Annotated in this window: 36 protein-coding genes (1 of these 36 cut by a window edge); 17 read left to right on the top strand and 19 right to left on the bottom strand. The window is 72.7% G+C overall.

Annotated elements, in window-relative coordinates:
• Positions 1-1,418 (bottom strand): DEAD/DEAH box helicase (locus ACHBTE_RS28775; protein WP_394727289.1); only part of this gene is annotated, 1,418 nt, incomplete at its 3' end.
• 87 nt (positions 1,419-1,505) lie between these two features.
• Positions 1,506-1,709 (bottom strand): cold-shock protein, encoded by a 204-nt coding sequence (locus ACHBTE_RS28770; protein ID WP_007502648.1) that lies wholly within the window; start codon positions 1,707-1,709, stop codon positions 1,506-1,508.
• Positions 1,710-2,158: 449 nt separating this feature from the next.
• Here ACHBTE_RS28770 and rsgA point away from each other — a divergent pair, with 449 nt between their 5' ends.
• From rsgA to ACHBTE_RS28755, 3 genes are all read left to right on the top strand, one after another.
• Positions 2,159-3,268: a ribosome small subunit-dependent GTPase A gene (gene rsgA / locus ACHBTE_RS28765; RefSeq protein ID WP_394727285.1), complete on the top strand. Its 1,110-nt coding sequence runs from the start codon at positions 2,159-2,161 to the stop codon at positions 3,266-3,268.
• 128 nt (positions 3,269-3,396) lie between these two features.
• Complete coding sequence (locus tag ACHBTE_RS28760) at positions 3,397-4,908, top strand: DNA-3-methyladenine glycosylase 2 family protein (protein ID WP_394727299.1); 1,512 nt, start codon at positions 3,397-3,399, stop codon at positions 4,906-4,908.
• A complete protein-coding gene (locus ACHBTE_RS28755) occupies positions 4,908-5,540 on the top strand; it encodes a methylated-DNA--[protein]-cysteine S-methyltransferase (protein WP_394727283.1) in 633 nt (210 codons plus the stop codon). Before ACHBTE_RS28760 ends, ACHBTE_RS28755 begins: the two co-directional genes overlap by 1 nt.
• Before the next feature lie 67 nt (positions 5,541-5,607).
• Here the strand turns inward: ACHBTE_RS28755 and ACHBTE_RS28750 are convergent, their stop codons facing one another.
• Both ACHBTE_RS28750 and ACHBTE_RS28745 read right to left on the bottom strand, forming a co-directional pair.
• Positions 5,608-6,090: a DUF456 domain-containing protein gene (locus ACHBTE_RS28750; protein WP_394727281.1), complete on the bottom strand. Its 483-nt coding sequence runs from the start codon at positions 6,088-6,090 to the stop codon at positions 5,608-5,610.
• Between the two features lie 64 nt (positions 6,091-6,154).
• The gene (locus ACHBTE_RS28745) at positions 6,155-7,144 is read right to left on the bottom strand and encodes a helix-turn-helix transcriptional regulator (RefSeq protein ID WP_394727297.1); all 990 of its coding nucleotides are present in this window, start codon (positions 7,142-7,144) and stop codon (positions 6,155-6,157) included.
• A 601-nt stretch (positions 7,145-7,745) separates the two neighbouring features.
• Between ACHBTE_RS28745 and ACHBTE_RS28740 the strand changes: the two genes are divergently transcribed.
• Positions 7,746-9,191, top strand: a complete 1,446-nt coding sequence (locus ACHBTE_RS28740; RefSeq protein ID WP_394727279.1) for a protein phosphatase 2C domain-containing protein — start codon at positions 7,746-7,748, stop codon at positions 9,189-9,191.
• Between the two features lie 28 nt (positions 9,192-9,219).
• Here the strand turns inward: ACHBTE_RS28740 and ACHBTE_RS28735 are convergent, their stop codons facing one another.
• Positions 9,220-10,596 carry a helix-turn-helix domain-containing protein gene (locus ACHBTE_RS28735; protein ID WP_394727277.1) on the bottom strand — a complete coding sequence of 459 codons (1,377 nt, stop codon included), beginning with the start codon at positions 10,594-10,596 and terminating at the stop codon, positions 9,220-9,222.
• Positions 10,597-10,828: 232 nt separating this feature from the next.
• Between ACHBTE_RS28735 and ACHBTE_RS28730 the strand changes: the two genes are divergently transcribed.
• Complete coding sequence (locus ACHBTE_RS28730) at positions 10,829-11,446, top strand: hypothetical protein (protein WP_394727275.1); 618 nt, start codon at positions 10,829-10,831, stop codon at positions 11,444-11,446.
• Between the two features lie 720 nt (positions 11,447-12,166).
• Positions 12,167-12,619 carry an ATP-binding protein gene (locus tag ACHBTE_RS28725; protein ID WP_394727273.1) on the top strand — a complete coding sequence of 151 codons (453 nt, stop codon included), beginning with the start codon at positions 12,167-12,169 and terminating at the stop codon, positions 12,617-12,619.
• A 132-nt stretch (positions 12,620-12,751) separates the two neighbouring features.
• Here the strand turns inward: ACHBTE_RS28725 and ACHBTE_RS28720 are convergent, their stop codons facing one another.
• Together ACHBTE_RS28720 and ACHBTE_RS28715 are read right to left on the bottom strand one after the other, a co-directional pair.
• Positions 12,752-13,789, bottom strand: coding sequence for a DUF2637 domain-containing protein (locus ACHBTE_RS28720; protein WP_394727271.1), 1,038 nt, complete (start codon positions 13,787-13,789; stop codon positions 12,752-12,754).
• A gap of 303 nt (positions 13,790-14,092) precedes the next feature.
• Complete coding sequence (locus tag ACHBTE_RS28715; protein ID WP_394727269.1) at positions 14,093-14,944, bottom strand: (2Fe-2S)-binding protein; 852 nt, start codon at positions 14,942-14,944, stop codon at positions 14,093-14,095.
• 156 nt (positions 14,945-15,100) lie between these two features.
• On the opposite strand from ACHBTE_RS28715, the gene ACHBTE_RS28710 reads away from it, so the two are divergent.
• Complete coding sequence (locus tag ACHBTE_RS28710; RefSeq protein WP_394727267.1) at positions 15,101-15,934, top strand: GntR family transcriptional regulator; 834 nt, start codon at positions 15,101-15,103, stop codon at positions 15,932-15,934.
• 373 nt (positions 15,935-16,307) lie between these two features.
• On the opposite strand, the gene ACHBTE_RS28705 is transcribed toward ACHBTE_RS28710, so the two are convergent.
• Positions 16,308-17,096: a hypothetical protein gene (locus ACHBTE_RS28705; protein ID WP_394727265.1), complete on the bottom strand. Its 789-nt coding sequence runs from the start codon at positions 17,094-17,096 to the stop codon at positions 16,308-16,310.
• 164 nt (positions 17,097-17,260) lie between these two features.
• A complete protein-coding gene (locus ACHBTE_RS28700) occupies positions 17,261-18,934 on the bottom strand; it encodes a PucR family transcriptional regulator (RefSeq protein ID WP_394727262.1) in 1,674 nt (557 codons plus the stop codon).
• Positions 18,935-19,314: 380 nt separating this feature from the next.
• On the opposite strand from ACHBTE_RS28700, the gene ACHBTE_RS28695 reads away from it, so the two are divergent.
• From ACHBTE_RS28695 to ACHBTE_RS28675, 5 genes are all read left to right on the top strand, one after another.
• A complete protein-coding gene (locus ACHBTE_RS28695) occupies positions 19,315-20,205 on the top strand; it encodes an FAD binding domain-containing protein (protein ID WP_394727260.1) in 891 nt (296 codons plus the stop codon).
• The gene (locus ACHBTE_RS28690) at positions 20,205-20,789 is read left to right on the top strand and encodes a (2Fe-2S)-binding protein (protein WP_394727258.1); all 585 of its coding nucleotides are present in this window, start codon (positions 20,205-20,207) and stop codon (positions 20,787-20,789) included. Before ACHBTE_RS28695 ends, ACHBTE_RS28690 begins: the two co-directional genes overlap by 1 nt.
• 2 nt (positions 20,790-20,791) lie before the next feature.
• The gene (locus ACHBTE_RS28685) at positions 20,792-23,179 is read left to right on the top strand and encodes a xanthine dehydrogenase family protein molybdopterin-binding subunit (RefSeq protein WP_394727256.1); all 2,388 of its coding nucleotides are present in this window, start codon (positions 20,792-20,794) and stop codon (positions 23,177-23,179) included.
• Between the two features lie 243 nt (positions 23,180-23,422).
• The gene (locus ACHBTE_RS28680; protein ID WP_394727254.1) at positions 23,423-24,883 is read left to right on the top strand and encodes an NCS2 family permease; all 1,461 of its coding nucleotides are present in this window, start codon (positions 23,423-23,425) and stop codon (positions 24,881-24,883) included.
• A 49-nt stretch (positions 24,884-24,932) separates the two neighbouring features.
• Positions 24,933-26,087, top strand: coding sequence for an XdhC family protein (locus tag ACHBTE_RS28675; protein ID WP_394727252.1), 1,155 nt, complete (start codon positions 24,933-24,935; stop codon positions 26,085-26,087).
• A gap of 357 nt (positions 26,088-26,444) precedes the next feature.
• On the opposite strand, the gene ACHBTE_RS28670 is transcribed toward ACHBTE_RS28675, so the two are convergent.
• The 6 genes from ACHBTE_RS28670 to ACHBTE_RS28645 form a co-directional block, all read right to left on the bottom strand.
• On the bottom strand, positions 26,445-27,023 hold the full coding sequence (locus tag ACHBTE_RS28670; protein WP_394727250.1) for a class I SAM-dependent methyltransferase: 579 nt from the start codon (positions 27,021-27,023) through the stop codon (positions 26,445-26,447).
• Positions 27,020-27,460 carry an SRPBCC family protein gene (locus ACHBTE_RS28665; RefSeq protein ID WP_394727248.1) on the bottom strand — a complete coding sequence of 147 codons (441 nt, stop codon included), beginning with the start codon at positions 27,458-27,460 and terminating at the stop codon, positions 27,020-27,022. The genes ACHBTE_RS28670 and ACHBTE_RS28665 overlap by 4 nt, the downstream gene beginning before the upstream one ends.
• Before the next feature lie 79 nt (positions 27,461-27,539).
• Positions 27,540-30,236, bottom strand: a complete 2,697-nt coding sequence (locus ACHBTE_RS28660; protein ID WP_394727246.1) for a SpoIIE family protein phosphatase — start codon at positions 30,234-30,236, stop codon at positions 27,540-27,542.
• A 38-nt stretch (positions 30,237-30,274) separates the two neighbouring features.
• Entirely contained in the window at positions 30,275-31,462 is a 1,188-nt protein-coding gene (locus ACHBTE_RS28655; protein ID WP_394727244.1) for a PP2C family protein-serine/threonine phosphatase, read from the bottom strand.
• Positions 31,463-31,566: 104 nt separating this feature from the next.
• A complete protein-coding gene (locus tag ACHBTE_RS28650) occupies positions 31,567-32,325 on the bottom strand; it encodes an IclR family transcriptional regulator (RefSeq protein ID WP_394727242.1) in 759 nt (252 codons plus the stop codon).
• 108 nt (positions 32,326-32,433) lie between these two features.
• Entirely contained in the window at positions 32,434-34,506 is a 2,073-nt protein-coding gene (locus ACHBTE_RS28645) for a SpoIIE family protein phosphatase (RefSeq protein ID WP_394727240.1), read from the bottom strand.
• A 313-nt stretch (positions 34,507-34,819) separates the two neighbouring features.
• Between ACHBTE_RS28645 and ACHBTE_RS28640 the strand changes: the two genes are divergently transcribed.
• The gene (locus ACHBTE_RS28640; RefSeq protein ID WP_394727238.1) at positions 34,820-37,279 is read left to right on the top strand and encodes a SpoIIE family protein phosphatase; all 2,460 of its coding nucleotides are present in this window, start codon (positions 34,820-34,822) and stop codon (positions 37,277-37,279) included.
• 135 nt (positions 37,280-37,414) lie between these two features.
• Here ACHBTE_RS28640 and ACHBTE_RS28635 read toward each other — a convergent pair whose 3' ends face one another.
• Complete coding sequence (locus ACHBTE_RS28635; protein WP_394727236.1) at positions 37,415-38,815, bottom strand: hypothetical protein; 1,401 nt, start codon at positions 38,813-38,815, stop codon at positions 37,415-37,417.
• A 209-nt stretch (positions 38,816-39,024) separates the two neighbouring features.
• Positions 39,025-40,677, bottom strand: coding sequence for a PucR family transcriptional regulator (locus tag ACHBTE_RS28630; protein WP_394727234.1), 1,653 nt, complete (start codon positions 40,675-40,677; stop codon positions 39,025-39,027).
• Positions 40,678-40,961: 284 nt separating this feature from the next.
• Between ACHBTE_RS28630 and ACHBTE_RS28625 the strand changes: the two genes are divergently transcribed.
• From ACHBTE_RS28625 to ACHBTE_RS28615, 3 genes are all read left to right on the top strand, one after another.
• Complete coding sequence (locus ACHBTE_RS28625; RefSeq protein WP_394727232.1) at positions 40,962-42,227, top strand: aspartate aminotransferase family protein; 1,266 nt, start codon at positions 40,962-40,964, stop codon at positions 42,225-42,227.
• Entirely contained in the window at positions 42,224-43,666 is a 1,443-nt protein-coding gene (locus ACHBTE_RS28620; RefSeq protein ID WP_394727230.1) for an NAD-dependent succinate-semialdehyde dehydrogenase, read from the top strand. The genes ACHBTE_RS28625 and ACHBTE_RS28620 overlap by 4 nt, the downstream gene beginning before the upstream one ends.
• 324 nt (positions 43,667-43,990) lie before the next feature.
• Positions 43,991-44,434 carry a hypothetical protein gene (locus ACHBTE_RS28615; RefSeq protein ID WP_394727228.1) on the top strand — a complete coding sequence of 148 codons (444 nt, stop codon included), beginning with the start codon at positions 43,991-43,993 and terminating at the stop codon, positions 44,432-44,434.
• Between the two features lie 52 nt (positions 44,435-44,486).
• Here ACHBTE_RS28615 and ACHBTE_RS28610 read toward each other — a convergent pair whose 3' ends face one another.
• Both ACHBTE_RS28610 and tsaD read right to left on the bottom strand, forming a co-directional pair.
• A complete protein-coding gene (locus ACHBTE_RS28610; RefSeq protein ID WP_394727223.1) occupies positions 44,487-45,059 on the bottom strand; it encodes a GNAT family N-acetyltransferase in 573 nt (190 codons plus the stop codon).
• Positions 45,059-46,117, bottom strand: coding sequence for a tRNA (adenosine(37)-N6)-threonylcarbamoyltransferase complex transferase subunit TsaD (tsaD, locus tag ACHBTE_RS28605; RefSeq protein WP_394727221.1), 1,059 nt, complete (start codon positions 46,115-46,117; stop codon positions 45,059-45,061). Before tsaD ends, ACHBTE_RS28610 begins: the two co-directional genes overlap by 1 nt.
• Positions 46,118-46,259: 142 nt before the next feature.
• On the opposite strand from tsaD, the gene cbiE reads away from it, so the two are divergent.
• Positions 46,260-47,046 carry the 5' portion of a precorrin-6y C5,15-methyltransferase (decarboxylating) subunit CbiE gene (gene cbiE, locus ACHBTE_RS28600; RefSeq protein ID WP_394727219.1) on the top strand. Its footprint extends 503 nt past the window's final position, so 787 of the gene's 1,290 nt are visible here — the first part of the coding sequence; the start codon lies at positions 46,260-46,262; the stop codon falls past the right edge of the window.

Raw genomic sequence — 47,046 nt, 5'->3', positions numbered from 1 at the left:
GTGGCGGCACCGGCCGGCCCCGCGGGCCCGCCGCCGTTACGGCGTCGGCGGCCGGAGCGCCCGCCGGCCTCCGCGCCGGCCTTGCGGTCCCGGCGGGGCGCCGGGGGTGTCGCCGGCTGGGGGACCTCGATGGTGACGGGCACGCCGGACGGCTCGCGGGCGCCGGTGATGGTGGCCAGTGCGGCGTCGCCCGAGGTGATACGGGCCGTCCGGGGGCGGATGCCCGCGTGCGACATGAGCTGGGTGACGTCCCGCTTCTGGTCGGGCAGGACCAGCGTGACCACGCTGCCGGAGCCGCCGGCGCGGGCCGTGCGCCCGCCCCGGTGCAGATAGTCCTTGTGGTCGGTGGGCGGATCGACGTTCACGACCAGGTCGAGGTTGTCGACGTGTATGCCCCGAGCCGCCACGTTCGTCGCCACGAGCGCGGTGACCTGGCCGTTCTTGAACTGCTCCAGGGTGCGGTTGCGCTGTGGCTGGGAGCGGCCCCCGTGCAGGGCAGCCGCGCGGACACCGACGGCGAGCAGCCGCTTGGTGAGCCGGTCGGCGGACCTCTTGGTGTCGAGGAAGAGAATGACGCGGCCGTCACGCGCCGCGATGCGCGTGGTGACGGCCTTCTTGTCGGTCTCGTCCTGGATGTGGAGCACATGGTGCTCCATGGTGGTCACCGCTCCCGCGGACGGGTCCACGGAGTGCACCACCGGGTCGGTCAGGAACCGCTGCACCAGACGGTCGATGTTGCGGTCCAGGGTGGCCGAGAAGAGCATGCGCTGTCCGTCGGGCCGCACTCGCTCGATCAGTTTGGTGATCTGCGGCAGGAAGCCCATGTCGGTCATCTGGTCGGCCTCGTCCAGCACCGTGATGCGGACGTCGTGGAGCACACAGTGCCCGTTCTCCACGAGGTCGTTGAGCCGGCCCGGAGTCGCTACGAGCACCTCGGCACCGCGCCGCAGCGCGGCGGCCTGCTTGGTGATGGACAGCCCGCCCACGACCGTGGCCAGCCGGAGGTTCACCGCCGTCGCGTACGGGGTCAGCGCGTCCGACACCTGCTGGGCGAGCTCACGGGTGGGCACCAGGACGAGGGCGAGCGGCGCCTTGGGCTCCGCGCGCAGACCGGCTGTGCGGGCCAGCAGCGCCAGTCCGAAAGCGAGCGTCTTGCCGGAGCCGGTGCGTCCCCGGCCCAGCAGGTCACGGCCGGCGAGCGAGTTGGGCAGCGTGGCGGCCTGAATGGGGAAGGGGGTGGTCACGCCTTGCGCGGTGAGGGTCTTCAGCAGGCCCGCGGGCATGTCCAGAGCGCCGAATTCCTCGACGGCGTCAAGCGCGGGTGTCGTGTTCTGCGGCAGCCGGAATTCGCTGGGCGACGGCGCGGAGGGTGGGGGCGACGAGGCGCGCCGGTTCGACTTCTGGGGCCTGCGGGACATGCAGTTGTCTGCCTTCCTGGAAACAGCACAAACCGGGGTCCGCACCATGACGGTGCGGACCCCGGAGAGTGGATACGCGTCCGGCGATCAGGCGGGGACGATGTTCTCCGCCTGCGGGCCCTTCTGGCCCTGCGTGACGTCGAAGGAAACCCGCTGGCCCTCCTGGAGCTCACGGAAGCCCTGCGTCGCGATGTTCGAGTAGTGGGCGAAGACGTCGGGGCCGCCGCCGTCCTGCTCGATGAAGCCGAAACCCTTTTCAGAGTTGAACCACTTCACGGTTCCCTGTGCCATGACTTTTCTCCTTCTGTAGGCAGAGGCCCCATCCGGAGATGCCGGAAAACAACAATGCGCCCGAAGGAGAAGCATTCCCGTCAGGCGCACATAGGTTCATGGGTACCACAACTGCAACTCCTAGACCGTAGCACAGATCCGGGGGCCGTTGTGGATCACCGAGGTTCGCTCCGGCCTCGGCGAGACGCCGTGCTCGGCGGCGCGGGAAAACCGGTGGCGGCCCGCCGCCGGGTGCCCCTAGGGTGAGTGCACTCTCGCGGGGCCGTTCGGCCGCCGCTGCTGGGCCTAGTGAGAAATGGGAGGTGTGACCGATGGCTGTCTCTGTGACGGGCGCTGCCCGCAACCAGAAGTTCATCCACTCCACCTCCGTGGTCTCCGGCTGATCCTTCCTGCTTCGCGTGCGCCTGTGGGCGCGCGCTGCCGGGGCCCGCCCTTGTGAAGGGTTTCCCTTGAATCTCACTTCTCTGTCGGCTTCTTCGGCTTCGTCGCACCCTCTCGCCCCCTACGGCTGGGACGAGGACTGGGAAGCCGAGTTCGCTAACTTCGCGGAGCAGAGCCTTCTCCCCGGCCGAGTCGTACGCGTCGACCGCGGGCAGTGCGACATCGTCACCGCCGACGGCGTCGTACGCGCCGACACGGCCTTCGTCACCCCGCACGATCCGATGCGGGTGGTGTGCACCGGTGACTGGGTCGCCGTCGAACCCGCCGGGAACCCGCGGTACGTGCGCGCCTATCTGCCGCGCCGGACCGCCTTCGTGCGCTCCACCTCCTCCAAGCGGTCCGAGGGGCAGATCCTCGCCGCCAACGTCGACCACGCCATCGTGGCCGTGTCCCTCGCCGTCGAGCTCGACCTGGGGCGCATCGAACGGTTCCTCGCGCTGGCCTGGGAGTCGGGCGCACAGCCGGTCGTGGTGCTCACCAAGGCCGACCTCGTGCCGGACGCGGTGACGCTCGCGTACCTCGTCCAGGACGTGGAGACCACCGCCCCCGGCGTGCCCGTGCTGACGGTCAGCGCGACGCATGGCGAGGGGCTCGACACCCTCGGCGCGATCGTGGGCGGCGGTACGTCCGTGCTGCTCGGACAGTCCGGTGCGGGCAAGTCGACGCTGGCCAACGCGCTGCTCGGCGAGGTCGTCATGGTGGTCCAGGCGGCGCGCGACGTCGACGGCAAGGGCCGTCACACGACCACCACCCGCAACCTTCTCGCCCTGCCGGGCGGCGGCGTACTGATCGACACCCCCGGGCTGCGCGGCGTCGGGCTCTGGGACGCCGAGGCCGGGGTCGGGCAGGTCTTCTCCGAGATCGAGGAGCTGGCACAGCGGTGCCGCTTCCACGACTGCGCACACGAGAGCGAGCCCGGGTGCGCGGTGCTGGCCGCGATCGACACCGGGGCGCTGCCGCTGCGGCGTCTGGAGAGCTACCGCAAGCTGATGCGGGAGAACCAGTGGATCGTGGCCAAGACGGACGCTCGGATGCGGGCGGAGATCCGCAAGGACTGGAAGCGCAAGGGCGCCGAGGGGAGGGCGGCGATGGAGGCGAAGCGGCGCGGGTGGCGGTGACGGCCGCGCTGCGGGGTCGGGCGTTCCGGGGCCCGCACGGGTCCCGGGGCGGCTGAGCAGCCGGGTCCGGCTCGGTGTCCGATTTCCGCCAGCCCCGGGCCCGGCGAGGGCGGACACTGGACACCGTGATGGACGACGACATGAGGTACGAGGCGGTGCGGAGCCGCGATGCGCGGTTCGACGGCGCGTTCTTCTTCGCCGTCGGGACGACCGGCATCTACTGCCGTCCCAGCTGCCCGGCGGTCACGCCGAAGCGGCGCAACGTCCGGTTCTTCGCGACGGCCGCCGCCGCGCAGGGCTCGGGTTTCCGGGCCTGCCGGCGGTGCCGGCCGGACGCCGTACCCGGCTCCGCGGAGTGGAATGTGCGGGCCGATGTGGTGGGACGGGCCATGCGGCTGATCGGGGACGGGATCGTCGACCGGGAGGGCGTCGCCGGACTCGCCGCGCGGCTCGGCTACAGCGCGCGGCAGGTCCAGCGGCAGCTCACGGCCGAGCTCGGCGCCGGTCCGGTCGCGCTGGCCCGGGCCCAGCGGGCGCACACCGCGCGTGTGCTCCTGCAGACCACCGAGCTGCCGATCACCGAGATCGCGTTCGCCTCGGGGTTCGCCAGCGTGCGGCAGTTCAACGACACGATCCGCGAGGTGTACGCGTCGACGCCGACCGACCTCAGGGTCTACGCGCCGAGGGGCGGCCGTGCCGACCGGCGGGTGGGCACCCCGTCGGCCGGGATACCGCTGCGGCTCGCCCACCGGGGCCCCTACCAGGCCGGCGCGGTCTTCGATCTGCTGGCGCACGAGGCCGTCCCCGGCGTCGAGGACATCACCGGGCCGACAGGCAGCCGCACCTATCGGCGCACCCTGCGCCTGCCCCACGGCACCGGGATCGTGGCGGTGGAGGAGCGGCCCGGCGGCACGGGCAGCGGGACAGCCGGTCCACCGGCCGTCCTGGCGGGTTCCCGGGCAGCGGGGGCCACCGGCGGTGGTGCGACGGCGCCCGTCCCGGCCACCCCCGACGCCCCGGCGTCATCGCCCCGGACCGCCTCGCATCCCGGTGGCTGGCTCGAAGCCCGGCTGCACCTCTCCGACCCCCGTGATCTGACCACCGCCGTCCACCGGCTGCGCCGGCTGTTCGATCTGGACTCCGATCCGTACGCCGTCGACGAGCGGCTCGGTGCCGATCCGCGGGTCGGGCCGCTGGTCGCCGCCCGGCCAGGGCTGCGGTCGCCCGGGACCGTCGACCCGGACGAGTTGGCCGTGCGGGCACTCGTGGGGCCGGCGCAGGCCGAGCGGCTGGTGCGGCGGTACGGCAAGGCGCTCGACGCGCCCTGCGGCAGCCTCACCCATCTGTTCCCCGAACCGGCCGTCCTCGCCGAAGCCGAGCCGGACGGCCCCCTGGGCGCGCTCTGTGCCGCCCTCGCCGACGGCGCCGTACGGCTGGACCCGGGCGCCGACCGGGACGACGCGCCGGCCGCGCTGCTCGGCCTGCCGGGACTGGACGAGCGGACCATCGCCGTCATCCGCAGCCGTGCCCTCGGCGACCCGGACGTCGCCCCGCCTGGCGTCGACGTCCCCGACAGCTGGCGCCCCTGGCGCTCCTATGCCGCACAACACCTGCGCGCAGCAGGGGAGTTGGAGTACTGATGACGACCGAGACCACCGAGACCACCGGGCCGACCGGGACGACCGGGGCCGCCACCGGAACCGCAAGGGCCCCCAGGGCCCCCAGGACCTCCGCGACCCCTGCGACCCCCACGACCCCCAGGACCTCCGCGACCCCCACCACCGGCCTCACCCGCTGGACCGAGGTCGACAGCCCCGTCGGCCCCCTCCTCCTCACCGCGGACCCCGCCACCGGCGCCCTGGCATCCCTGTCCGTGCCCGGTCAGAAGGGCGGCCGTACCGTGCAGGAGGGCTGGCGGCACGACCCCGCGCTCTTCCGCGAGGCCGAGGAGCAGCTCGCCGCCTACTTCGCCGGTGAACTCGAGGAGTTCCGGCTGGAGACACACACCGCCGGCAGTGAGTTCCGGGAGCGGGTCTGGGCCGCCCTGGACGCCGTCCCCTACGGGGCGACCACGACGTACGGCGAGATCGCCGCGCGGATCGGTGCGCCCCGGGCCGCCGTACGGGCCGTCGGCGGCGCGATCGGCGCCAACCCGCTGCTGATCGTCCGTCCGTGCCACCGTGTGATCGGCGCCGACGGCTCGCTGACCGGGTACGCGGGCGGCCTGGAGCGCAAGCTCCGGCTGCTCACGCTGGAGGGCATGCTCCCGTAGCGCGAGGTCCCGCGCGCCGGGCCGTGCCTTGTCAGCCCTGTCAGCCCTGCCAGTCCTGCCGGCCCTGTCAGCCCCAGATCACGGCCCCCACCCAGGCCCCCGCGATCAGCAGACATGTGAAGAGTTCCGCCAGGACACTCGACCCGCCCGAGCGCATCGCCGTGCGCACCGAGGCCACGGCCTCGCCGTGCCGGCCCAGGCGCAGGCGCTCCTCGAGGTAGATGCCGGCCACGAAGCCGGGGATCGCGCCGAGCACGGGGATCACCAAGAAGCCCAGCAGGGACCCCGCCCCGGCGTACCCGGCCATCCGGGGGCTCGCCCAGCTGGGGCGCAGCCGGCGGGGTGGCAGGGCCCAGCGCACCACCTGGGAGAGGAACAGCACGACGGTGGCGCCCACGAGCACCCACCAGGCGACCGGCTGGGTGTCCTGCAAGGCCCACCACATCACCGCGGCCCACACCAGCCATGACCCCGGCACTCCGGGTACCAGCACTCCGCACAGGCCGAGCAGGAGGACCAGGCCGACCAGCACGAGGTCCCACACTCCCATCTGACCAGAGTGCCGGAGCTCAGGAGAAAGCGCAGATCAGCCTTGTCGCGGCGGGTGCCCCCGGTCACCCCTGGCGCTCGCGGGCCACCCAGCCCCGGTCGTAGGCGTGCCACCCGAGCTGAAGCCGGGTCGTCACCCCGGTCAGCTCCATCAGGCGTTTCACCCGGCGCTGCACGGTCCGCAGACCCAGGTCCAGCTGTTTGGCCACGCTCGCGTCCGTGAGGCCCGCCAGCAGCAGGGAGAGCACCTCCAGGTCGGTGTCGTCCGGCCCCTCCGGCTCCTGTTCCATGACACCGGCCGCGCCGAGGCGTACCGGCAGCGCCTCCCGCCACACCGACTCGAAGAGCCCGGACAGCAGTTCCAGCAGCCCGCTGGCGTGGACGACGAGCGCGGCGGGCTCCGCGGTGTGCGAGGTGAGCGGCACCAGGGCGTGCGTCCGGTCGGCGATCACCAGCTTGGTCGGCACCCGGTCCATGACCCGCACCTGTTCCTCGCGGCCCAGGGCGGCGGACAGCTCCGTGAGGCCGTGCGGCTGGTCCAGGACCGAGCGCTCCAGGACCACCCGGTAGCGCACGCCGCGCCCGGCGGCCTGCTCCTCCGCGTCGTTCTCCATGCCGGTGACGGCGACGGGAGTGCCGGTGACCAGCGCGCACACCTCCTCGCTCGCCCCGAGCTGGATCTGCAGGAAGCGCTGCGACACCGCAGCCGCGCCGATCACCACCTCGACCAGATCGTGCACAGCGGGCTCGGCGGCGGCCGCCCGGTACTCCTCGGCGAGCATCGCGGCCGCCAGTTCCGCCTTCTCCAGTTCGTGCCGCTGCTGGGTGAGCAGCGCGCCCAGCGCCACTCCGGGCGGTGCGGCGACCCAGCGGCCGGGCCGGGCGGACGACTGGGCCGCCAGGCCGTGCCGCTCCAGGCGGCGCAGGGCGCGCTCGGTGTCGTACTCGCCGAGCGTCAGCCGTCGCGCGAGATCGGGTACGTCGGCGGCGCCCACGGCCACGAGCGCCCGGTAGGCCGACTCGTGCGTCTCGTCGAGACCGATCACTCCCAGCATCAGGTTGCGCCCCTCCTGAGCGAACACCGGCGTTCGGTCCATGGCGGAAAACGGCCACGGCGCAAAACCGCCTCGGCACATCATCCCCGCAGCACCCGCCACTCTGCCAAGGTGTCGCCACCGCAGCATCAACCACCGCCCGCTTTGCCCGACTTGGGCCTCCTTGGCCTGCGCGTTCCCGCGCCGCGGGTGCGTGGTCGCGCGGGAAGGAGGCGAACGTGGGGAGAGTGATGCCGCCTACGGACGGACCGTCGGCCCGGCCCCGGACGAGGACCCGTATACGAGAGGAATACCTCCGCCTTCCCGCGGTACACGCTGCCGGAGGACGGCCTCGAGACCCGTCTCGCCGACGTCGGTAGCCCAGATCGTGACCCGGGCCCACGACGTGCGCCGAGGCGTGCGAAGGGGATCGGGGTCCGGGTCACCCGGCAGTCGCCGGGCGGTTCTCCCGTGGGGGGTGGGACCGCCCGGCGACCTGTGTCCGCTGTTTCGCAAGACTGTTCAACTCGTCACCCGACACGCCGTTCTCGGCACCGTTCACCGGGTCGGATTTTCCTGATGCCCCGTTTTCATCCGGCCCGTGCGGTGGACAATTGAGGGCATGAGTCAGCAGGGGGGAAGGTCCACCGGTCATGAGGACGACTGGTGGGGGCAGCTGTACGCAGACACCACCGAGGACACGGGCCCGACGACGGCGCCGGACTCGCTGGACGACCGGTTCGCCTCGGCGGCGGGGACCGTGAACGGCGCGGAGGCCGCGGTTCCGCCCCAGCGCGGCGCCGCCGACGAGGTGGAGCGACCGTCGCCGTCGCCGTCGACCTTCCCGGCGGGCCTGCCGAGGCCGCCGGGCTTCACGGTGAAGGCACCGCAGGAGCCGCCGCCCCGAGCTGACGGGCCCGACCCACGCCAGGAACCCGCAGCACCCTCAACCCCCGCAGCACCCCCAACCCCCGCAGCACCCCCAGAACCCGCAGGGCCCGCAGCACCGGCGAACGACGACCGGCCCCCGTCCGCCGCCATCGCCCCCGGCCCAGCGCCCGTCCGCACCGCCACCCACGTGGACCTCCCCACGCTCCCCCCGGCCCCCCTCGACTACGTGGGCAACGGCCCGCCCACCTACGCCCCCGAACCCACCGCCCTCCCACCCGCGGACCCCGACGACCTGGACGACCTGGTCGCCGACACCGTCCTCGACGGCGCCCACTACGGCGCCTGCACCCTGCGCGCCGTCTCCCTGCGCGGCGACTCCGCCCGCTACCGGGGTGAACCCCGCCGCGACGCCCTCCTCACCGCCCGTTTCGGCGCCGGTGACCAGGCCCTGATCCTGGTGGCCATGGCCACGGGCGCCCGCGCCACCCCGAACGCCCATCGCGCCGCGACCGAGGCATGCCACTGGATCGGCCGGGCCGTGGGCCGCAGCCACGCGAGGCTCGCCGAGGACATAAGGGCCGCCCGGCGCGGCGACCTCAAGTCCGGGCTGCACCGCCTCACCGACCGCAGCCTCGGCAAACTCCGCGCCAGCGCCGCCGAACAGGCCATCGAACCGGAGGAGTACGCGGCGACCCTGCGCTGCTTGCTGCTGCCCGCCGACCCCGAATGCCGTACGCGCGTCTTCTTCGGCGTCGGCAGCGGCGGGCTGTTCCGGCTGCGGGGCGGCGAATGGCAGGACATCGAACCCCGCGCCACCGACGCCACCGGCGCTCCCGTCGTCGGCTTCGGCTCACCCCCCGCCGAGACCCCCGAGGGCGACCGCCTCACCATGGACCTAGGCATCACCACCCCGCCGAGCCCCTACGACCCGGCGCCCGAACCCTCCCGCGAGCCCTTCCGATTCCGCGCCTCCGTCGCCCGCTCCGGAGACACCCTCCTCATGTGCACCGGCGGCCTCGCCGACCCGCTGCGCGGCGAACCCGACCTCGCCGCCTACCTCACCGGACGGTGGGCGGGCTCCGAGCCGCCCGGTCTCGCGTCCTTCCTGGCCGACGCCCAGGTCCGGGTCAAGGGGTACGCCGACGACCGTACGGCCGCCGCCGTCTGGGAGGCGTGAGGCCGCCCGCGGCCGTACGGCTCAGGAATCAGGAATACGGCACCCACGCGCGGGCCGAGGTGTCGTACATGTACCTCGGCCGTCCCTCGATGCCCGTCGTACGGAACGGACGGCCGTTGTCGTCGATGCGGACCGTGCCGGTGCGGCCCTGCGAGGACCAGTCGAGTTCGAGGTACCAGCTGCAGTCGCAGGACTTCGTCCGCGCGTCGATCAGCAGCACCTCCGGATCCTCGGCGGACACCCGGTACGGCAGCCGCATGGCCGGGATCACGGTTCCCGCGTCGTTGCCGTCGGCCGGGCGGGCGATGGGCCGGTCCTTGTCCAGGTCGACATCGAAGTAACGGGGCGTCAGCGCCCCGCCGCAGCCCTGGTCCATGGCGTACGAGGTGCCCTCGAAGGGCGCCGACCGGCCGACGACACGCACCCGGAGGGCCTTCAGGACGACGGCCGTGGACGACCGCCCCTGCACGGTGACCTCCACCATCGTCTGCCCGCCGTGCACCGCGCGCTGCGTCGCCGCCCAGGTCCTGGCGTCCTGCGGGGCCGGGGGCGGGGGCACTTGCCGCGGGGGCTTGGCGATGACGTAGTCGTGGCCGCAGCCGTCCTGCCACACATGGGAGTCGGCACTCCAGGTGAGGGGCGGACCGGTCGAAGGCCGCTGCTCGCCGGGGGACTCCTTCGAAGCACTGCCGTCGGCTGTCGACGGTTTCGCCGAGGACTTCTTCGAGGAACCTGGCGACGAGGCAGGCGCGGTGGGGGAGGCGCTCGACGACTTGGCCGACGTCGGCCGGGGAGCGCCCGCCTCGGTCGTACGGGAGGGGCCGACGCCCTCGACGGAGTCGCTCGCGCGGGGGCGGTCGTCGTCCGGCAGGGCGGCGAGGCTGCCGAGCGTCGCCAGGAGCGTGGTCGCGACGGCGGCGGAGACCAGGAAACGCCGGTGCCGGTACCAGGGGCGGCGGGCAGACCCGGCCGGGTGCGACTGCTCGGGCGGGTGCTGGTGCTCCGGCGAGGCATCCTCGTCCGTCGCTCCGTCCGTCGCTCCGTCCGTGGCGTCGCCCGCGGTCGACGGATCCGTGGCGGCAGTCGGCGTCGTCGCGTCCGGCTCAGGGGCAGAAGTCGGCTCGGCCGGAGTCGCCGTACGCGTCCGCTGCCGTGCCGCCACCGCCCCGATCCACAGCCGGTGCAGCTCCAGCCGCTCCTGGGGCGTCGCCCGGCACAGCGCGGCGAAGCGTTCCACCGGTGCGAAGTCGAGCGGGACCGCGTCGCCCGCGCAATAGCGGTGCAGCGTGGAGGTGTTCATGTTCAGTCGGCGGGCCAGCTGGCCGTAGCTGCGGTCGGTGCGGTCCTTCAGGCGTCTGAGCGACGCCGCGAACTGACGGACTTCGTCGTCCTGTGCTTCCGACACTGTTCTCCCGCGTTCTCCCCGTGCCGGGACGGCATCCCAGGCACTCCATGTACCTGCACGTCAGAAGGGCTGGGATGGTTCCACCACGGTGGATCGGCCGTCGGCGGTTGCGCCCCGGCACCGTGACGGCTGATGCTCTTGGTGTCGCACCGACCAGGCCGGACGGACCAGCCGGCGTCGGTGTCCCGACCTTCGATCGTTCACGCACTCATCTCATCCACGGGGGACACCCATGCCCAAGGGCACCCGAGCGGGCACGCTCACCGCACTCGTCGTCGCCGGACTCGCGGCCGGTACCGCACTCGCCGCCGCTCCGGCGGGCGCCGCGACGAAGGCGCCCGCGCCGAAGTTCCTGTCGCCGTCCGAACTGCCGCCGCACCCCTCCTCCGGCTGGGTCGCCGGCAAGGCCACCGCTGGCGTTCCCGAGGAGATGCGGTACTGCTTCGGCGACGCGCTGCTCGCCTACGACTCCCGCTACCGCACCTTCCGCACGGAGCTCGACACCGGTGCCGAGCAGCTCAACGTCGTCGTCGGCGACAACGCCAAGGCCAAGGCCCTCGCCACCCGCCTCGACAAGGAGGTCCGGCGCTGTGTCGCGCGTATGGACGCCGACCCGGAGATCGAGGCCGACCACAAGAGCTACGGCACCCTGCCGGTCGAGGAGGGCGCGCGCGTCCACGGCTTCGCGACGCGTGCCTCGTGGGGTGCCATGGACATCCATCTCGTCTCCGTCGGACGGGACGGCGGCACCGTCACCGTCGTGCAGTGGGGGCAGATGGGCGACTTCACGGACGCGCCGGTGAAGGCGTTCAAGAAGACGACCACCAAGGCCGTCGACAAGCTCTACTGACAGCTCCGCCGAGCGGCACACCACCGCACGACCGCATTACAGGACCACCGCACCAGCGGGGCCGCCCTCCCGGACGGGGGTCGGGCGGGCGGCCCCGCGCCCTGCGCGGCACCACCCCGGCTCACCGGCCGGGCGTCGGCATGACGCGGCGTCACAAGATCGTCCGCCGTCGTGAGAGCGCGTCGAGGGCAGCTGGACAAGCGAGTTCCGGCCAGATTCGCCGAGCGCCCCGCCGGTGGCTGCGGGCGCTTCCGACGCCCGGCCCCGGCCGTCCCATGTCCGCGGCACATACGGCCCGAGCGACGGATCGTCGTCCACAAGTGCGCCCGTCCACTGCGGTCAGGAGGCCGCCTCGCGGGTCGGCTCCGCGTAGCGCCCGACCGCCCTGGTGGGCCGCCTCCTCCAGGAACGGCCGACCCGGCCCGCCTCCCCGTGCCCGGACCTCGCGGTACCTCGCGGGCCGGGCTCGTCGCCGGTGGCCGACACGGTTCGGTCGGGGTGCCCGGCGCCTCCGGGGCGCCCGGACGGTGTTGTTCCGTTTTTGGTGCACCCGGCGTGCGCCGTCCCAACCGTGGCCGAACACCTGGTAGTTGAGGATTCGACATGACTGGCGGCGGTCCGGCCGGGAAAGGGTTCCCGTGAACGTGTTCGAGCTGGAGGGGCACCGACATCGGCACGCGGGCGGGGGTCATGAAGAGGCAGGCACGAGGAGGCGGTCCCATGGTGGTCGGGGCCTCCTCGGTGGAGATGGCGGAGGACGGGGCGGCGAGCGCCGGGGAACCCGCGCGGACGTCCCAGCTGAGGCGCAGACTCGGCCGGGCGGATCTGCGGGCGGTACCGGAGTCGCGCAGGGAGCTGCGCGAACTGCTACGGCACTGGGGGAGGCCCGGACGATCGGACGTGGCCGAACTGCTCACCAGCGAGCTCGTCACCAACGCGCTGGTGCACACCGACGACGACGCCGTCCTGACGGCGACCGTCGGACCCCGGGGACTCAGAGTGGAGGTGCGGGATTTCGTGGCCCGTCGGCCCAGACTGCGCGTACCGGACGCCGACGACGGTACGAACGGCAGGGGCCTGGTCCTGGTCCAGTCCCTCGCGGACGCCTGGGGGGTGCGGGTGCACGGCGTGGGGAAGGCGGTGTGGTTCGAGCTCGACGCGGGTGCCGCCTGAGGAGCGTGCGGCAAGTGTCGTCATTCTTCCGGTAGTCGGAATTCCTCCGGTAGTGGAATTCTTCCGGTAGTTGTGCGGGAGGCGGGAGGGGCGCGACTCGCATCCCGGGTCGCGCCCCTCCCGCCGACGTCCTCAGCCGAACTGCTGCTCCAGGTCCTTGAGCTTGCGCTCCAGGGAGTCGAGCCGGGGCAGTGCCATGGTGTCGTCCTCCGCGGTGAGGTCGACGGTGACCGGTTCAGAACCGGTGCGGACGGGCTGCAAGGACGGACGGGTACGCACGGGCAGCTGTTCCGGCGTCGATATGGCAGGCTCCGCGGTGACTCGGTCGGCGCGCTCCAGCGCCTGCGGCTCGGCCTGGCGTCCGGCGCCGCGGCCGACGAAGCCGCGGTGGCCCCGGCTGATGGCCTTCAGCTGGGCGCGCTCCATGCGCTGCTGCTCGCGGCGGCGCAGACGGCTCTCGTCCTTCTGCCGCTTGTCCTCGCGGACCTCGTCGACCGCCTCGTCCAGGCTGCGCACGCCCTCCAGGAGCATCAGCGACCAGGCCCGGTAGGTCTCCCGGGGGGCCCGCAGCCAGCGGACGATCCGGATCTGCGGGAGCGGTCTGGGCACCAGACCCTGCTCGCGCAGGGCGGCCCGGCGGGTCTGCTTCAGCGCCCGGTCGAACAGCACGGCCGCGGACAGGGACATGCCGGCGAAGAAATGGGGGGCGCCGTCGTGACCGATGCCCCTGGGTGCGTGCACCCAGTTGAACCAGGCCGCGGCGAAGGCGAAGGTCCACACGAGTATCCGGGAGCCGAGCGCCGCGTCGCCGTGGCTGGCCTCGCGGACCGCGAGGACGGAGCAGAACATCGCCGCGCCGTCGAGGCCGAACGGCACCAGGTACTGCCAGCCGTCGGAGAGGCCGAGGTTCTGCTCGCCGAAGCCGACCAGACCGTGGAAGGAGAGAGCGGCGGCGACCGCCGCACAGCAGAAGAGCAGAACGTAGGAGACGGTGCCGTATATGGCCTCCTTGCGCCTGCGGCGCTCCTCGCTGCGCTCCCACGAGTCGTCCGCGCTCGTGTCCTTCCCCGAGGCCTTCCCGCGCCGCAGCACCGCTATCGCCGCAAGCAGGCCCAGGAGCAGGACAACACCCGGAAGCAGCCAGTTCAGCGATATGTCGGTCAATCTCATCTGGGGTCCCTTGCATTGGGATAGGGCGTAACGCCCGCCATAGTGGCCCAATGCCCACGGCCCTCAAGGGGTTTCGGGGCAAGAGGCCGCCAAGGAGGTGCAAGGGGATGCCCGGGGCGGCGTTCTGCTCGAACTCCCGCTTGACAGGCGGGAGTTACGTTCGAACAACACCACCCGTACGGGTGGTTCCGCAGAAACTTCCTGCGCTGAGTGAGGAATTATGAAACGCCTGTAACCGAAACGGGTGTCGCGCTCGCGGGTGATCTTACGGCGCGGCGGTGGACATCCGGATCCGAGGAATCGTCAACTCGCCGTGGCCAGCAGTCTGGTGACCCGGTCCGCGTCGCAGGTGCGGGGGCAGGTGGCGCAGGTGTCCTCGGGGCGCAGGGTGTAGAACATGCAGCAGCTCGCCCGGTCCCGGGTGGGCAGCGACTCGCCGTTCGGGCCGGTCAGTTCCCGGAAGGCGGCCGAGCCGACGTACGGCTTCGTCGCGCCCGGCAGCAGCAGCTCCAGTTCGCGCCGCGCCCGGCTCTGCTCCCCGTCGCCGAGCAGATGGGCGACGTACCACAGGCCCTCCACGATCTCGTCGGTCGCCATGCCCCACAGGGCGCGTCCGCGTCGCCGCATGCGGGGGCCGAAGCCGGCGAGGACCGGTTCGAGGTGCTCGGCGACGGCGGCCCGCACCTCCGCGCGCAGCGCCTCCTCGTCGGGGACGACCCGGGCACCGGGCAGGGTGGCCGCCGGGTCGCCGGGGAGGCAGGCGAAGGCCGCGGGACGGATCGCCAGGTGGCCCATGGGCAGGCCGGCGGCCGTCCGGTCGTACGAGACATGCGTCACGGGGAAGCGGGGGACGCGGCGGAGCAGGAACCACGGCACGGTGATCAGCAGACAGGCGGGCCAGGCGTAGCGATGGAGGCCGAAGCTCGCGATGACGTCCGGTCGGCCGGACTGTCCGTAGTCGCGCCGTACCTGTGCGTCGTCCCAGGCCAGGAAGGCGTCGAGACCGTCGCCGCCGTTCGCGAGGGAGGCGGCGCTCACCCAGCCGCCCTGTCGCGGGAGCTCCTCGCCGACGGCCTGCTGGGTGATGCCGAGCCCCGGCAGGACCTCGGTGAGGCGGCTGTACGCGTCCGTGAGGGCCGAGGGGGGCACGGGCATACTGGACCGCCGATCCACGAGATTGGTAGGTAAGCCTTACCTTACCCTTAGATCGCTGTGGTTTGAACTGTCGAGTAATGCGCCTATGGTGCTTGACGGGTGAGTAACAACCCGCAGTAATGACCCCAAGTACCGACACATCCGCCAGGAGGACCCGTGAAGCAGGGCGCGCAGGGCTCCGCGGCCACGGGAATCGAGCGGATACCGGGTGCGCAGACCCCTGAGGCGCGTACCGACGCGCCCCGGGTGCCTCCACAGGGCCGGGCGGCGCGGGCCACGGACTCGGACGGGACCGCGGCGGCCCCCGGGGCCCGCGGTGAGCACACCCACAGTGAGCTGCCGATCCCGCGGCCCCGGCCGGTTGTCCAGCGGGCCTCGGTGCGGGGGCAGATCCTCGACGCCCTGCGCACCGCGCTCGTCACCGGTGAGCTGACCCCCGGCGCGGTCTACTCCGCCCCCGCCCTCGGCGAGCGCTTCGGCGTCTCCGCGACGCCGGTCCGCGAGGCCATGCAGCAGCTGACGCTGGAGGGCGCCGTCGAGGTCGTCCCCAACCGGGGTTTCCGGGTCGTCGAACGCGGCGCCCGGGACCTGGCCGAACTGGCGGAGGTCCGCGCACTGATCGAGGTCCCGGTGATGCTCCGCCTCGCCCGCAGCGTCCCTGCCGAGCGCTGGACGGAACTGCGCCCGCTGGCGGACGCCACGGTCCGAGCGGCGTCGACCGGCTGCCGGGCCACGTACGCCGAATCGGACCGCACCTTCCACCGCGCCGTGCTCTCCCTGAGCGGCAACCAGCAGCTCGTCCGGATCGCCGACGACCTCCACCGCCGCGCCCAGTGGCCCCTGGTCCGACCGGCCCGCCCCGGCACCCGTGGCCACGCCGACCTCGTCGCCGACGCGGCGGAACACACGGCGCTGCTGGACGCGTTGATCGCCGGCGACGAGGACGTGGTGCGGTCACTGGTGGGGGAGCACTTCACGGGGGCGCGCTGACGCCATGGCTGCGCTGCTGGCCAAAGCGCGGTCGGCGGCAGCGCTGTCGGCCGAAGCGTGGTCGGTGGCAGCGTGGTCGGCTGCGTGATCGGGGGAGTGCTTCGGGACTGCCTGGTCGGGGCTACGTGCTCGGTGGCAGCGCGGTCGGGCTGCGCGGTCGGGGCTACGTGGTCGGCGGCAGCGCGGTCGGCTGCGTGATCGGGGCTGCGTGGTCGGTGGCAGCGCGGTGGGGGCTGCGCGGTCGGGGGAGTGCGTCGGGACTGCCTGGTCGGTGGCAGCGCGGTCGGCGGCAGCGCGTTGGGGGAGCGCGGTCGGCGGGCGCTCGCTCCGGCTTGCGCTCGGCGTCCGCCGGTCAGCCCCCGCGTCACGCACCTCACGCCGTGGCCGCTCCCGCCGCCGGTGGCATCGGCGCCAGCTGACGGGACAACCAGGTCGGGACGCCGCCCAGCAGGCGGAACAGCCGCCGCGCCTCCTCGCGCAGGCGGGATGCCTCCGGGTCCGTCTCCGTCTCGGCCAGCGACACCAGTGCGGGCGCCGTACCCACCAGGTAGCCCAACTCCTCACGGATGCGCAGCGACTCGGCGAAGCCGTGCCGCGCCTCCGCCAACTCGCCGTCGCGCAGGGCGAGTCCGGCAAGGTGGCGCCAGGTGAACGACAGCAGCAGCGGATCGGCGTGGGCAGTCGCCCCCGCGTGCGCCCGGCGGTACGCCGCCCGCGCCGCCTGCGGGGAGCGCGCGAGGTTCTCCGCCAGCAGCCCGCGCCGGAAGTCCAGCAGCGCCCGCCCCGCCGCCCCCGGAGCGATCAGCGCCGCCGCCCGCCCCAGCGCGGCCCGCGCCTCGTCGGCCCGGTCGCGCACGGAGTGCAGTGTCGCCGCGTACGCAAGTTGCCCCCGTTCACAAGCGGCGGCACCGCGTTCGTCGTCACTGTGGGCGAGCGCCTCGGCCGTGCGCAGCGCGTCCTCGGCCTCCTCCCAGCCCTGCTCGGTGTAGAGACACCGCTCCACCAGCAGCGCGGCCCGCTGGAGCGCGGCCTGCGCGGTGACCGGCTGGAGCAGCGCCGCCGCGTCCGCCCAGCAGGCCCGTGAGCGCAGCCGCCATACCGCGGTCTGGAGTGGATCGTCGCCTGCGGTCGTTCCGTTACCAGACATGGCGGTATACGCCACCTCGCCCTCCCCGAGCACGCCATCGAGCTGTTGAGTGGTGGCGGCATCTCAGCACGAATCGGCGCGCCCGGCCAAGGGGGTGGGTGAAGGATTTCACAAAGTCGTGGGACAGCGACGGCACTTGGTGCCACCCGGGCCGCGGCTCGCGCGGGCCCGGCGCGGGCTCAACTCATCCGCAACGCCAAGAAGAAATCCAGCTTGTCCTCCAGGCGCGACAAGTCCCGGCTCGTCAACTGCTCGATCCGCCCGACCCGATAGCGCAGCGTGTTGACGTGCAGGTGCAGCCGGGTCGCGCAGCGCGTCCAGGAGCCGTCACACTCCAGGAACGCCTCCAGGGTCGGGATCAGTTCGGCGCGATGACGACGGTCGTAGTCGCGCAGCGGATCCAACAGACGGGCCGTGAACGCCCGGCGCACGTCGTCCGGGACGAACGGCAGCAGCAGGACGTGCGAGGCCAGCTCCTGGTGGCCGGCCGCACAGACCCGGCCGGTGCGCGCCGCCGCCACCCGGCGGGCGTGGCGGGCCTCCTCCAGGGCGCCGCGCAGCCCCTCCGCCGAGTGCACGGCCGCGCTCACGCCGAGCGTGACCCGGCCGTCGTCGTCCAGGCCGGCCGACAGCGGGCGGCGGACCGACTCCAGCAGGGCGTCGGCGAGGATCCCCGCCTCGGAGCCGTCGTGCTCCGCAGAGACCGCCGGGAGCGGGACCAGGGCGATGGCCTCGTCACCGGTGTGCGCCACGGCGATACGGTCGGAGGGCTCCGGACCGGTCGCCTCGGGGTCGACCAGGATCTCCTCCAGCAGCGACTGGGCGACCGGACCCGCCTCGATGTCCCCGCCCTCCCACTCCACCCGGGCGACGACCACCTGCCAGTGCGGGGCCGCTCCGAGGCCGGGCAGCAGCACCGGCGCCGCTACCCGCAGCCGGGCGGCGATCTCGGCGGGCGCCGCACCCGTCTGGACCAGCTCCAGCACCTCCTGCGCGAGGCGGCGGCGGACCGTGCGCGCCGCGTCCCTGCGGTCCCGTTCCACCGCGATCAGCTGGGTGACGCCCTGCAGCAGGTCGAGCCGCTCCTCCGGCCAGTCGCTCGCGTCCGCGTCCACGGCCAGCAGCCAGTCCGACAGCACCGTCTCGCGCACGTCCCGCGAGCCCGGCGCGGACCGGCCGCCGCTGCGGATCGGGAAGAGGGAGTACGGCGCGCCGCCCAGGGTGACGCGGTGCGGCCCGCGCCGGCCCGTGCGGGCGGCCGTCAGCTGCTCCGCCGCCAGCCGCGCGCACAGGTCGGCGGGCAGTGCCGGGCCGGAGACCTTCGAGCCCGCGATGAGCCGCCCCGTCGGCGACAGCACCCAGGCCCGCAGGTCCAGGTCGGAGCCGAGCAGGTCGAGGACCACGTCGGGGCCGCCGCCCGCCGGGCCGGCGGTCATCATCCGGCGGTGCCGGTCGACGACCGCCGCGAGATCCCCGGCCCGCTCGCCGCTGACCTGCCGTACGACGTGCTCGGTGATCGTCGCGAACGCCACCGACTCATGGACCGCGAAGAGCGGCAGCCGGTGGCGGGCGCAGGCCAGCACCAGGTCCTCCGGGACGTCCCCGAGCTCGGCCTCGCCGGCCGCCAGCGCGACCACCCCGGCCTGCGCCAGGAGGCGCACGAACGGCTCGGAGTCCGCCGCGCCGCGCCGCCAGGCCAGCCCGGTGAGCACCAGCTCACCGCCCGAGAGGTAGCGGCTGGGGTCCCGGAGGTCGGTGGTCATCACGCCGCGCACGGTGCGATCCAGCTCGTCCTCGCCGCCGAGCAGCTTGAGGCCCAGCGCGTCGGTGTCCAGCAGTGCGCGCAGCCGCATTCTCGTCGCCGCCGTTCTTTGTCTCGAAATCTACGATGGATCCAGTGGCTCGTGTGGTGAGCGGCCCGCCCTGCGGACCGGTGCGTGGGTGACCGTCTCCGGCCGAGGTGTGTTTCGGCTGTGTCCCTGGTCACAAGGGCTGTGTCGCACGTTTCCACGGAAAAACAGGGAGGTTCCTGATGACCTCCGTTCAGACGAATCTACAAGATGCCCGGCCTGGCCAGCCAACTCCTTCATGGTTTCCGTGACTGACCCCGGTGGAGTACGGCGCTGTGTACTGACGTCAATCCGCGTTAACAGCACATGAACGAGCCGGGCCCGCCGCACCTGATCTGGCTCAAACCGTACGACCCACGAGACGAAGAAGAAGAGAGCCGGTCATGGACTTCCTTCGCCCTGCCAGCTGGGAGGAGGCGCTCGCCGCCAAGGCTGAGCACCCCACCGCTGTGCCGATTGCGGGTGGCACCGATGTGATGGTCGAGATCAACTTCGACCACCGCCGGCCCGAGTACCTCCTCGACCTGAACCGCATCGGCGACCTCTACGAGTGGGAGGTCGGCGAGGACAGCGTGCGGCTCGGGGCCTCCGTCCCGTACACCCGCATCATGGAGCACCTGCGCGCCGAGCTGCCGGGCCTGGCCCTCGCCTCGCACACGGTCGCCTCCCCGCAGATCCGCAACCGCGGCGGCGTCGGCGGCAACCTCGGCACCGCCTCCCCGGCCGGGGACGCCCACCCCGCCCTGCTGGCGGCGGGCGCCGAGGTCGAGGTCGAGTCGGTGCGCGGCAGCCGCCGTATCCCGATCGACGAGTTCTACACCGGCGTGAAGCGCAACGCGCTCGCCGCCGACGAACTCATCCGGGCCGTGCACATCAAGAAGGCCGACGGGCCGCAGCAGTACTCCAAGGTCGGCACCCGCAACGCCATGGTCATCGCGGTGTGCGCCTTCGGGCTGGCGCTGCACCCCGAGACCCGGACCGTCCGGACCGGCATCGGCTCGGCGGCGCCCACCCCCGTGCGGGCCAAGGCCGCCGAGGAATTCCTGAACGCCGCGCTCGAAGAGGGCGGCTTCTGGGACAACGGCAAGATCATCACCCCGTCGGTCGCCAAGCAGTTCGCCGAGCTGTGCTCGGGCGCCTGCAACCCGATCGACGACGTCCGGGGCACGGCGAGCTACCGCCGCCACGCGGTCGGCATCATGGCCCGCCGCACGCTGACCTGGACCTGGGAGTCGTACCGCGGCGAGGGCCGCCTCACGGAGGGAGCCGCGTAATGCGTGTCAACTTCACTGTCAACGGACGTCCGCAGGAAGCCGACGACGTGTGGGAGGGCGAGTCCCTGCTGTACGTGCTCCGCGAGCGCATGGGCCTGCCGGGCTCGAAGAACGCCTGCGAGCAGGGCGAGTGCGGTTCCTGCACGGTCCGCCTCGACGGCGTACCGGTGTGCTCCTGCCTGGTCGCGGCCGGCCAGGTCGAGGGCCGCGAGGTCGTCACCGTCGAGGGGCTCGCGGACTTCGCCAAGCAGCGCGCCGAGCACGGCGGTTGCGCGAGTGGTGCTTGCGGTACGTCCCTCCAGGACGCCCAGGGCTGGTCTGCCAAGGGGCAGGATTCCCAGACCGGCGAGGGCACCGAACTCTCCCCGATCCAGCAGGCGTTCATCGACGCCGGCGCCGTCCAGTGCGGATTCTGCACGCCGGGTCTGCTGGTCGCCGCCGACGAGATGCTCGAGCGCAACCCCAACCCGACCGACGCGGACATCCGCGAGGCCCTGTCGGGCAACCTGTGCCGCTGCACCGGTTACGAGAAGATCATGGACGCGGTCCGCCTGGCGGCCGCCCGGCAGGGAGAGGCGGTCTGAGCATGGCTTCCCCCAGCGGAACCCCTACGAAGATCACCCAGGGATCGCAGACCAAGGGCGGCATCGGAGAGTCCACGCTCCGCCCGGACGGCACCCTCAAGGTCACCGGCGAGTTCGCGTACTCGTCCGACATGTGGCACGAGGACATGCTCTGGGGCCAGATCCTGCGTTCCACCGTCGCGCACGCCGAGATCGTGTCCATCGACACGAGCGAGGCCCTCGCGATGGCCGGCGTGTACGCCGTCATGACGTACGACGACCTGCCGACCGACGTGAAGAACTACGGCCTGGAGATCCAGGACACCCCGGTCCTCGCGCACGGCAAGGTACGTCACCACGGTGAGCCGGTCGCGATCGTCGCCGCCGACCACCCGGAGACCGCCCGCCGCGCGGCAGCCAAGATCAAGGTCGACTACCGCGAACTGCCGGTCGTCACCGACGAGGCCTCCGCGACCGCACCGGACGCGATCCTCGTCCATGAGGGCCGCGACGACCACCACTCCGGTCACGTCCCGCACCCGAACATCGTGCACCGCCAGCCGATCCTGCGCGGCAACGCCGAGGAAGCGGCCAAGAGGGCCGACTTCGTCGTCAAGGGCGAGTACACCTTCGGCATGCAGGACCAGGCCTTCCTCGGCCCCGAGTCGGGCCTCGCGGTGCCGGACGAGGACGGCGGCGTCCACCTGTACATCGCCACCCAGTGGCTGCACAGCGACCTGAAGCAGATCGCCCCGGTCCTCGGCCTGCCCGAGAGCAAGGTCCGGATGACGCTGTCCGGCGTCGGCGGCGCCTTCGGTGGCCGCGAGGACCTGTCGATGCAGATCCACGCCTGCCTGCTGGCGATGCGCACCGGCAAGCCGGTCAAGATCGTCTACAACCGGTTCGAGTCCTTCTTCGGGCACGTCCACCGCCACCCGGCCAAGCTCTACTACGAGCACGGCGCCACCAAGGACGGCAAGCTCACCCACGTGAAGTGCCGCATCGTGCTGGACGGCGGCGCGTACGCCTCCGCCTCCCCGGCGGTCGTCGGCAACGCCTCCTCGCTGTCGATCGGCCCGTACGTGGTCGACGACGTCGACATCGAGGCGATCGCCCTCTACACCAACAACCCGCCCTGCGGCGCGATGCGCGGCTTCGGCGCCGTCCAGGCGTGCTTCGCCTACGAGGCGCAGATGGACAAGCTCGCCGACGAGGTGGGCATGGACCGGGTGGCGTTCCGTCAGCTCAACGCGATGGAGCAGGGCACGATCATGCCGACCGGGCAGCCGGTCGACTCCCCGGCGCCGGTCGCCGAACTCCTGCGCCGCGTCAAGGCGATGCCCCTGCCGCCGGAGCGCCAGTGGGAGTCCAGCGAGGGCGCGGACGTACGGCAGCTGCCCGGTGGTCTGTCCAACACCACCCACGGCGAAGGCGTCGTACGCGGGGTCGGCTACGCGGTCGGCATCAAGAACGTCGGCTTCTCCGAGGGCTTCGACGACTACTCCACCGCCAAGGTGCGCATGGAGGTCGTCGGCGGCGAGCCCGTCGCCACCGTGCACACGGCCATGGCGGAGGTCGGCCAGGGCGGTGTCACCGTCCACGCGCAGATCGCCCGCACCGAACTCGGCGTCACCCAGGTGACCATCCACCCGGCCGACACCCAGGTGGGCAGCGCCGGCTCGACCTCCGCCTCGCGGCAGACGTACGTCACCGGCGGCGCGGTCAAGAACTCCTGCGAGCTGGTCCGCGAGAAGGTCCTGGAGATCGGGCGCCGCAAGTTCGGCTCCTACCACCCGGCCTGGGCCACCGCCGAACTCCTGCTGGAGGGCGGCAAGGTCGTCACCGACGGCGGCGAGGTCCTCGCCGACCTCGTCGACGTCCTGGAGGGCGAGAGCGTCGAGGTGGAGGCCGAGTGGCGGCACCGTCCGACCGAGGCCTTCGACCTGCGCACCGGCCAGGGCTTCGGCCACGTCCAGTACTCCTTCGCCGCGCACCGCGCCGTCGTCGAGGTCGACACCGAGCTCGGCCTGGTGAAGGTCATCGAACTGGCCTGCGCCCAGGACGTCGGCAAGGCGCTCAACCCGCTGTCCGTCATCGGCCAGATCCAGGGCGGCACCACCCAGGGTCTCGGTGTGGCGGTCATGGAGGAGATCATCGTCGACCCGAAGACGGCGAAGGTCAGGAACCCCTCCTTCACCGACTACCTGATCCCCACGATCCTCGACACGCCGACCATCCCCGTCGACGTGCTCGAACTCGCCGACGACCACGCCCCGTACGGGCTGCGGGGCATCGGCGAGGCACCCACCCTGTCGTCCACCCCGGCCGTCCTCGCGGCGATCCGGAACGCGACCGGGCTGGAGCTCAACCGCACGCCGGTACGGCCGGAACACCTCACCGGTACGGCGTGAGCAACAACCCGTAAATCTCTCCGGGCGGCGCTGGGAACGTCACACACTCCGCCGCGCCGCCCGGAGTACTCGGCCCGCCGCACCGCTCGCGGCGCCGGCCGAGCTGCAAGTACCTGTGCTAAAGATCCCTTTCGTTCGCCTCGGGCCGTCCCCCGGGTCGTGCGGCCGAAGCACCTTCCCAAATCCCGTGGCCCGGCAGAGCGCCGGGGCGGGTGCCCCTTTGAACCTTGGGAGTAGGCCCACATGACCCAGCAGTCACTGGAGCCGACGACCACAGCCGACGACGCGGGAGAAGGCACCCGCGTCCCCGCCGGCAGGTCGTGGCTCGACCGGTACTTCCACATATCCCACAGAGGATCCACGGTCGCGCGTGAGGTGCGCGGCGGCATCACCACCTTCATGGCGATGGCGTACATCCTCCTGCTCAACCCCCTGATCCTGTCCGGCAAGGACGCGGCGGGAGACACCCTCGCCCAGAAGGCCCTGATCACCGCGACCGCGTTCGCCGCGGCCCTCACCACCCTGCTGATGGGCTTCTTCGGCAAGGTGCCGCTGGCCCTCGCCGCGGGCCTGTCCGTCTCCGGCGTGCTCGCCTCGCAGGTCGCCCCGCAGATGACCTGGCCGCAGGCCATGGGCATGTGTGTGATGTACGGCGTCGTCATCATGCTGCTGGTCGTCACCGGCCTGCGCGAGATGATCATGAACGCGATCCCGCTCGCGCTCAAGCACGCGATCACCATGGGCATCGGCCTGTTCGTCGCCCTGATCGGCTTCTACAAGGCCGGCTTCGTGCACCAGGGCGAGGCCACCCCGGTCACCCTCGGCCCGGCCGGTGAACTCGCCGGCTGGCCCGTCCTCCTCTTCGCGGTCACCCTGCTCGCGATCTTCATGCTCCAGGCGCGCGGCATCCCCGGCGCGATCCTGATCGGCATCCTCGGCGGCACCGTGCTCGCCGTCATCCTCAACGCACTCGACGTCATCGACCCCAAGCAGTGGGCGGGCGGCGCCGCTCCCGAACTGCACGGCAGCGCCGTGTCCATGCCGGACTTCTCGGTCTTCGGCAACGTCGAGTTCGGCGGCTGGGGCGAGGTCGGCGCGATGACCGTCGGCATGATCGTGTTCACCCTGGTGCTCGCCGGGTTCTTCGACGCCATGGCGACGATCATCGGCGTCGGCACGGAGGCCAAGCTGGCCGACGACAAGGGCCGGATGCCGGGACTGTCGAAGGCGCTGTTCATCGACGGCGCCGGCGGCGCGATCGGCGGTGTGTCCGGCGCCTCCGGCCAGACGGTGTTCGTCGAATCGGCGACCGGCGTGGGCGAGGGTGCGCGTACCGGGCTCTCCTCGGTCGTCACCGGCCTGTTCTTCGCGGCCTGCCTGTTCTTCACCCCGCTCACGGCGATCGTGCCGGGCGAGGTCGCGGCTGCCGCGCTGGTCGTGATCGGCGCCATGATGATGATGAACGCCCGGCACGTGGACTGGTCGGACCGGGCCACCGCGATCCCGGTGTTCCTCACCGTCGTGATCATGCCCTTCACGTACTCCATCACGGCCGGCGTCGCGGCCGGTGTCATCTCGTACGTCGCGATCAAGGTCGCACAGGGCAAGGCGCGGGAGATCGGGGCGTTCATGTGGGCCCTGACAGGCATCTTCGTGGTCTATTTCGCCCTCAACCCCATTGAGAGCTGGATGGGCGTGCACTAGCCGGTGCGCTCCCGGCCCTCCACACAACCGTAGTCAAGGAGACCGACAGATGCTGGACATCGCCGAAGATCTGCACCGGTGGGTCGAGCAGGGACGTGACTTCGCCGTGGCCACCGTGGTGGCGGTCGGCGGCAGCGCACCCCGCCAGCCCGGTGCCGCGCTCGCGGTGGACGCCGACGGCACGGCGATCGGCTCGGTGTCCGGCGGTTGTGTGGAGGGCGCGGTGTACGAGCTGTGCCAACAGGCGCTCCAGGACGGCGAGACGGTCCTGGAACGCTTCGGCTACAGCGACGAGGACGCCTTCGCGGTCGGCCTGACCTGCGGGGGCATCATCGACATCCTGGTCACACCGGTCCGGGCGGCCGACCCGGCCCGTCCGGTGCTCGCCTCCGCGCTGCGGGCGGCTGCGGGCCAGGAGGCGGCAGCGGTGGCGCGGATCGTACGGGGCCCCGCCGAGCTGACCGGCCGGGCCCTGCTGGTCCGCCCGGACGGCTCCCGCGAGGGCGGCTTCGGCGGCCACCCCGAACTGGACCGCACGGTCGCGGCGGAGGCCGGTGCGTTCCTGGACGCCGGACGCACCGGCACCGTGGAGATCGGCGAGCAGGGCTCGCGCTGCGGCGCCCCGCTCACGGTTCTCGTCGAGTCCTCGGTGCCGCCGCCCCGGATGATCGTCTTCGGCGCGATCGACTTCGCCTCGGCACTGGTGCGGATCGGCAAGTTCCTCAACTACCACGTGACGGTGTGCGACGCCCGCCCCGTCTTCGCGACCAAGGCCCGCTTCCCGGAGGCGGACGAGATCGTCGTGGAGTGGCCGCACAAGTACCTGGCGGGCACGGAGGTCGACGGCCGGACCGTCCTGTGCGTCCTCACCCACGACGCCAAGTTCGACGTACCCCTGCTCCAGCTCGCCCTGCGCCTGCCGGTGGCGTACGTCGGCGCGATGGGCTCCCGCCGCACCCACCTCGAACGCAACGAGCGGCTCCGCGAAGTCGGCGTGAGCGACCTCGAACTGGCCCGGCTGCGCTCCCCGATCGGCCTGGACCTCGGCGCCCGCACACCGGAGGAGACGGCGCTGTCGATCGCCTCCGAGATCGTCGCCAACCGGCGCGGCGGCAGCGGAGTCTCCCTGACCGGCGCCCACACCCCGATCCACCACGACCCGACGACACCCGGACCGTCGCGACGAATCGGCTCGGTGGCCTGACCACCGAAGAAGCCATCACACCGGCCGAGCCGCCGACACCCACCATGCTGGGGGCCTCGCCGTCCCGAACCGCCCGCACCTTCGGCTGCTCCGGCCACGGGAACGCGCAGTCGGGCGCGCCGCCCCCGCTGATCCGCACCTGGCAGGACAACTCGCGCACGATTCCGGCGTTTTCCTCGCCACCAGGTGCGGCTCCCGTCCCCTCGGTGCGGCGCGGTGCCCGACGTTCGACCAGCGCGGCCCGTCGTCGTCCCAGGCGTGGAGCCGGTGGTTCCGAGGTTCCCTCGGACGGCATCCTCGTTCACCCTTGTCCTGCCGCTGCCCGCCGCCCCCGACGACCAGCGGTGACACGCCAGTTCAGGACCGCAGCAGGAGGCAGCGCAGTCCGGCCCGCTCGAGGTCGTACCACTCGCCCCGCGCCCAGCCGTCCGTCACCAGCGCCACGTCCTCGGACGTCAGCCCGATGCCGCGCCGCTCCTCGGGCAGGCGGTGTGCCAGCGGTGTCGTCACCATCCACACCCCACCGGGCGCGAGCAGATCGCGGACCCGGTCCGTCGCCGCCTGCTTGTCGGACATGAAGGCGAGGACCAGCCGCATCGTCACGATGTCGAAGGAGCCCCGTGGCAGCGTCGCGGCGACCGCGTCGGTGTCCTCGAAGTCCAACAGGGCCGTGCGCAGGCGTGGTTCCAGGTCGGCGTAGCGGTCTCGGGTCGCCGCCACCGCCGCGTCCGCCCAGTCGACGGCGAGCGTGTCGCACCCGAGAGCCGCGAGTGCCGCCGCGTAGGTGCCCAGCCCACAGCCGACGTCCAGGGCGCGGGCGCCGGGACGCGGCCGTATCGCCTCCGCGAGCCGGCGCAGTTCCGGCGCGTCGGCCCCGATGAAGCCGTGCCCCTGCGCGAAGCGGTGGTCCCAGCCCGCCCGTTCGGCTGCCCTCATGCGCGCCTCAGCAGCCGGTTCACCGCGCGTCCGAACATGTGGCGGCCCGCGCGCTCCAGCAGGCCGTCGGCCGCTCTCGGCAGGCCCCGCACCTCCAGTTCCTCCCGCCACCGCACGCGTGAGCGCCCGCCCGGACCCGGCAGGACCTCGATCTCGGCCCAGCCCGTCACGAACCGGCCGCGCTTCTCCAGACGGCACAGGCCGGGGGTGTCCGCAGCGGGCGGGCGCCACACCGTGACCTCCATCGGGTCGTCGAAGGAGAGCGGGCCGATACCGGAGCGGGCGATGAAACGGGTGCCCTCATGGGTGGGTTCGGGGGTGATGACCCGGACGCGGGTCAACGGGACGGCGTCGGCGTGGCGGTGCCACAGGGTCAGTCGGCGCCACGCCTCGTCGAGGGGGAGCGCAACCGTGCGTTCGAGCTGGAAGTTCGCCACAGGGCGATCTTACGGAGCCCGGTGCGGGTCACCGGTGGAGAAGCATGGTGAAGCACTCAGCACGAGTCTCGTCACGGCGTCACAGCTCCCTCGGGTGCGGGGTGTTGCCGTTCGGCAGGGGCTGTTCCGTCCAGATCAGTTTGCCGCCCGGCATGTACCGGGTGCCCCAGCGTTCGGCGAACTGGGCCACCAGGAACAGGCCCCGGCCGCCCTCGTCCGTGGTGGCCGCGCTGCGCAGGTGCGGGGCGGTGCTGCTGCCGTCGGAGACCTCGCAGATCAGGGCGCGGTCGCGGATCAGCCGGACCCGGATGGGGCCGGTGGCGTGACGCATGGCGTTGGTGACCAGCTCGCTCAGAATCAGCTCGGTCGTGAACGCCTCCTCCACCAGCCCCCACTCGTCCAGCGTCCGTGCCGCCGCCGCCCGCACCCGGGCCACCGCCGAGGGGTCGGCCGGCACGTCCCACGCCGCGGTGCGGTCGGCGGGCAGCATGCGGGTCCGGGCCACGACGAGGGCGACATCGTCCCGTGGCCGCTCCGGCAGCAGGGCCTCCAGAACCGCCTTGCACGTCTCCTCCGGCATCCGGCCCCCCGTCGGCGGCGTCGCGGCCAGCGCCCCGCGCAGCAGCTCGAGACCCTCGTCGATGTCCCGTCCCTCGCCCTCGACCAGTCCGTCGGTGTACAGGACCAGCCCGCTGCCCTCGGGCAGCCGCAGCTCGGTCGACTCGAAGGGCAGCCCGGAAGCCAGCCCCAGCGGCGGCCCGCCGGGGACGGCCGGGAACTCGACCGCGCCGTCGGGAGTCACCACCGCCGGTTCGAGGTGACCGGCGCGCGAGACGGTGCACACCCCGCCGCCGGGGTCGTACACGGCGTACAGACAGGTCGCCCCGATGACCGGCGGACCCTCGCCGTCGCCCTCGTCCTGGTCGATACGGGCGACCAACTCGTCCAGATGGCCGAGGAGTTCGTCGGGCGGCAGATCCAGCGTGGAGAAGTTGTGCACCGCCGTACGCAGCCGCCCCATCGTCGCCGCCGCGTGCAGCCCGTGCCCCACGACGTCCCCGACGACCAGCGCCACCCGCGCCCCCGGCAGCGCGATCACGTCGAACCAGTCCCCGCCGACCCCGCCCTGCGCGGCGTGCGCGGGCAGATAGCGGTAGGCGACATCGAGGGCGCTCTGCCCCGGCAGCGCCCGCGGCAGCAGACTGCGCTGGAGCGTGACCGACAGGGTGTGCTCACGGGTGTAGCGGCGCGCGTTGTCGATGCTGACGGCGGCGCGGGCCACCAGCTCCTCGGCGAGCGAGACGTCGTCCTGCTCGAACGGCTCGGGCCGGTCGGCCCGCCAGAACGTGGCCATGCCCATGATGACGCCACGGGCGCGCAACGGGACCGTGAGCATCGAGTGGATCCCGAACCCAACGATCTTGTGAGCCTTGTCCGGGTCCTGCTCCTGCCAGCCGGTGAACGCGGGCATGTCCGCCTCCAGCACGGACTCGCCGGTGCCGAAGCCGAACGCCTGCGGGCTGGTCGGGGAGAAGTGGATGAGCTCACCCACCGGATAGAGCGGACTGCCCTCCCGTACGCCCTGGAAGGCGACCCGGCGCATATCGGTGCGGCCCACCTTCGGCTCCTCGCCCCGCAGCACCGGATCGGCCAGATCGACGGAGACGAAGTCGGCGAACCGCGGCACCGCGAAGTCGGCCAGCTCCTGCGAGGTGCGCGTGACATCGAGGACGGTACCGATCTCCAGGCCCGCGTCGTACAGCAGCTTCAGCCGCTCCTGCGCCACGTCCGCCCGGCCGGTCATCGTCCGCAGCTCGGTGGTGTCCCGCAGCGTCGCCACGCTGCCGGGCGGCCCGCCGGCCCGGTCGGTCGACCGCTGGCTCACCGCCAGCAGCCGCCCCTGCGCCACATGCACCTCGTCGGTGGCGTCCCGCCCCGACTCAAACAGTCGTGCGAGGTCGGGTCCGATGTCCAGGTCGGCGCAGAGCCGCCCCTCCGCGTCCGGCGCCAGCCCCAGCAGCCGGCGCGCCTCGTCGTTCGCGAGCGCCAGCCGGCGCCGGCCGTCCAGGATCAGCACACCTTCCCGTACGGAGTGCAGGACGGCGTCGTGATGCTCGTACATCCGGGTCATCTCGGCGGGCCCCAGCCCATGCGTCTGACGCAGCAGCCTCCGGCTGACCAGCGCGGTGCCCCCGGTGGCCACGACCAGCGCGATCGCCGCCGTGCCGATCAGCACCGGCAGATGGTCACCGACGAAGCCGCTCACGCTGGCCATGGTCACCCCTGCGGCCACCAGTCCGACGATCCGGTCGTCGCCGTCGGTCACGGGCACCACCGCCCGCACGGACGGCCCCAGCGTTCCGGTGTACGTCTCGCGCACGACCCCGCCCGCCGCCGCCGGTCCGATGGTGCCGACGAAGCGCTTGCCGATCTGCTCCGGATCGGGGTGGGTGTACCGGATCCCCTCCGTGGACATCACCACGACGAAGTCCACGTCGGTCGCCTTGCGGGTCGCCTCGGCACGCGGCTGGAGCACCACCGTCGGATCCGAGTCGGCCAGGGCTTCGACGACACCGGGTGCCTTCGCGAAGGCCTGGGCCACGGCGAGGGAGCGGTTGCGGGCCTCCCGCTCGGTGTCGGTGCGGATCTGCAGCACCAGGGCCACCACCGCGGCGACGACGAGGAGCGCGACGATCGCCGCCTGCATCACGAAGACCTGCCGGGCGACGGTACGCGCGCTCAACAGGGAGCGCAGGCGGCCGAGGATTCCGGCCATGCCTCATTTCTAACACCGTTCGGCGGCGGTTCGCCCGTCTACGAGCGCGAGCACGTTTCGACGCGGTCGGCGCCGACACCGGCCTGTGCGCCGGAGCCGGCCGCCCCGTCCGTGGCGGGCGGGTGCGTGGCCGGTGCCTCGGCCGCGGTCGGCATATGGAGCATGAGGAGCGCCGCGTCGTCGTGCAGCCGGCCGCCCACATGGGCCAGCAGTTCGTCGTGGAGCGCGGTGACGGTACGGGTCGGCTCGTCGCAGGCGTGCCGGGCCAGGCCCTCGGCGAGCGGGTAGAACTCACGGGCCTCGTTGCGAGCCTCGGTGACGCCGTCGGTGTACAGCAGCAACTTGTCGCCGTCGGCGAAGGGCAGCACCTGGAGCTCGGGGGTCTCGCCCGACAGGGCGCGCAGTCCGAGGGGCGGCGTCGGACGGTCCGCGTCGACCGGGACCACGACGCCGTCGCGCACCAGCAGCGGCGGCGCGTGACCGCAGTTGACCACCTCCAGCTGCCCCGGCCGGGGGTAGCCGGCGACCACGGCCGTGACGAAGTCGTCGCTGTCCAGGTTGCGCGCCAGGCTCCGCTCGATCCTGGCGACCACGGTGAGCAGATCGGGCTCCTCGTGGGCGGCCTCCCGGAAGACACCGACCACCAGCGCGGCCGTCCCCACGGCCGGCAGCCCCTTGCCGCGCACATCGCCGACGAGCATCCGGACCCCGTACGGCGTGGACACGAGCGCGTAGAGGTCGCCGCCTATCCGGGCCTCCGCCGCGGCGGCGCTGTAGCGCACCGCCACCCGGAACGGTCCCACCGTCGCCGGTACCGGCTGGAGCAGGGCGTGCTGGGCGGCCTCGGCGACGGAGCGGACGGCCGCCAGCACCCGTTCGCGCCGCTCGCGCAGCGCACTGGCCAGGCAGCCCGCCAGCATGACGGCCACCAGAGCGGCCAGTACGACCGCCAGCTCGCTGTGCGGTGCGCCGTCCCGGATGCCGAGGACCGCGCCGACGGCGGCGGCCAGCAGCCCGACACACAGCACTCCGCGCGGACCGTTGGTGGTCGCCGCGAGAGCGGGCCCGGTGGCCAGCAGCGGCAGCCAGGTCATCCCGGAGCCGCCGATGAGATCGACGAGCACGACCGCGGAGACGATCAGTATCGGAAGAAGGGGCAGTATGGGCAGCGCGGTGACCCATCGGCTGGGCCAGTGGTCACGACCATGGTCTGGGGCCTGACTCATGTCTCGTCCGCAGTCCTCACCTGTGTGCAGGGGCGTAGAACCCGTGGAATGTCCGTTTCATCCAGGAAACTGGTTCGCCCCCGGGTGCGACAAGCAGCGGAATTTCAGATAGTGAACGACAGCCCCCGGGTGACCCGGCCGGCGGTGGGAATCAGCCGCGACCGGATCTCGTCCAGACGCGAGAGCCGGTCGGCCCGCAGCGAGACGCCCAGCGACCCGATCGTGGTCCCGCTGTACACGGGCACCGCGACACACACCGTGCCGAGCGCGTACTCCTCCATGTCCGTGACGGCCGGGGCCAGTGGCGAGGCGTCCAGGCGCCGGAGCAGCTCCGGGGTGTCGGTGATCGTCCTGGGCGTCAGGTCGGCGAGCGAGTGCCGCGACAGATAGTCCTTGCGCGCCTCGTCGTCCAGCTCCCGCAGCACCGACTTGCCGAGCGCCGTGGCATGCCCGGCGTCCTCGAACCCGACCCAGAGATCGACCCGGGGCGTGCGCGGGCCGTCGACGATCTCGGCGACTCGGATCTCGCCGTCCTCGTAGAAGGTGAGGTAGGCGGGCGTCGACAGCTCGTCCCGCAACGCGGCCAGCGTGGGCCTGATCCGGCTCAGCAGTGCCTGTGTCCGGCCCGCCGTGTGCAGCGTCTGAAGCCGGTCGCCCAGGATGAAACCGCCGTCGTCGAGCTTGCGCACATACCCGTCGTGGACCAGCGTCCGCAGCAGGTGGTACGCCGTGGCCAGCGGCAGATCCGCTTCCCGCGCCAGCTGCTTCGCCGGGGCACCGTTCTCGTGCGCGCTCACCGCCTCCAGCAGACGGAAGGCCCGCTGTACGGAACCGATCAGCGTCGGGCCGTCACTGGCACCCATACGAACAGGGTGCGTCGGGCGCCCGGCGCGGGCAAGCAGGCGTGAGAAACCGGGCGCGGGCGACCATGCGCTCGGGCAACAGGAGCTCGGGCAGTCAGACGCGGGCACCTACAGGACCCGCGCGACGAGCAGGGCGACGTCGTCGTGGTCGTCGGGATGGCGTAGCCCGTACAGGAGAAGGTCACAGGTCTCCTCCAGGGGGCGGCCCGGTTCGTCGAGGAAACCGAGCAGCACGTTCAGGCGGTCGTCGATCGGGTGGTGGCGGGTCTCCACGAGGCCGTCGGTGTAGAGCACCAGCAGATCCCCGGGCCCCAGCTCGACGGAGGTGGCCTCGAACGGGATGCCGCCGACGCCGAGCGGGGCCGCGGTGGGCAGGCCGAGCAGCTCGGGCGGCCGGCCGGGACGGGCCAGCGCGGGCGGCATGTGCCCGGCGTTGGCGATGTGGCACAGCCTCGTGCGCGGGTCGTACACCGCGTACAGGCAGGTGACGATGTAGTGCTCCAGATCGCAGGTGATCTTGTCCAGGTGCTGGAGCACGGCGGCGGGCTCCAGGTCGAGGTCGGCGTAGGCACAGGTCGCGGTCCGCAGCCGGCCCATGGTCGCGGCGGCGTCGATCCCGTTGCCCATCACATCGCCGACGACCAGGGCGGTCTTGTCGTCGTCCAGCGGAATCACGTCGTACCAGTCGCCGCCCACCTCACTGGTGGCCTGGGCGGGCTGATAGCGGGAGGCGAGCTCCAGGCCGGTGTGGTGCGGCGGGTGGTCGGGCAGCAGGCTGCGCTGAAGAGTCAGGGCGGTGTTGCGCACGCTCTGGAACCAGCGGGCGTTGTCGATGGCCACGGCGGCCCGGCTGGCCAGCTCACTGGCGAGCACGACGTCGTCCTCGTCGAACGGCACCGGATTGCGGGTGCGCTTGAGATCGAGGGCGCCCAGCACCTCCCCGTGCGCGATCAACGGCACCGCGAGATACGAGTGCACCCCGGCCCGGGCCAGCAGCGACGTGGCCTCGGCGTCCCGGGCGATACGCGGCAGATCGTGCTCCTCCACATGGCGCACCAGGACCGGCCGCGCCGTGTGCACGCACAACGTGACCAGCCGGTCCCCCTCGTAGGCCGCCAGGTCGCCGGGCGGGTCCGCGGCACGCAGGGCCACGCTGGGATACGCCGCCTTGAGGGCAAGGGCACGGAAGAGTTCGGGGCCCTCGTCCGGCTTGCTCATCCGGCGGCAGGCCAGCGCGGAGTCCAGGATGTCCACGGCTACGACGTCCGCCAGCTCCGGCGCGGCGACCTCGGCCAGCTCATGAGCGGTGCGCTCCACCTCCAGCGTGGTGCCGACCCGGGTGGAGGCGTCGGCGATCAGCGCGAGCCGCCGCCGGGCCCGGTCGGCCTCGGCGGACGCGCGATGCCGCTCGGTGACGTCCACGAACGAGATCGCCGCGCCCAGGACCCGGCCGCCGGGGTCCTCCAGCCGGTAGAAGGACAGCGACCAGGCGTGCTCGTTCTCCGGATCGGCCGGCGGACGTCCCACGTGGTACTGGTCGAGCAGCGGGGTGCCGGTGGTGAGCACCTGACGCAGACAGGACTCGATGGTGTCGATGTCGGGCAGCGGCAGAGTCTCCCGCAGCCGACGGCCGATGTGCTCCTCGGCCGGCGTCGCGTCGATCCGCTCCAGCGCCGGATTGACCAGCAGATAACGCAGATCGGGGTCGAGGAGGGCGAGGCCGATCGGGGACTGGCTGATCAGCCGCTCGCACAGGGCCAGATCGGTCTCGACGCGCTGGAGCAGCGAGTGGTCGGCCGCGATGCCGAGCGCGTAGACGTCCCCGAGGTCGTCCAGGAGCCGCATGTTGCGGAACTCCGTCAACCGCATGCTGCCGTCCTTGTGCCGCACCGGGAAGGCGCCCGCCCAGCTGCGGCCGGTCTCCAGCACCTCCGCGAACAGCTTCGCCACGGCGGGCATGTGCTGGGGGTGGATGAACAGCCGCGTGGCGAGCGTCCCGAGCGCCTCCTGCGAGGTGTAGCCGAACAATTCCTCGGCCTGCGGCGTCCAGAACACGATGCGGCCGTCGGCGTCGACGACCACCGCGGCCACGCTCAGCATGTCCAGCAGACCGGTCGGCCGTGGCGGCTCCGCGCCGTAGCCGCCGTCGCCGGCCTCGAAGGATTCTGTTCCGGCTGCCATCCCAGCTCCTCGGCCACCGGCCGGCAGGCCCGCCCCTCGGCCACAGCCGCCACCCGGCTGTGACGACCGGTACCTCCATGCTCCCTCCGCCCCTCGACCTTGCCCAGTCCGAGGGCCCCGGAGGGCCTCCGGGGGAACAGGGCCGTGGGCCTCCGGCGGGAACAGGCCGTCGGTCCCGGCCCCCGCGCGCCTCGGCCCCCGGCCCCGGCTCCCGCGCGGAGGCGCGAAGCGGGCCCCGGCCCGTGCACATCGGGCGGACAAGCAGGAACATGGTCGTGTAGAGGTGGGACCCAGGAACGCTCCGTGAGGACCCATGGATGCTCCGCGAGAAGGACCGGACGCGCCCACGTCCGCAGGACCGCGCGCTGTCTTCGACGCGTCCACCGAGGCCGCGGCCCTCATCGACGCGCGCGGCGTCGTGACCGGCTGGACCCGGGCAGCCGAGGACCTCCTGGGCCTTACGTCGTCACAGGTCGTCGGCGGCCCGGCCGCCCGGCTCCTGGCGATACCCGGCGATCCCGTGCGCGCGGCCGGTGTCGCCGAGCGCTGCCGGGGCGGCATGGGATGGAGCGGGCTCGTGGCCCTTCGCCACCGCGACGGGCACAGCGTCGAGGTGGACCTGCGCGTCTCCGCGTCCTTCGCCGTCGGTGCCGACGAATGCTTCCTGGTCTCGGCACGCGAAGAGCGCCAGCAGTGGCCGGCGGGGCAGTTCTTTCTCGAAGGCTTTCTGACCCGCTCCCCGGTCGGTATGGCGGTGCTGGACACCCAACTGCGCTACGTCTGGCTGAACGACACCCTGGAACGCTTCGGCGGTGTGCCCCGCGAACAGCGACTCGGCCGCCGGCTCAGCGAAGTGCTGCCCGGCCTGCAGGTGGACACCATCGAGGGCCTGATGAGCAAGGTCATCGAAACCGGCGTCCCGGTCACGGACTACGAGTACGTGGGATGGAGCTGGGCCGACCCGCACCGCGAACACGCCTACTCCACCTCCTTCTTCCCGTTCGTGGACGCCGACAACTCGATCACCGGGCTCGGCTACATGGTGCTCGACGTCACCGAGCGTTGGAACGCCCGCCAGCTGCTGGCCCTCGTCAACGAGGCCGGCACCCGCATCGGCACCACGCTGGACGTGCTGCGCACGGCACAGGAACTGGCCGACTTCGCCGTGCCGCGCTTCGCGGACTTCGTCGTCGTGGACCTGCTGGAGCCCGTACTCAGCACCGAGGGACACGGAGCATGGCTCCCCGACGCCGGACCGGCACCCGCCAGGCCGATCATGCGCCGGGCCGGCATGAGCTCCGTACGCGAGGGCTGCCCGGAGGCCGTGGCACGGATCGGGGACCCGGTGGACTTCGTGCCCCCGCCGCACGACGCCCATCTGATCGTCGACGGCGACCCGATCCTCATCCCCGTCCTCGATCCCTCCGACGAACTGTGGGTCACCGAACAGCCCGCGCGAGCGGCCAGCATGCGCGAATTCGGCCTGCACTCCCTCATCTCCGTGCCCATGCGCGCCCGCAACACCGCGCTCGGCCTCACCACCTTCATCCGCTCCCTCAACGCCGCCTCCTTCCAGCCCGACGACGTCCTCGTCGCCCAGGAACTCGTGGCCCGGGCGGCGCTGTGCGTCGACAACGCCCGCCGCTACACCCGGGAACACACGGCCGCGGTCACCCTCCAACGCAGCCTGCTGCCCCAGGCCCTGATGGGCGGTACCGCCCTGGAGGTGGCCTCCTCCTATCTGCCCGCGGACCCCACCGGCGGAGTAGGCGGCGACTGGTTCGACGTGATCCCCCTGTCCGGCGCCCGGGTGGGACTGGTCGTCGGCGACGTCGTCGGCCACGGCATCACCGCCGCCGCGACCATGGGCCGACTGCGCACCGCCGTGCAGACCCTCGCCGACATGGAGCTGCCGCCCGACGAACTCCTCGCCCACCTCGACGACCTGGTACTCCGGCTCAGCGAGGAGCAACCCGACGGCGACGCGGCCCACAGCTCCACCGCCTTCCTCGGCGCGACCTGCCTGTACGCCGTCTACGACCCGGTCACCCGGCGCTGCACCATGGCCCGCGCCGGGCACCCGCCCCCGGTCGTCGTCGCCCCCGACGGCGAGGTCACCTACCCACAGCCCCCGGCCGGACCCCCGCTCGGGCTGGGCGGCATGGCCTTCGAGGCCGCCGAGATCGAACTCGCCGAGAACAGCCTGCTCGGCCTCTACACCGACGGCCTCGTCGCCGCCGCCGACCGCGACATGGAGCGCGGGATGGCCCGGCTCGCCGACCTGCTGTCCCGGCGCGGCCTCGACCTCGCCACCCTCTGCTCGTCCGCGGTGCGCCAACTCGTCCCCGTGCCGCAGCCCGACGACATCGCCCTGCTCCTGACCCGCACCCACGCCCTGGGCGCCGAGCACGTCGTCTCGTGGGACGTACCCGTGGATCCCGCCGCAGTCGCCGATGTGCGCGCCCTGGCCACCCGCCAGGTCGAGGCATGGGGCTTCGGCGAACTGGCCATGACGACCGAGCTGATCGTGAGCGAGCTCGTCACCAACGCGATCCGCTACGCCGAACCCCCCATCCGCGTACGGCTCCTGCGGGACTCCCGGCTGACCTGCGAAGTCGCCGACGCCAGCAGCACCGCGCCCCGGCTGCGCCACGCCCGCAGCATGGACGAGGGCGGCCGGGGCCTGTTCCTGGTGGCCCAGCTCGCCCACCGCTGGGGCGCCCGCTACACCGCCGGCGGAAAGATCATCTGGGCGTCGCAGGAGATGCCCTGACCCTCCGCGTCCACGTGTGCGGGGGCGTGCGCCCCAGGACCGCCCGAGCGCGAGCGCCCCGCACAGCACCGAGCCGGGCCCGGTCTCCCGGGCCCGGCTCGGCGGCCGAGTCGGTTCAGCTACAGCCGGCCTCGGTCAGCCGTGGTCCTTCTCCGAGTGGTGCTCGGCCTTCTTGTCGTGCCCCTTATTGTCGTGCCCCTTCTTGTCGTGCCCCTTGTGGTCGGGCTTCTTGGGGTGGTCGGGCTTCTTGGGGTGGTCGGGCTTCTTGGGGTGGTCGGGCTTTGCGGGGTGGTCGGGCTTCTTGGGGTGGTCGGGCTTTGCGGGGAGGTCCGGCTTCTTGGGGAGGTCCGGCTTCGCGGGGATCGCGGGCTTGGCGGGAAGCTCCGGCTTCTTGGGAAGTTCAGGCTTTGCGGGCAGTGCCGGCTTGGCCGGGAGGTCGGGCTTCTTGGGGAGGTCCGGCTTCGCGGGGATTGCGGGCTTGGCGGGAAGCTCCGGCTTCTTCGGCAGGTCTGGCTTGGCCGGGAGTGCGGGCTTGGCGGGAAGTTCCGGCTTCTTGGGGAGCTCCGGCTTTGCGGGGAGTGCCGGCTTGGCCGGCAGTTCAGGCTTTGCGGGCAGTGCTGGCTTGGCCGGGAGGTCGGGCTTCTTGGGGAGGTCCGGCTTCGCGGGGATCGCGGGCTTGGCCGGGAGGTCCGGCTTCTTCGGGAGGTCTGGCTTGGCCGGGAGTGCGGGCTTGGCGGGGAGCTCCGGTTTGGCGGGGAGTTGCGGCTTCGCGGGGAGCTCTGGCTTTGCGGGCAGTGCCGGCTTGGCCGGGAGGTCGGGCTTCTTGGGAAGTTCCGGCTTGGCCGGGAGTGCGGGCTTGGCGGGGAGCTCCGGTTTGGCGGGGAGTTGCGGCTTCGCGGGGAGCTCTGGCTTTGCGGGCAGTGCCGGCTTGGCCGGGAGGTCGGGCTTCTTGGGAAGTTCCGGCTTGGCCGGGAGCGCGGGCTTTGCGGGAAGTTCCGGCTTCTTGGGGAGGTCCGGCTTGGCCGGGAGCTCCGGCTTCGCAGGCAGGGCAGGCTTCGCGGGGAGCTCCGGCTTCGCCGGAAGTGCCGGCTTGACCGGGTGTACCGGCTTGGTCGGGAGCTCGGGCTTGACCGGGTGCTCCGGCTTCGCAGGGAGTTCCGGCTTGGCGGGCAGTTCCGGCTTGACCGGGTGTACCGGCTTCGCCGGATGCGCGGGCTTCTCCGGATGCACCGGCTTGGCCGGGAGTTCGGGCTTGGCAGGCGTGACCGGGTGCGCGGGGTGGTCCGGCTTGGCGGGCTTGACCGGGTGGACCGGGTGGTCCGGCTTGACCGGGTACGCGGGCTTGATCGCGTGTGCCGGGTGAGCGGGCTTGATCGCGTGTGCCGGGTGGGCGGGCTTCGCCGGGTACGGCGGGTGCGGGGTGGTGTGGTCGTCCCCGGCGGAGGCAGTGCTCGCGCCCCCCAGCGCGGCTGCGGCGAGCGCGGCGGCCATGGCCGCCGGCACCAGAACAGATCGCCATTTCGGCGATGATGTCATCTTCTCCACTCTCCTCGACTTGGGTCAGGGCCTCGTGACAACTGGTCAGCACCAAGAGCCGGACAGTGGAATGAATAGGAAATCGGCTGATATGAATAACGCGGCGACGCTCAACAGTCACCGGATGGTGTAGTACTCGGAGCCCCCGTTGACCCGCCCGGCGGCGACGCCGCGGACACCCGGACGGCCTCGCCGCGAGGACGCCCGCGCTACTCGACGGTCCCCGTCCGGGACGTTCGCAGGACGTCGAGGGCCATGAGCGCCACATGCAATTCGGAGCGCTGCTCACCGGAGGCGAGATCGCAGTCGAGGAGACGCTCGACGGTGCGCAGGCGTTGGTACAGGGTTTCCCGGGCGAGGCCGCCCCGGCGGGCCGCGGTCGTCTTGTTGCCGGCCGCGTCGAGGTGGTGCCGCAGGGTCGTCAGCAGGTCGGTGCCGTGCCGGGCGTCGTGGTCGATCAGTCGGCCCAACTGCCGTTCCGTGTACTCCTGCACCCGGGTGTCCTCGCGCAAGGCGTGCAGCAGACCGCGCAGTCCGATGTCGCGAGGCTCGTGGAAGGAGCGGTCCGCGGGGAGGTCCCGGCCGGGCGGCGTGGCCTCGGCGACGCGGGCCGCCGCACGGAAGGAGCGGGGCGTGTCGGAGAGGTCCATGACCTCCGGGCCCACGCTCACGACGGAGTGCGGGGCGAGCGAGAGGACCGCACGGGCCAGGCGTTCGGCGATCGGGCGCCAGGGCCGGGTCGGGCGAAGCGCCAGCAGGATGCCGAGGCGGCCGGGGGCCAGGTCGCCGACGAGGGCGGGGGCGCCCGCCGCATCGAGTTCGCGGACCAGCCGGGTCTCGGGCTCGGCGTCCTGGTCCGCCCCGTGCAGGTCCACGAGGATCGCGACGAAGCCGGCGTCCTGGGTGGGCAGGCCCAGCGCGGCGCAGCGGGCGCGGGCGTCCGCGGGGGAGTGGTGGCGCTGTTCGACCAGGTCGCGCAGGGCGTTGCGGTGGGCGGTGCGTTCCCAGGGGGCCGGATGGATGAGACGGGCGACGGTCAGGGCCATCGCCGTTCGCTCCAGGACGGTGCTGTGCTCCGGCCCGAAGCCGCCTTCGTACGGGTGAGCCGGGAGCATGACCACGCGGCCCCAGCGTTCGCCCTGGTACTCGACGGGTGCGGTCAGCCAGCCGGCCGGGCCGCGCACGCCGGTGCGGTCGCCGGCGGGGGTGGCCCGCGAGCGGTGTTCCCAGTCGCTGAGCACCTCCTGCACGGTGGTGCCGGACGGCTCGCAGATCAGCGCCCGGTGCACCAGGTTCTCCAGGACGACCGTGCGGGCACTCATCGTCGCCGCCGCCCGCATGACGTCCTGCGGCCCGGCCCCGCGCAGGGTCAGTGCGGTGAACGCCTCGTGGACGCGCTGGGTGCGGCGTATCGCCTCCGCCTGGTTGCCGAGGATGAGGGCGTGGACGACCTGGGTGACCTCAAGGAAGTTGACGTCCTCGACGAGGGTGATGAGCGGCAGGCCGCGGGCCCGGCAGGCACGGACCAGGGCGTCGGGCGGCCGGTGGTAGCGCCGTACGAGTTCCAGGACCAGGGCCGCGGCCTCGACACGGGCGAGTTCGTCGACGTACCGGCGCACCCCCGCCGCGTCGTCGGGCAGCGGCATGCCGGTGGTCAGGACGAGTTCACCGCCCTTCAGGAAGGAGGCGGGGTCGGTCAGTTCGGTGATGTGGACCCAGCGGACCGGGCGGTCGAGCTGGGCGACGCCCGTGACGACCTGTGGCTGTCCGGCGGCCAGGACGGGCAGCGCCAGGACGTCGGTGACGGTGAGGGCGCGGCCGGGAGTGGTGCCGTCCCGGTCCTCCGGCTGTTTCTCGGTCACGGTGTCTCCAGGGGGAGTGCCCGGTCACTCTGACAAGCCCCGTTGACCTGCGCAAGGGTGCGTCCGCCCTGGCGTGCGGGGGCGTGCGGCGCGGAGGGCGGCCCGCATCCCTGACAGAACGTCCGAACCGCGCCTCTTCACCGGACACTTCCCTCGTTGCCGCCCGGCCACGGTCGCGGCGACGCTCGGTGTGCGGGACGTACGCGTCACGACGTACGGCGTCACGACGTACGCGTCACGCCACATCCGTCGCGCAGCCCACGACATACGGCCGGGAGACGAACATGACCGCACTGTCGCCGCACCTTCGCCAGGCCACGCCCGTGGTGGCGGCCCGGGGCGAGGGCGTCCACCTCTACGACCCGGACGGCCGCCGCTACCTCGACTTCACCGCCGGCATCGGCGTCACCAGCACCGGGCACTGCCACCCCAAAGTCGTGGCGGCGGCGCAGGAGCAGGTGGGCACGCTGATCCACGGTCAGTACACGACGGTGATGCACCAGCCGCTGCGCCGCCTCGTCGACCGGCTCGGCGAGGTGCTGCCGGCCGGCCTGGACAGCCTGTTCTTCACCAACTCCGGCAGCGAGGCCGTAGAGGCCGCGCTGCGGCTGGCCCGTCAGGCCACCGGCCGGCCCAATGTCCTCGTCTGTCACGGCGGCTTCCACGGCCGTACGGTCGCCGCCGCGGCCATGACCACCTCCGGCATCCGGTTCCGCTCGGGCTTCGCACCGCTGATGAGCGGGGTGGTCGTCACGCCGTTCCCGACGGCCTACCGGTACGGCTGGGACGAGGAGACCGCGACCCGCTTCGCGCTCAGGGAACTCGACTACACGCTCCAGACCATCTCCTCGCCCGCCGACACCGCCGCGATCGTCGTCGAGCCGGTCCTCGGTGAGGGCGGCTATGTGCCGGCGACCCGCGCGTTCCTGGAGGGACTGCGGGAACGCGCGGACCGCCATGGGTTCCTGCTGATCCTGGACGAGGTGCAGACCGGTGTCGGGCGCACCGGCCGCTTCTGGGGCCACGACCACTTCGGTGTCACGCCCGACATCCTCGTCACCGCCAAGGGTCTGGCCAGCGGTTTCCCCCTGTCCGGCATCGCCGCCTCCGAGGAGCTGATGAGCAGGGCGTGGCCAGGCTCGCAGGGCGGTACGTACGGCGCCAACGCCGTGGCCTGCGCGGCTGCTTGCGCCACCCTCGATGTCGTACGCGACGAGAAGCTCGTGGAGAACGCCGCGGCGATGGGGGAGCGGCTGCGCCAGGGCCTGGAGGCGGTGGCCGCCCGCACACCGGGAATCGGCGATGTGCGGGGCCTCGGGCTGATGCTGGGCTGCGAGTTCGTCACCGAGGACGGTGACCCCGACCCCGAGACCGCCGCCCGCGTGCAGCGCGCCGCGGTGGACCAGGGACTGCTCCTGCTGCTGTGCGGTGCCTGGAACCAGGTCGTACGCATGATCCCGGCGCTCGTGATCGACGAGGCGGCGGTGGACGACGGCCTGCGGGCGTGGGCGACGGCGGTGGAGGCCGGGACCTCGGGGGCGACGGCATGAGGACCGGCACCCCCACGCGGTTGTTCATCGGCGGTGCCTGGGCGGACGCCGCGGACGGCGCCGTCATGCCCGTGGACGACCCCGCGACCGGCGAGATCCTCTGCCGGGTCGCGGACGCCGGCCCCAAGGACGCCCGGCTCGCCGAGGAGGCGGCCGTGCGGGCCCAGGAGGACTGGGCGCGCACCGCGCCCCGGGCGCGCGGGGAGATCCTGCGCCGCGCCCACGAGATCGTCCTCGAACACACCGATGAGCTGGCCCGGTTGATGACGTCCGAGATGGGCAAGCCCCTGGCCGAGGCCAGGGGAGAGGTGGCGTACGCGGCGGAGTTCTTCCGCTGGTTCTCCGAGGAGGCGGTGCGCGTCGACGGCGGCCACGGAGTGCTGCCCGACGGCCGCAACCGCATGCTGCTCTCCCGCCGCCCGGTCGGCCCCTGCCTGCTGATCACCCCGTGGAACTTCCCCCTGGCGATGGGCGCCCGCAAGATCGGCCCGGCGATCGCGGCCGGCTGCACGATGATTCTCAAGCCCGCCCCGCAGACCCCGCTGTCCGCCCTGGCCCTCGCCGCCATCCTCCAGGAGGCCGGACTGCCGGACGGGGTGCTGAACGTCGTCACCACCTCCCGGGCGGGGGAGGTGTGCGAACCGCTCCTGCGCGGCGGGCGGATGCGCAAGCTCTCCTTCACGGGGTCCACGGCCGTCGGTCGGCTGCTGCTGGCCCAGTGCGCCGACGCGGTGGTGCGGACGTCGATGGAGCTGGGCGGAAACGCGCCGTTCATCGTGTTCGAGGACGCGGACCTGGAGACGGCGGTGGACGGGGCGATGGTCGCCAAGATGCGCAACATGGGCGAGGCGTGCACGGCCGCCAACCGCTTCTTCGTGCACCGGTCGGTGGCGCGGGAGTTCGGGCGGCGGCTGGCCGAGCGGATGGGCGCGCTGGTCGTCGGCCCCGGCACCCGGGACGGCGTCGACGTCGGGCCGCTGATCGACAGGGCGGGGCGCGCCAAGGTCGAGGAACTCGTCGCCGACGCGGTGCGACGCGGGGCGCGGGTGCTCGTCGGGGGCCGCACCCCGGAGGGCCCCGGCTGCTTCTATCCGCCGACCGTCCTCACTGACGTCGACCCCGGCAGCCGGCTGATGGACACCGAGATCTTCGGTCCCGTCGCCGCGATCCTCACCTTCGACGACGAGGACGAGGTGATCCGCCGGGCCAACGACACCCCTTGGGGACTGGTCGGTTATGTCTTCACGGAGGGCCTTGCCCGCTCCCTGCGGGTGAGCGAGCGCCTGGAGGTGGGCATGGTCGGCGTCAACACCGGCCTCGTCTCCAACCCGGCCGCGCCCTTCGGCGGCGTCAAGCAGTCCGGTCTGGGCCGTGAGGGCGGTCGCGTCGGGATCGACGAGTTCCTGGAGTACCAGTACCTGGCGATCCCCGTCCGCTGACGCGGGCGCGGCAGAGGCCGACGAGAAAGCTCCGACGACGCTCCTCGGCCCGCCCGCCCCCTTTCGGCCACCATGCCCAGAGCGGAGGCCGAGAACCGGGCCCCGCGTGCTGAGCGCTGCCGCCGGTGCGGCCCGGCCACGACCGCTCGGGCCCAGTACCACTCCCTGTCCGGTTTGGCTGTTTCCTTGGACGATCTTTAATGAAACCCTGACGTCCGCCCGGAATTTCGGCATCCGTCGGCTCCCCGCGGAGTCGCCTCGCGGCCCACTCGCGGCCGATGTGCGCCGTCGCCGGGACGGGGACACCGGAAGGAAAACGCAAGCATGATCGAGTGGGTGTCAGTCGGTACCGGAGCCAGGCCCGTTCCCAGGCCGGCGGCCACCCCGCTGGTGTGGGCGGCGGCGTCCGGCGGCGCCCTTCTGCTGGTCGCCCTGCTCAACGTCCTGGTGGGCCCGGGGCGCCCCTCGCTCGCCCTGACCGCGCTGTCCCTGCTCGCCGCCCTGCTGGGCCTGCGCGCCCACTTCGCCGCGGCGCCCGGTACGGCCGTCCTGTGCTGGCTGTTCCTCAACGGATTCGCCATCCCGCCGGCCGGCACCCTCACCTGGGCCGGGCACCGCGACACGTTCTGGCTCTTCTGCCTGCTCGCCGCCACCCTCCTCGGTACGACCCTGGCCCGCCTGCGGCACGCCCGCGCCGCCTACCGCCGGGTGACGACGGCGGACGGGGGCACGGCGCAGGACCCGGACCACCGGCCGCCCGGTCGCTGAACGCACCTCCGGCCGGGCGGCACGCCGAGGCCGTCGACCGGCGCACCGGGCCTCACAGAGGCCGGGCGGCGAGGGAGCGGGCGGGGTGACGGGGGCCGAGGAAGACGACGATGCCCTGGCCGTCGGGGGAGGGGTGGGTGGCCTGCGTCCAGCCCCGGCGGCGGTAGAAGGCCATGGCCCGCGGCGACTTGACGGAGGTCAGCAGCCAGGCGCGGCCCTCGGGGGCGTCGGCGGTCACGGCGTCCAGGAGCCCGGCCGCGACACCGGTGCCGCGCACGGTCGAGTGAACCGCGAGCTCGTCCAACTCACGGGCGCCGACGAGCCAGTCCGCGGTGCGGTCGGGGCCGAGGGCGGCGGCGGCCTGGGGATAACAGCGGTCGCCGGGGAAGGGGGAGACGGTCGTCCAGGCCGTCGCGAAGCCCACTATCTCCCCGCCTCGCACGGCCGTCACGGCCGTGAAGCCCCCTCGGCGCGCGTTCGCCGGGAGGCGGTCCGCGAACTCCGTCGCCCTGCGCTCGTCCTCGTCCCAGGGCGGCGCGCAGAAGGCGTCGGCGTACACGGCGCGCAACGCGTCGGCGCAGGCCAGGAGTTCGGCACCTGCGCAAACCCGGATGTCGACGTCCATCAGGCCGCCACCCGGCCCCCCGTGCGCGCCGCGAGCGGATGCAGCCACGCGTACTCCAGCGGCGCGGACGGGTCGACCGACACGTCCAGCGGGGCGGGTTCGGCACCGGCCCGCACGAGGAGGTCGCCCACCGCGGCGATCATCGCGCCGTTGTCCGTGCACAGCCGCAGCGGCGGCACCCGCAGTGCGATACCGGCGGCCCGGCAGCGCTCCTCGGCCAGGGAACGCACCCGTGAGTTCGCGGCGACCCCGCCGACCACGACCAGCGTGCCCACGCCGTACTCCGCGCACGCCGCGACCGCCTTGCGGGTCAGGACATCGGCGACCGCCTCCTGGAGGGAGGCCGCCCCGTCCGCCACCGGCAGTGGGCGGCCCCCGTGACCCTCGGCCCAGCGGGCGGCGGCCGTCTTCAGCCCCGAGAAGGAGAAGTCGTACGACCCCGGCAGCGGCCGGGGGAAGGGGACGGCGCGCGGATCTCCTTCGCGCGCGACCCGGTCGACGGCCGGGCCGCCCGGATAAGGCAGCCCGAAGACCCGGGCCACCTTGTCGAAGCACTCCCCGGCGGCGTCGTCGAGGGTGTCGCCGAGATGGACGATGGGATCGCGGGCCAGGTCGCGGACGAGCAGCAGGGACGTGTGGCCGCCGGAGACGATCAGCACCATGCACGGGTCGGGCAGCGGACCGTGCTCCAGGGTGTCGGCGGCGACGTGCCCGGCGAGATGGTGGACGCCGTGCAGCGGCACCCCCAGCGCGTAGGCGATGCTCTTCGCCCCGGCCACGCCCACCTGGAGGGCGCCCGACAGCCCGGGTCCGGTGGTGACGGCGACGGCGCCGATGTCGGACAGGGTCAGCCCGGCCTCGTCCAGGGCCTGCCGGATCACCGGCCGAAGGGCGTGCAGATGGGCCCGGGAGGCGATCTCGGGCACCACTCCGCCGAACCGGGCGTGCTCGTCCATGCTCGATGCCACCGCGTGGCCAAGGAGCCGTCCGTCCCGGACCAGTCCCGCACCGGTCTCGTCACAGGACGACTCGATGCCCAGAACGATCGGAGAACCCATGCCCGCCTCTTTCTGCATCACATTCGTTGTTGCGAACAGTGTGCAATAAGCCGGGCGGTGTTGTGTACCCGACCGGGAGGGCGCAGGCCATGGCCCCGTAAAGTGCCTCTTCGTTGCCCTGCCGAGCCCGAGGAACCGAGCCGTGACCTCCGTAAGCCCCGCCGACCCCGCCGAGGACGCCGGACCCGCCGCGCCGGCCGCCGTGACTGTCGTCGGCATCGGGGCCGACGGCTGGCAGGGCCTGCCGGACGACTCCCGCACCGCGCTGCGCGCTGCCGAGGTCGTCATCGGCGGCCCGCGCCAACTCGATCTGCTGCCGGCCGCATGCGCGGCAGAACGGATCCCCTGGCCGTCACCGCTGCGGCCCGCGGTCCCCGGCCTGCTCGCCGCGCACACCGGCCGCCGCATCGCGGTCCTCGCCAGCGGGGACCCCATGTTCTACGGCATCGGACGCGCACTCACCGAGGTGCTCGGCGCCGGTGCCGTGCGCGTCCTGCCGCACCCCTCCTCCGTTTCCCACGCCTGCGCCCGGCTCGGCTGGCCGCTGGAGGACGTCGAGGTGGTCACGCTCGTCGGCCGCCCCGCCGCCCGGCTGGCCGCCGCCCTGTACGAAGGCCGCCGGCTCCTCGTGCTCAGCGCGGACGCCGGCACGCCCGGCGAGATCGCCGCGCTGCTGCGGGACCGCGGTTTCGGGCCCAGCCGGATGCGCGTGCTGGAACAACTCGGCGGCCCGAAGGAGCGAACGACGGGTGAGGACTGCGCCGCGCACTGGTCACGCCCGCCCGGCGACCCCCTCAACCTCGTCGCCGTCGAATGCCGCCGCGACCCGGAGGCCCTGCGCCTGGGCGCGGTACCGGGCCTGCCCGACGCCGCCTACGAGCACGACGGTCAACTCACCAAACGGCATGTGCGCGCCGCCACGCTGGGCG

It is taken from the genome of Streptomyces sp. M41 (genome assembly GCF_043673425.1).
GTDB lineage: Bacteria > Actinomycetota > Actinomycetes > Streptomycetales > Streptomycetaceae > Streptomyces.
Note: the sequence above shows the minus strand (reverse complement) of the source record. Positions and strands in the feature narration are given on the sequence as shown.

Bases quoted from the DNA above. Each gene is read 5' to 3' on its own strand.
- ACHBTE_RS28770 (WP_007502648.1), bottom strand. From the start codon at position 1,709: ATGGCACAGGGAACCGTGAAGTGGTTCAACTCTGAAAAGGGTTTCGGC.
- ACHBTE_RS28760 (WP_394727299.1), top strand. From the start codon at position 3,397: ATGGACGACGACATGAGGTACGAGGCGGTGCGGAGCCGCGATGCGCGG.
- ACHBTE_RS28755 (WP_394727283.1), top strand. From the start codon at position 4,908: ATGACGACCGAGACCACCGAGACCACCGGGCCGACCGGGACGACCGGG.
- ACHBTE_RS28750 (WP_394727281.1), bottom strand. From the start codon at position 6,090: ATGGGAGTGTGGGACCTCGTGCTGGTCGGCCTGGTCCTCCTGCTCGGC.
- ACHBTE_RS28745 (WP_394727297.1), bottom strand. From the start codon at position 7,144: ATGCTGGGAGTGATCGGTCTCGACGAGACGCACGAGTCGGCCTACCGG.
- ACHBTE_RS28740 (WP_394727279.1), top strand. From the start codon at position 7,746: ATGAGTCAGCAGGGGGGAAGGTCCACCGGTCATGAGGACGACTGGTGG.
- ACHBTE_RS28730 (WP_394727275.1), top strand. From the start codon at position 10,829: ATGCCCAAGGGCACCCGAGCGGGCACGCTCACCGCACTCGTCGTCGCC.
- ACHBTE_RS28725 (WP_394727273.1), top strand. From the start codon at position 12,167: ATGGTGGTCGGGGCCTCCTCGGTGGAGATGGCGGAGGACGGGGCGGCG.
- ACHBTE_RS28720 (WP_394727271.1), bottom strand. From the start codon at position 13,789: ATGAGATTGACCGACATATCGCTGAACTGGCTGCTTCCGGGTGTTGTC.
- ACHBTE_RS28715 (WP_394727269.1), bottom strand. From the start codon at position 14,944: ATGCCCGTGCCCCCCTCGGCCCTCACGGACGCGTACAGCCGCCTCACC.
- ACHBTE_RS28700 (WP_394727262.1), bottom strand. From the start codon at position 18,934: ATGCGGCTGCGCGCACTGCTGGACACCGACGCGCTGGGCCTCAAGCTG.
- ACHBTE_RS28695 (WP_394727260.1), top strand. From the start codon at position 19,315: ATGGACTTCCTTCGCCCTGCCAGCTGGGAGGAGGCGCTCGCCGCCAAG.
- ACHBTE_RS28690 (WP_394727258.1), top strand. From the start codon at position 20,205: ATGCGTGTCAACTTCACTGTCAACGGACGTCCGCAGGAAGCCGACGAC.
- ACHBTE_RS28685 (WP_394727256.1), top strand. From the start codon at position 20,792: ATGGCTTCCCCCAGCGGAACCCCTACGAAGATCACCCAGGGATCGCAG.
- ACHBTE_RS28680 (WP_394727254.1), top strand. From the start codon at position 23,423: ATGACCCAGCAGTCACTGGAGCCGACGACCACAGCCGACGACGCGGGA.
- ACHBTE_RS28675 (WP_394727252.1), top strand. From the start codon at position 24,933: ATGCTGGACATCGCCGAAGATCTGCACCGGTGGGTCGAGCAGGGACGT.
- ACHBTE_RS28670 (WP_394727250.1), bottom strand. From the start codon at position 27,023: ATGAGGGCAGCCGAACGGGCGGGCTGGGACCACCGCTTCGCGCAGGGG.
- ACHBTE_RS28660 (WP_394727246.1), bottom strand. From the start codon at position 30,236: ATGGCCGGAATCCTCGGCCGCCTGCGCTCCCTGTTGAGCGCGCGTACC.
- ACHBTE_RS28655 (WP_394727244.1), bottom strand. From the start codon at position 31,462: ATGAGTCAGGCCCCAGACCATGGTCGTGACCACTGGCCCAGCCGATGG.
- ACHBTE_RS28650 (WP_394727242.1), bottom strand. From the start codon at position 32,325: ATGGGTGCCAGTGACGGCCCGACGCTGATCGGTTCCGTACAGCGGGCC.
- ACHBTE_RS28645 (WP_394727240.1), bottom strand. From the start codon at position 34,506: ATGGCAGCCGGAACAGAATCCTTCGAGGCCGGCGACGGCGGCTACGGC.
- ACHBTE_RS28640 (WP_394727238.1), top strand. From the start codon at position 34,820: ATGGATGCTCCGCGAGAAGGACCGGACGCGCCCACGTCCGCAGGACCG.
- ACHBTE_RS28635 (WP_394727236.1), bottom strand. From the start codon at position 38,815: ATGACATCATCGCCGAAATGGCGATCTGTTCTGGTGCCGGCGGCCATG.
- ACHBTE_RS28625 (WP_394727232.1), top strand. From the start codon at position 40,962: ATGACCGCACTGTCGCCGCACCTTCGCCAGGCCACGCCCGTGGTGGCG.
- ACHBTE_RS28620 (WP_394727230.1), top strand. From the start codon at position 42,224: ATGAGGACCGGCACCCCCACGCGGTTGTTCATCGGCGGTGCCTGGGCG.
- ACHBTE_RS28615 (WP_394727228.1), top strand. From the start codon at position 43,991: ATGATCGAGTGGGTGTCAGTCGGTACCGGAGCCAGGCCCGTTCCCAGG.
- ACHBTE_RS28610 (WP_394727223.1), bottom strand. From the start codon at position 45,059: ATGGACGTCGACATCCGGGTTTGCGCAGGTGCCGAACTCCTGGCCTGC.
- tsaD (WP_394727221.1), bottom strand. From the start codon at position 46,117: ATGGGTTCTCCGATCGTTCTGGGCATCGAGTCGTCCTGTGACGAGACC.